50 protein-coding genes and 2 pseudogenes (1 of these 52 running past the window's edge) are annotated in these 54,702 nt (G+C 71.4%); 18 read left to right on the top strand and 34 right to left on the bottom strand.

Annotated features, from left to right (window positions below; translation table 11 throughout):
• Positions 1–90: 90 nt before the first annotated feature.
• The gene (locus ABTX60_RS05785; protein ID WP_352095792.1) at positions 91–840 is read right to left on the bottom strand and encodes a ferritin-like fold-containing protein; all 750 of its coding nucleotides are present in this window, start codon (positions 838–840) and stop codon (positions 91–93) included.
• A gap of 476 nt (positions 841–1,316) precedes the next feature.
• Between ABTX60_RS05785 and ABTX60_RS05780 the strand changes: the two genes are divergently transcribed.
• Together ABTX60_RS05780 and ABTX60_RS05775 are read left to right on the top strand one after the other, a co-directional pair.
• Positions 1,317–4,019 carry a DEAD/DEAH box helicase gene (locus ABTX60_RS05780; protein WP_352095791.1) on the top strand — a complete coding sequence of 901 codons (2,703 nt, stop codon included), beginning with the start codon at positions 1,317–1,319 and terminating at the stop codon, positions 4,017–4,019.
• Positions 4,020–4,281: 262 nt separating this feature from the next.
• Complete coding sequence (locus tag ABTX60_RS05775; RefSeq protein ID WP_352095790.1) at positions 4,282–5,181, top strand: alpha/beta fold hydrolase; 900 nt, start codon at positions 4,282–4,284, stop codon at positions 5,179–5,181.
• Here ABTX60_RS05775 and ABTX60_RS05770 read toward each other — a convergent pair.
• Positions 5,178–6,071, bottom strand: a complete 894-nt coding sequence (locus ABTX60_RS05770; RefSeq protein WP_352095819.1) for an NYN domain-containing protein — start codon at positions 6,069–6,071, stop codon at positions 5,178–5,180. The genes ABTX60_RS05775 and ABTX60_RS05770 overlap by 4 nt on opposite strands.
• A gap of 199 nt (positions 6,072–6,270) precedes the next feature.
• On the opposite strand from ABTX60_RS05770, the gene ABTX60_RS05765 reads away from it, so the two are divergent.
• Together ABTX60_RS05765 and ABTX60_RS05760 are read left to right on the top strand one after the other, a co-directional pair.
• Positions 6,271–6,423, top strand: a complete 153-nt coding sequence (locus ABTX60_RS05765) for a DUF8834 family protein (RefSeq protein WP_003992775.1) — start codon at positions 6,271–6,273, stop codon at positions 6,421–6,423.
• A 133-nt stretch (positions 6,424–6,556) separates the two neighbouring features.
• Positions 6,557–8,662: a trypsin-like serine peptidase gene (locus ABTX60_RS05760; protein ID WP_352095789.1), complete on the top strand. Its 2,106-nt coding sequence runs from the start codon at positions 6,557–6,559 to the stop codon at positions 8,660–8,662.
• A 15-nt stretch (positions 8,663–8,677) separates the two neighbouring features.
• On the opposite strand, the gene ABTX60_RS05755 is transcribed toward ABTX60_RS05760, so the two are convergent.
• From ABTX60_RS05755 to ABTX60_RS05745, 3 genes are all read right to left on the bottom strand, one after another.
• A complete protein-coding gene (locus ABTX60_RS05755; RefSeq protein ID WP_352095788.1) occupies positions 8,678–9,283 on the bottom strand; it encodes a MarC family protein in 606 nt (201 codons plus the stop codon).
• 146 nt (positions 9,284–9,429) lie between these two features.
• Positions 9,430–10,290, bottom strand: coding sequence for a PHP domain-containing protein (locus ABTX60_RS05750; protein ID WP_352095787.1), 861 nt, complete (start codon positions 10,288–10,290; stop codon positions 9,430–9,432).
• Between the two features lie 218 nt (positions 10,291–10,508).
• A complete protein-coding gene (locus tag ABTX60_RS05745) occupies positions 10,509–11,150 on the bottom strand; it encodes a DUF6758 family protein (protein ID WP_344458643.1) in 642 nt (213 codons plus the stop codon).
• A 160-nt stretch (positions 11,151–11,310) separates the two neighbouring features.
• Between ABTX60_RS05745 and ABTX60_RS05740 the strand changes: the two genes are divergently transcribed.
• A complete protein-coding gene (locus ABTX60_RS05740; RefSeq protein WP_352095786.1) occupies positions 11,311–12,534 on the top strand; it encodes an MFS transporter in 1,224 nt (407 codons plus the stop codon).
• A 30-nt stretch (positions 12,535–12,564) separates the two neighbouring features.
• On the opposite strand, the gene ABTX60_RS05735 is transcribed toward ABTX60_RS05740, so the two are convergent.
• Entirely contained in the window at positions 12,565–13,149 is a 585-nt protein-coding gene (locus ABTX60_RS05735) for a suppressor of fused domain protein (protein WP_352095785.1), read from the bottom strand.
• A gap of 455 nt (positions 13,150–13,604) precedes the next feature.
• Between ABTX60_RS05735 and ABTX60_RS05730 the strand changes: the two genes are divergently transcribed.
• Positions 13,605–14,720: a magnesium and cobalt transport protein CorA gene (locus ABTX60_RS05730; RefSeq protein WP_352095784.1), complete on the top strand. Its 1,116-nt coding sequence runs from the start codon at positions 13,605–13,607 to the stop codon at positions 14,718–14,720.
• 22 nt (positions 14,721–14,742) lie between these two features.
• Positions 14,743–15,255 (top strand): hypothetical protein, encoded by a 513-nt coding sequence (locus ABTX60_RS05725; RefSeq protein WP_352095783.1) that lies wholly within the window; start codon positions 14,743–14,745, stop codon positions 15,253–15,255.
• Positions 15,256–15,259: 4 nt separating this feature from the next.
• On the opposite strand, the gene ABTX60_RS05720 is transcribed toward ABTX60_RS05725, so the two are convergent.
• Positions 15,260–16,015, bottom strand: coding sequence for a hypothetical protein (locus ABTX60_RS05720; protein ID WP_352095782.1), 756 nt, complete (start codon positions 16,013–16,015; stop codon positions 15,260–15,262).
• A 225-nt stretch (positions 16,016–16,240) separates the two neighbouring features.
• Here ABTX60_RS05720 and ABTX60_RS05715 point away from each other — a divergent pair, with 225 nt between their 5' ends.
• The 3 genes from ABTX60_RS05715 to ABTX60_RS05705 are packed head-to-tail and all read left to right on the top strand — an operon-like array spanning position 16,241 to position 19,289.
• Complete coding sequence (locus ABTX60_RS05715; protein ID WP_352095781.1) at positions 16,241–17,524, top strand: magnesium transporter MgtE N-terminal domain-containing protein; 1,284 nt, start codon at positions 16,241–16,243, stop codon at positions 17,522–17,524.
• Positions 17,514–18,113, top strand: coding sequence for a DUF1003 domain-containing protein (locus tag ABTX60_RS05710; RefSeq protein WP_352095780.1), 600 nt, complete (start codon positions 17,514–17,516; stop codon positions 18,111–18,113). The genes ABTX60_RS05715 and ABTX60_RS05710 overlap by 11 nt, the downstream gene beginning before the upstream one ends.
• Positions 18,114–18,155: 42 nt before the next feature.
• Complete coding sequence (locus ABTX60_RS05705) at positions 18,156–19,289, top strand: Mrp/NBP35 family ATP-binding protein (RefSeq protein ID WP_352095779.1); 1,134 nt, start codon at positions 18,156–18,158, stop codon at positions 19,287–19,289.
• Positions 19,290–19,452: 163 nt separating this feature from the next.
• Here the strand turns inward: ABTX60_RS05705 and ABTX60_RS05700 are convergent, their stop codons facing one another.
• The 5 genes from ABTX60_RS05700 to sigE all read right to left on the bottom strand — a co-directional run bounded on the left by ABTX60_RS05700 (position 19,453) and on the right by sigE (position 24,843).
• Positions 19,453–20,124 (bottom strand): hypothetical protein, encoded by a 672-nt coding sequence (locus tag ABTX60_RS05700; RefSeq protein ID WP_352095778.1) that lies wholly within the window; start codon positions 20,122–20,124, stop codon positions 19,453–19,455.
• Between the two features lie 226 nt (positions 20,125–20,350).
• Positions 20,351–20,803: a sec-independent translocase gene (locus ABTX60_RS05695; protein WP_352095777.1), complete on the bottom strand. Its 453-nt coding sequence runs from the start codon at positions 20,801–20,803 to the stop codon at positions 20,351–20,353.
• Positions 20,804–21,021: 218 nt separating this feature from the next.
• Positions 21,022–22,896, bottom strand: coding sequence for a S1C family serine protease (locus tag ABTX60_RS05690; RefSeq protein ID WP_352095776.1), 1,875 nt, complete (start codon positions 22,894–22,896; stop codon positions 21,022–21,024).
• Positions 22,897–23,026: 130 nt separating this feature from the next.
• On the bottom strand, positions 23,027–24,073 hold the full coding sequence (locus tag ABTX60_RS05685) for an anti-sigma factor family protein (RefSeq protein ID WP_352095775.1): 1,047 nt from the start codon (positions 24,071–24,073) through the stop codon (positions 23,027–23,029).
• On the bottom strand, positions 24,070–24,843 hold the full coding sequence (gene sigE, locus ABTX60_RS05680; protein ID WP_344458630.1) for an RNA polymerase sigma factor SigE: 774 nt from the start codon (positions 24,841–24,843) through the stop codon (positions 24,070–24,072). Before sigE ends, ABTX60_RS05685 begins: the two co-directional genes overlap by 4 nt.
• Before the next feature lie 163 nt (positions 24,844–25,006).
• Here sigE and ABTX60_RS05675 point away from each other — a divergent pair, with 163 nt between their 5' ends.
• Positions 25,007–25,705, top strand: a complete 699-nt coding sequence (locus ABTX60_RS05675) for an O-methyltransferase (RefSeq protein WP_324614290.1) — start codon at positions 25,007–25,009, stop codon at positions 25,703–25,705.
• A 117-nt stretch (positions 25,706–25,822) separates the two neighbouring features.
• On the opposite strand, the gene ABTX60_RS05670 is transcribed toward ABTX60_RS05675, so the two are convergent.
• Complete coding sequence (locus tag ABTX60_RS05670) at positions 25,823–25,990, bottom strand: DUF3117 domain-containing protein (RefSeq protein ID WP_003966491.1); 168 nt, start codon at positions 25,988–25,990, stop codon at positions 25,823–25,825.
• A gap of 385 nt (positions 25,991–26,375) precedes the next feature.
• Between ABTX60_RS05670 and chcB the strand changes: the two genes are divergently transcribed.
• Entirely contained in the window at positions 26,376–27,179 is an 804-nt protein-coding gene (chcB, locus tag ABTX60_RS05665; protein ID WP_352095774.1) for a 2-cyclohexenylcarbonyl CoA isomerase, read from the top strand.
• A 92-nt stretch (positions 27,180–27,271) separates the two neighbouring features.
• Here the strand turns inward: chcB and ABTX60_RS05660 are convergent, their stop codons facing one another.
• Both ABTX60_RS05660 and ABTX60_RS05655 read right to left on the bottom strand, forming a co-directional pair.
• Entirely contained in the window at positions 27,272–27,859 is a 588-nt protein-coding gene (locus ABTX60_RS05660) for a DNA-3-methyladenine glycosylase I (RefSeq protein WP_352095773.1), read from the bottom strand.
• On the bottom strand, positions 27,856–28,236 hold the full coding sequence (locus tag ABTX60_RS05655; protein ID WP_352095772.1) for a DivIVA domain-containing protein: 381 nt from the start codon (positions 28,234–28,236) through the stop codon (positions 27,856–27,858). Before ABTX60_RS05655 ends, ABTX60_RS05660 begins: the two co-directional genes overlap by 4 nt.
• Before the next feature lie 145 nt (positions 28,237–28,381).
• Between ABTX60_RS05655 and folP the strand changes: the two genes are divergently transcribed.
• Complete coding sequence (gene folP, locus ABTX60_RS05650) at positions 28,382–29,242, top strand: dihydropteroate synthase (protein ID WP_352095771.1); 861 nt, start codon at positions 28,382–28,384, stop codon at positions 29,240–29,242.
• A gap of 154 nt (positions 29,243–29,396) precedes the next feature.
• Here the strand turns inward: folP and ABTX60_RS05645 are convergent, their stop codons facing one another.
• Positions 29,397–30,155: an LOG family protein gene (locus tag ABTX60_RS05645; protein WP_352095770.1), complete on the bottom strand. Its 759-nt coding sequence runs from the start codon at positions 30,153–30,155 to the stop codon at positions 29,397–29,399.
• A gap of 119 nt (positions 30,156–30,274) precedes the next feature.
• On the bottom strand, positions 30,275–31,354 hold the full coding sequence (gene dapE / locus ABTX60_RS05640; protein ID WP_352095769.1) for a succinyl-diaminopimelate desuccinylase: 1,080 nt from the start codon (positions 31,352–31,354) through the stop codon (positions 30,275–30,277).
• A gap of 85 nt (positions 31,355–31,439) precedes the next feature.
• On the opposite strand from dapE, the gene ABTX60_RS05635 reads away from it, so the two are divergent.
• Positions 31,440–32,420 carry a VldE C-terminal domain-containing protein gene (locus ABTX60_RS05635; RefSeq protein WP_502992276.1) on the top strand — a complete coding sequence of 327 codons (981 nt, stop codon included), beginning with the start codon at positions 31,440–31,442 and terminating at the stop codon, positions 32,418–32,420.
• Positions 32,421–32,765: 345 nt separating this feature from the next.
• Positions 32,766–33,203 (top strand): ATP-binding protein, encoded by a 438-nt coding sequence (locus ABTX60_RS05630; RefSeq protein ID WP_352095767.1) that lies wholly within the window; start codon positions 32,766–32,768, stop codon positions 33,201–33,203.
• Positions 33,204–33,284: 81 nt separating this feature from the next.
• On the opposite strand, the gene ABTX60_RS05625 is transcribed toward ABTX60_RS05630, so the two are convergent.
• Positions 33,285–34,376 (bottom strand): bifunctional succinyldiaminopimelate transaminase/glutamate-prephenate aminotransferase, encoded by a 1,092-nt coding sequence (locus ABTX60_RS05625; protein WP_352095766.1) that lies wholly within the window; start codon positions 34,374–34,376, stop codon positions 33,285–33,287.
• A gap of 120 nt (positions 34,377–34,496) precedes the next feature.
• Entirely contained in the window at positions 34,497–34,817 is a 321-nt protein-coding gene (gene fdxA, locus ABTX60_RS05620) for a ferredoxin (RefSeq protein WP_003973842.1), read from the bottom strand.
• A gap of 140 nt (positions 34,818–34,957) precedes the next feature.
• On the opposite strand from fdxA, the gene ABTX60_RS05615 reads away from it, so the two are divergent.
• Both ABTX60_RS05615 and ABTX60_RS05610 read left to right on the top strand, forming a co-directional pair.
• Entirely contained in the window at positions 34,958–35,974 is a 1,017-nt protein-coding gene (locus ABTX60_RS05615) for a GNAT family N-acetyltransferase (RefSeq protein ID WP_352095765.1), read from the top strand.
• Between the two features lie 30 nt (positions 35,975–36,004).
• A complete protein-coding gene (locus ABTX60_RS05610; protein ID WP_352095764.1) occupies positions 36,005–36,856 on the top strand; it encodes a transglutaminase family protein in 852 nt (283 codons plus the stop codon).
• A gap of 89 nt (positions 36,857–36,945) precedes the next feature.
• On the opposite strand, the gene ABTX60_RS05605 is transcribed toward ABTX60_RS05610, so the two are convergent.
• The 8 genes and pseudogenes from ABTX60_RS05605 to ABTX60_RS05570 form a co-directional block, all read right to left on the bottom strand.
• Complete coding sequence (locus tag ABTX60_RS05605; protein ID WP_352095763.1) at positions 36,946–37,560, bottom strand: response regulator; 615 nt, start codon at positions 37,558–37,560, stop codon at positions 36,946–36,948.
• A complete protein-coding gene (locus ABTX60_RS05600) occupies positions 37,557–38,723 on the bottom strand; it encodes a sensor histidine kinase (protein WP_352095762.1) in 1,167 nt (388 codons plus the stop codon). The genes ABTX60_RS05605 and ABTX60_RS05600 overlap by 4 nt, the downstream gene beginning before the upstream one ends.
• A complete protein-coding gene (locus ABTX60_RS05595; protein WP_352095761.1) occupies positions 38,720–39,460 on the bottom strand; it encodes an ABC transporter permease in 741 nt (246 codons plus the stop codon). Before ABTX60_RS05595 ends, ABTX60_RS05600 begins: the two co-directional genes overlap by 4 nt.
• Positions 39,457–40,305 (bottom strand): annotated as a pseudogene (locus tag ABTX60_RS05590) (ABC transporter ATP-binding protein); the annotation flags it as partial. The gene ABTX60_RS05595 and the pseudogene ABTX60_RS05590, both read right to left, overlap by 4 nt.
• 206 nt (positions 40,306–40,511) lie before the next feature.
• Positions 40,512–43,043 (bottom strand): hypothetical protein, encoded by a 2,532-nt coding sequence (locus ABTX60_RS05585; RefSeq protein WP_352095759.1) that lies wholly within the window; start codon positions 43,041–43,043, stop codon positions 40,512–40,514.
• A gap of 154 nt (positions 43,044–43,197) precedes the next feature.
• Positions 43,198–43,608: a DUF6113 family protein gene (locus ABTX60_RS05580; RefSeq protein ID WP_352095758.1), complete on the bottom strand. Its 411-nt coding sequence runs from the start codon at positions 43,606–43,608 to the stop codon at positions 43,198–43,200.
• On the bottom strand, positions 43,605–44,507 hold the full coding sequence (gene mshB, locus ABTX60_RS05575) for an N-acetyl-1-D-myo-inositol-2-amino-2-deoxy-alpha-D-glucopyranoside deacetylase (protein WP_352095757.1): 903 nt from the start codon (positions 44,505–44,507) through the stop codon (positions 43,605–43,607). Before mshB ends, ABTX60_RS05580 begins: the two co-directional genes overlap by 4 nt.
• 28 nt (positions 44,508–44,535) lie before the next feature.
• The gene (locus ABTX60_RS05570) at positions 44,536–44,730 is read right to left on the bottom strand and encodes a hypothetical protein (protein ID WP_003992731.1); all 195 of its coding nucleotides are present in this window, start codon (positions 44,728–44,730) and stop codon (positions 44,536–44,538) included.
• A 177-nt stretch (positions 44,731–44,907) separates the two neighbouring features.
• Between ABTX60_RS05570 and ABTX60_RS05565 the strand changes: the two genes are divergently transcribed.
• Complete coding sequence (locus tag ABTX60_RS05565; RefSeq protein WP_352095756.1) at positions 44,908–47,034, top strand: S9 family peptidase; 2,127 nt, start codon at positions 44,908–44,910, stop codon at positions 47,032–47,034.
• 122 nt (positions 47,035–47,156) lie between these two features.
• Here ABTX60_RS05565 and ABTX60_RS05560 read toward each other — a convergent pair.
• The 7 genes and pseudogenes from ABTX60_RS05560 to typA all read right to left on the bottom strand — a co-directional run.
• Positions 47,157–47,569, bottom strand: a pseudogene (locus tag ABTX60_RS05560) (VOC family protein).
• Between the two features lie 76 nt (positions 47,570–47,645).
• Positions 47,646–48,794, bottom strand: coding sequence for an ABC transporter ATP-binding protein (locus tag ABTX60_RS05555; protein WP_352095755.1), 1,149 nt, complete (start codon positions 48,792–48,794; stop codon positions 47,646–47,648).
• Positions 48,787–49,845 carry an ABC transporter ATP-binding protein gene (locus ABTX60_RS05550; protein WP_352095754.1) on the bottom strand — a complete coding sequence of 353 codons (1,059 nt, stop codon included), beginning with the start codon at positions 49,843–49,845 and terminating at the stop codon, positions 48,787–48,789. The genes ABTX60_RS05555 and ABTX60_RS05550 overlap by 8 nt, the downstream gene beginning before the upstream one ends.
• Positions 49,846–49,856: 11 nt before the next feature.
• Complete coding sequence (locus ABTX60_RS05545; protein ID WP_352095753.1) at positions 49,857–50,825, bottom strand: ABC transporter permease; 969 nt, start codon at positions 50,823–50,825, stop codon at positions 49,857–49,859.
• Positions 50,818–51,744 (bottom strand): ABC transporter permease, encoded by a 927-nt coding sequence (locus ABTX60_RS05540; RefSeq protein ID WP_031103287.1) that lies wholly within the window; start codon positions 51,742–51,744, stop codon positions 50,818–50,820. Before ABTX60_RS05540 ends, ABTX60_RS05545 begins: the two co-directional genes overlap by 8 nt.
• A 146-nt stretch (positions 51,745–51,890) precedes the next feature.
• Entirely contained in the window at positions 51,891–53,531 is a 1,641-nt protein-coding gene (locus ABTX60_RS05535; RefSeq protein WP_352095752.1) for a peptide ABC transporter substrate-binding protein, read from the bottom strand.
• Positions 53,532–54,170: 639 nt separating this feature from the next.
• Positions 54,171–54,702, bottom strand: the final stretch of a protein-coding gene (gene typA / locus ABTX60_RS05530; RefSeq protein WP_352095751.1) for a translational GTPase TypA. Its footprint extends 1,376 nt past the window's final position; the window shows 532 of its 1,908 coding nt (coding positions 1,377–1,908); its start codon lies off the right edge, out of view; the stop codon is at positions 54,171–54,173.

Below are 54,702 nucleotides of genomic sequence, written 5' to 3'. Positions count from 1 at the left end.
TGCGGTGAAGTCCTAGACACCTCCACCACACCGGAGGTCTTCGCCATGATCAAGCCCGGCCGGCGTTAACAACGCTCGTGATCAATACACCTAGGCGGCCAGCCCCAGTGCGGCCATCCGCTTGGTGTGGGCCTCGGTGATCCGGGAGAACATCTTGCCCACCTCGGCGAGGTCGAAGCCGTCCGCGACCCCGCCCACCAGCATGGTCGACAGCGCGTCACGGTCGGCGACCACCCGCTGGGACTGCGACAGGGCCTCGCCCATCAGCCGCCGCGCCCACAGCGCGAGCCGCCCGCCCACGCGCGGGTCGGCGTCGATCGCGGCCCTCACCTTCTCCACGGCGAACCCGCCGTGCCCCGTGTCGTCGAGCACGGCCAGCACGAGGTCACGGGAGTCGGAGTCCAGCCGGGCGGCGACCTCCCGGTAGAAGTCGCTGGCGATGGAGTCGCCGACATAGGCCTTGACGAGGCCCTCCAGCCAGTCCGAGGGGGCCGTCTGCTTGTGGAAGCCGTCGTACGCGGCGACGAACGGCTCCATCGCCCGCGTCGGCTCCTCCCCGATCTCGGCGAGCCGGTCGCGCAGCCTCTCGAAATGGTGGAACTCCGCCGACGCCATCTTCGCCAGCTCCGCCTTGTCCGCCAGCGTCGGCGCCAGTTTGGCGTCCTCCGCGAGCCGCTCGAACGCCGCCAGCTCCCCGTAGGCGAGCGCACCGAGCAGATCCACGACCGCGGCGCGGTACTGCGGGTCGGCGGAGGCCGTCGCCCAGTCCCGGGCGGCGACGGAGGTGGGTTCGGCGGCGGCGGTGTCCGAGGCGTTGTCAGGCTTGTCAGAGCTCGTCATGAAGCGCACAATAACCCGCTTGACGGGGGCCGTAAGGCCCTGGTCAATCACTGTGACGACGACTACGTGACCGAATCGGCCATCGCAAGTGCGCGATTCCGGGGTATGGTGGTAATGCGCCTGCTGGTACGTCGACGTACCTCGACAGGCCGCACGTATGAGGATGCCCGGTCGGTGGCCCGATCGGCTCCGACCCGACAGCCCTCCCCGGCCGTCCGCCCCAGTGCGTACGAGACCCGGAGGGGGACACCCTCAGCGGCACGAGCGCTAGAGCGTCGGCGCGGTCCCGTGCTCTACGGTCCGCCCGTAGGCAGCCCGACGTCCCCGGCACGGTCTGACACGACCCCGCGCTCGCCTCGCGCCGCCCACACAGAAGAGGCAGCACCCTGACTACGTTCCGAGAGCTCGGAATCCTCCCCGAGACCGCCGAAGCCCTTGAGGCCGTCGGCATCATCACCCCCTTCCCCATCCAGGAGATGACGCTCCCCGTCGCCCTGTCGGGCACGGACGTCATCGGCCAGGCCAAGACCGGCACCGGCAAGACGCTGGGCTTCGGCCTCCCGCTCCTCGAGCGCGTCACCGTCCCCGCCGACGTCGAGGCCGGACGCGCCGCGCCGGAAGCCCTCACCGAGGCCCCGCAGGCGCTCGTCGTCGTCCCCACGCGCGAGCTGTGCACGCAGGTCACCAACGACCTGCTCACTGCGGGCAAGGTGCGCAACGTACGCGTCCTCGCCATCTACGGCGGCCGGGCCTACGAGCCCCAGGTCGAGGCCCTGAAGAAGGGCGTCGACGTGGTCGTCGGCACCCCGGGCCGGCTGCTCGACCTCGCCGGTCAGAAGAAGCTGAACCTCAAGCACGTCAAGTCCCTGGTCCTCGACGAGGCCGACGAGATGCTCGACCTGGGCTTCCTGCCCGACGTCGAGAAGATCATCAACATGCTGCCGGTGCGGCGCCAGACGATGCTGTTCTCGGCCACCATGCCGGGCGCGGTGATCGGCCTGGCCCGTCGCTACATGTCGCAGCCCACGCACATCAGCGCCACGTCGCCGGACGACGCGGGCAAGACGGTCGCGAACACCAAGCAGCACGTCTACCGCGCGCACAACATGGACAAGCCCGAGATGGTCGCCCGCATACTGCAGGCCGACGGCCGAGGGCTGGTCATGGTCTTCTGCCGTACGAAGCGGACGGCTGCCGACCTGTCCGACCAGCTCCAGCAGCGCGGCTTCGCCGCCGGCGCGGTCCACGGCGACCTCGGCCAGGGCGCCCGTGAGCAGGCGCTGCGCGCCTTCCGCAACGGCAAGGTGGACGTCCTCGTCTGCACCGACGTCGCCGCCCGCGGCATCGACGTCGAGGGTGTCACCCACGTCATCAACTACCAGTCGCCGGAAGACGAGAAGACGTACCTGCACCGCATCGGCCGTACGGGCCGCGCAGGTGCCAAGGGCATCGCGATCACGCTCGTCGACTGGGACGACATCCCGCGCTGGCAGCTGATCAACAAGGCGTTGGACCTCGGGTTCAGCGACCCGCCGGAGACGTACTCCACGTCCCCGCACCTCTTCGAGGAGCTCAGCATTCCCGCGGGCACGAAGGGTGTCCTGCCGCGCGCCGAGCGCACCCGTGCCGGGCTCGGCGCGGAGGAGCTGGAGGATCTGGGCGAGACCGGTGGCCGCGGGCCGCGCGGTCGCGGCGGCCGAGGTGGCCGGGACGACCGGGACGAGTCCCGTTCGGCCGACCGCGAGCGGTCCTCGCGTACGCCGCGTCGCCGCCGTCGTACCCGCGGCGGGGCCTCGATGGACGGGGCCCCCGAGTCCGTCGGCACCACCGCGCCGGGTACCACCGCTCCGGGGAACACGGCCACCGACGGCGCCGCCGAGACGGACGCGGTGACGGCTCCGCGCACCCCGCGCCGCCGTCGCCGCACCCGCGGCGGGGCCCAGTCCCAGCCGGCTCCGGTCGCGGCCGTCGAGTCCGCCCCGTCCGAGCAGGCGGAGAGCGCCGTCGCGACGGCGGAGGGAACGGCCACGGAGGCCCCTGAGACGGCCGCGCAGCCGCGCCGGCGCCGTACGCGCCGTTCGGAGACGCCGGTGGTGGAGACCGAGGCCGCGGTGACGCCGTCGGCCGCGGAGCCGGCGGTCGTCGCCGAGGCTCCGGCCGCCGCGGATGCCGCACAGCCAGAGGCCGCCGCCAAGCCGCGCCGCCGCACCCGCAAGGCCACGGCGGCGTCCGCGGCCGAGTCGGCGCTCGACACGGTCGCCGGAACCACCGAGTCCGCTTCGGAGCCGACCGAGGCGAAGCCGCGCCGCACCCGCAAGACGGCGGCGAAGGCCGAGGCGAGCGTCGACACGGCCGAGGGGACCACCGAGTCCGCTCCGGAGCCGACCGAGACCAAGCCGCGCCGCACCCGCAAGACGGCCGCGGCGGCGCCGGGCGCGGAGGACGCCGTCGAGGCGGCCGAGGCCAAGCCCAGGCGTACGCGCAAGGCGACGGCCGCGGCCGAAGCCGCCGTCGACACGGCGGAAGCCGGCGAGGCCAAGCCGCGTCGCCGCACCCGGAAGACCGCCGAGACCGCGGCCACGGCCGAGGCTTCCGAGGTCGCGGAGACCAAGCCGCGCCGCACCCGCAAGGCCACCGCTCCGGCGGAGACTGCCGTCGACACGGCCGAGGGCGCGGAGACCAAGCCGCGCCGCCGGACCCGTAAGACCGCCGAGCCGGCCCCGGCAGTCGCCGAGATCCCGGCTCAGACGGTTCAGGAGCCGGAGGCCGCCGACGTCAAGCCGCGCCGCACGCGGAAGACCACCGCTGCCGTTCCGGAGGCGGAGGTCGCCGAGGTCAAGCCGCGCCGTACGCGCAAGACGGCTGCCGCGGTCCCGGCCACGGAGGCCGTCGAGGCCAAGCCGCGCCGTACGCGCAAGACGGCGACGGCCGAGGCCGCGGTCGACACGGCCGAGGGCACGGAGGCCAAGCCGCGCCGCCGGACCCGTAAGGCCGCCGAGCCCACCGGCATCCCCGCCCAGGCGGACCAGGAGCCGGAGGCCGTCGAGGCCAAGCCGCGCCGCACGCGCAAGACGGCGGCGGCCGCCACGGCTGCCGCCGCCGAGGACGCGACGGAGCCGAAGCCGAGGGCGCGCCGCACCCGCAAGGCCACGGCCGCAGCGGAGCCCACGGAGGGCTGACACGCTCCTCCAACGACGGCCCGGCTCTCCGACCAGGGGAGCCGGGCCGTCGGCGTTCAACCGGGTTGGCACGCCCCTCAACAGGGAGCCGGGCCTTCCGCTTTCAGCCGGGCGGCAAGTCCCCCTCCCAACAGCGAGCCCTGCCCTCGGCGTCCAGCCGGGCGACCAGGCCGAACCGCCCCGAAGCCACCGCCGCCACGGAGCTCGCAAAGATGTGTTTCCCCCGGGCCGCGCGGTCGGCCGCACCCGCTACCCTCGCCCCGTGACCAGCCACCCCGCCTTCCCCCCGCCCCCGGGCGCGCGCGCCTACCCCCTGCGCACCTCACGCGGCGAGTTCGCCGTCGTCGACTCGTCGCCGAAGCCGGGTGCGGAGGTCAGGGGGGTCGTTCTGATGCTGCCCGGGTTCACCGGCAGCAAGGAGGACTTCAGGCTGCTCCACGAGCCGCTCGCGGAGCGGGGGTACCGGGTCGTCGCCGTGGACGGACGGGGGCAGCACGAGTCGGACGGGCCCCTGGACGACGAGTCGGCCTACGCCCAGCGGGAACTGGCGCGGGACGTGCTGGCGCAGGCCGAGGCGCTGGGCGGACGCGTGCACCTCGTGGGGCACTCGCTCGGCGGGCAGATCGCCCGTGCGGCCGTGCTGCTCGACCACTCCCCCTTCGTCTCGTTCACCCTGGTCTCGTCCGGCCCGGCGGAGATCTCCGTCTCCCAGCAGCAGCGCGTGAAGCTGTTGCGGGACGCGCTCGCCGTCATGTCGATGGCGGAGGTGTGGGAGGCCATCCAGGCCATGGGGCCGCCGGAGGAGGTCGGCGGGCCTGCCCGGGGCCTCGGGGACCAGGACCAGTTGCGCCGCCGCTGGCTGGGCCACAGCCCTGCGCAACTGCTCGCGACGGGTCGTCAGTTGTGCACCGAGCCGGACCGCGTGGCCGAACTCGCCGCGGTCCCGCTGCCGTTCCACGTGCTGTCGGGCGCGCACGACGACACCTGGCCGGTGGCGATCCTCGACGACATGGCTGTGCGGCTGGACGCGCGCCGCACGGTCGTCACGGGAGCCGAGCACTCCCCCAACGCCGACCAGCCACTGCCGACGGCCCACGCCCTCGCGGACTTCTGGGACGGCCTCGGACGGGGCCGGTTCCCGGCAGCTCCCGGGACGGCCTAGTACTGCGCCCGCAGGTGCTCCCAGAAGCCGTCCCGCAGCGCCCGTCGCAGGTCCGCCTGGCCGCGCAGCGAGTACTGCAGGAGGCCCTCCGCCTCCACGAGCAGGTCCTGGTCGACCGAGCCCGGCAGGTAGGGGTGCCCGGGCAGCAGCTCGAGCAGCGTGTCCCGGCCCCGTGCCGCCAGCCACTTCGCCGCGATCTGCGCGCCCACGAACCGTACGTTCTCGCGGGTGGGCCGCTCCCCCGCCGTCTCCTGGGCGGGGGCCGTGCGGCGGGAGACGTAGGGCTTGAAGAAGTCGAGGTCGAGGGTGCGCTGACTGTCGACCTCCCACAGCAGCGGCTCCGCCTGGTTGCGGCCCTCCGGTGCCTCGATGCCCCAGAGGTGGACCCGGGCGCCGTACCCCTGGGCCGCCTCGACCGCCGAGACCAGGTCCTCGTCGCCGCCGAGCAGAGCCGCGTCGCTGATGGCGCGGTGCCGGGCGAGGGACTCCAGGTCGGAGCGGATGAGTGAGTCGACGCCCTTCTGCTGGTTGTTGGCGTTGAGGTTGCCGAGCCGCACCTTGACGTCCGGCAGTTCCGCGATGGTCTGCTGTTCGGCCGTGTGGATGCGGCGCCGGGCGCCGTCGTACCAGTAGACCCGCAGCAGCCGGCTGTCCGCGAAGATCGTGCGGGCCCTGTCGATGAGCGCGTCGATCAGGCCCTCGGCGTCCACGTCGAAGGCGCGGCGGTCCTCCGTGCCGGCGACGAGGCGGCCGGCGGCAGCGTACAGATACCCGGCATCGACGAAGATCGCGTGGGTCGAGGGCGTCTTCGCCACCTCGGCGAGCATGCGCTGGAGCAGCTCGTTGGTGCGGTCGATGCGGGCGCTGAGGGCCGCGAGGTCGTCGTTCATCGCCTCCATTGTCCCGGTGGTCACGCTGCGAACACAACTGGTCCCGGTCGGTCCCGTAACGACACTCTTACAACTCAGTAATTAGCCGTTCGAAAAATTTCCTTAGCGTAGGGAATGTTTCACCCACCCGTCCCCGTTGACTCATACGGAACACCGAGTAGTTCTCCTCAGGAGGATGACCAGACGAAGGGAGAAGCCCTTGCGCTTCGAAATCATGCGACTCGACGACGTCGACGGCACGCCTGTGGACTCGACCGTTGTGGACGCCGCCTCCGTCAACCGCATCGTTCAGCAGGCCGCCGCCATCGGACAGCGCCTGTGGATCCGCCCGGCCGAGACCACGGCCTCATAACGCGCGCGGCTCTCCCGCACTGCGGAGCCCCCGCCCGGCATCGGCCGTGCGGGGGCTCCGCTGTTGCGGGCCTCCCTGGTCGGGGGCGTACTGGCTGAGGGGGCCCGTGCGAACCAGAACAGGACGGTGGGACATGTCGGTGACGGACCGGCCGCACAAGGACCTGCACCAGCAGGCCTCCGCCGAGGCGGCGCGGCGCTACGAGGACTCCACGGCGGAGCGGGAACGGGTCGAGGGCCGGCTGGCGGCCGGTGTGCGCTTCCCGGACTCCCCCGACGCGCTGGCCGTCCGCGCCGACCGGATCCTCGACCGGGGCGGCCTGTCGCCCTCGGCGGTGGTGGCCGACATCCACCGCGAGGCCATGGACCTCCCCGACGCCAACGAACGGATCATCGACCTGTCCAACGAGCTCCAGGCCTGGAGCTTCCTGCCGCGCGGGGTCAGGGCCGGGGCCACGGTCGCCCGGATCACCCGGCGGCGCGACGGCCGCGAGCTGCCGCACGGCACCGGCTTCCTGGTCTCGCCGCGGCTGCTGATGACCAACCACCACGTCCTGCCCGACGAGAGCTTCGCCCGGACCTGCTTCGCGGAGTTCAACGCCCAGGTCACGGCGGACAACCTGCCCGACACCGTCGTCCGGATGGAGCTCGACCCGCAGGCCTTCTTCGCCGCGGACCGGCGTCTCGACTTCGCCCTCGTGGCGCTCGCGCCCACCGCTGACGGCCCCACGCCGGGCGAGATCTTCGGCTGGAACCGGCTGAGCGTGCAGACCGGCAAGCTGGTGCTCGGCGAGAAGGTGAACATCATCGGCCACCCCTCGGGACGGCTGAAGGAGATCGCGCTGCGCGACAACGCGGTGCTGGTCCGCCTCGACGACTTCGTGCACTACACGACCGACACCGAACCGGGGAACTCCGGCTCCCCCGTCTTCAACGACCAGTGGGAGGTCGTGGCGCTGCACCACAGCGGCGTGCCGAAGAAGGACGACCAGGGCCGGGTCCTGCGCAAGGACGGCCGGCCCTGGCAGCAGGGCGACGGCGACGACGCCATCGAGTGGGTCGCCAACGAGGGCGTACGGATCAGCTCGATCCTCAAGCACCTGGCCGGGCTGGACCTCGACCCGGGGCGGCGCGCCCTGCTGGCCGAGATGGGCCCGGACACCGGCCTGGACCAGGCGATGACCACAGTGTCGGCCCTCCCTGCAGCCGCCCCCGGGGCACCGCCCGAGAGGACTTTCGCGGTACCGGGCGTCACGACCCCGCCGGTCCCCGGCCTTCCGGTGACGGTTCCCATGACCGAGAGCGAGACCGGGACCGAGCGACCCAGGGTCGGTCTCCGGGCCCGCGGTACCGCCTTCGGCGGCACTCGGCACCTGGTCTTCCTGCACGGCCGGGACCAGCAGGAGAAGTACCCCGACGAACTCCGCCTGTCCTGGACGGCCGGCCTGAACCGCGGTCTCACCCTCGCGTCCATGCCCACGCTCGACCCGCAGGACGTGTGGTTCCCGTTCTACGGCACGAGACTGCACGACCTCGTGAGCGGCCGGGAGAGCACGGTCGAGCCCATCGGTCTCGACCGGGTGAGCGCCGCCGCTGCCGCCGAGGTGTTCGCCGCGGAATCACCCACGGGCTCCTACGAGCGGCTGCTCTACGAGGCGGCCGCCCGGGCCGGCATGCCGCAGAACGGTCCGGCGACCACCGAGGGCTTCGGTGCGGGCCTGGTCGGGGCACTGCACCGGCCGCTGAGCTGGCTGGCCGCCCGGTCGGACCTGGACGAGTGGACCATCGCCACGTTCCTGCGGGATGTCGACCTGTATCTCGGCGACAGCGCCGTGCGGCAGGCGGTGCTGGACAGCGTGATGGAGACGATGCCGACCAGCGGCGAGCTGGTGCTGGTCACGCACAGCCTGGGCACGGTCGTCGGCATGGACCTGCTGACCCTGATCCCCGAGGGCCTCGACCCCGTGCTGCTGGTCACCGCGGGAAGCCCGCTCGGCCTGGACGGCGTCAACGAACGGCTCCTCACCCGCGGCCCGCACCAGCCGCACAGGGTGCGCAACTGGGTGAACGTCTGGTGTCCCACCGACGCGGTGGCCATCGGCTGCCCCCTGGAGGACGAACGGTGGGGAAAGCTCGACCAACTGGCCGTCCCCAACGGCCGCGAGCGTGCGCACAAGATCGAGGAGTACCTCGGCCACCCCGGCCCGGCCCGGGAGATCCGCAGCGTACTGCCCCAGTAGCCCGGAAGCGGGCCCTCAGCTCCCCTGGATCACCTGCGTGACGCCGTTGATGATCTGCTGCACGGCGATCGCGGAGAGCATCATGCCGGCCAGGCGGGTCACCAGGACCACGCCGCCGTCCTTGATGATCCGGATGATCACCAGCGAGTAGCGCATCACCAGCCACAGCACGACGTGGATGGCGAGGATGGCCGCCCACACGGACACCTGCGTGGCGATGCTGTGGGCCTTCTGCACGGCGAGGATGACCGACACGATCGCACCTGGTCCGGCCAGCAGCGGCATGCCCAGTGGCACCAAGGCGACGTTGACGTCCTTGGTCTGCTTGGGCTCGTCGGTCTTGCCGGTGAGCAGGTCCAGCGCGATCAGGAGGAGCAGCAGGCCGCCCGCGATCATCAGCGCGGGCACCGACACGTGCAGGTAGTCGAGGATCTGGTGACCGAGCAGCCCGAACACGGCGATCACGCCGGCGGCGACGCAGACGGCCTGGAAGGCCATCCGCTTCTGCACCTTGCCGGGCCGGCCCGCGGTGAGGGCGAGGAAGATCGGAGTGATCCCCGGGGGATCCATGATGACGAAGAGGGTCAGGAACAGGGAGCCGAAGACGGCGAGGTCGAACATGAGTGAGCCTTGCGCAGAGGGCTGCTGCTGCGGTCAGACGTCACGCAGGGCGGAACGCGGGGCACAGCGGGCAGCGCCGGGTGAGAAAAGGGAGACGGACCCGCGGGAGAGACGGGCCTGCGGAACGGGACTGACGCGGGGGAACCTCAGACGACCCCGCCGGCCCCCGGCACGGGAAACGCCCCGAAGGCCCGCCGCGTGATCTCCCCGTACACCTCGGGATCCGTCGTGTACTCCCCGAGCACGCAGGTCTTACGGCTGCCGTGGTAGTCCGAGGACCCGGTCACGAGCAGCCCGAGCTCCTTGGCCAGACCCCGCAGCCGCGCTCGCGTCTCCGCGTCGTGGTCCATGTGGTCGACCTCGATGCCGTCCAGTCCGGCCGCGGCCATCTCGGCGATGGCGGCCTCCGGCACCGTGAGCCCCCGCTTGCTCGCCCCGGGGTGCGCGAACACCGCGACCCCGCCCGCGCCCTTGATCAGGCGGATGGCCTCGAAGGGGTCGGTCTCGTGCTTCTCCACGAAGACCCGTCCGCCGTCGGCCAGCCAGTCCTGGGTGAAGGCGTCGTTCACGGTCGGCACGACACCCAGCTCGACGAGGGCGCTCGCCACGTGCGGGCGCCCGACGGACCCGTCGCCGGCGATCCGTGCCACCTGTTCCCAGGTCACCGGCACGCCCAGCTCCTGAAGCCTGGCGATCATGCCCTGGGCGCGCGGTACCCGGTCGTCCCGGACCAGCTCCCGCTCGGCGAGCAGCGCCGGCTCCTCGGCATCGAAGAGGTAGGCCAGCATGTGCATGCTGATGCCGTCGATCCGGCAGGAGAGCTCGGCCCCGGTCACCAGGGTGAGGCCCTCGGGCAGCGCGGCGATCGCCTCGGCATGCCCGCGCGTGGTGTCGTGATCGGTGAGCGCGACGACGTCCAGCCCGGCCACAGCAGCTTTCCGCACCAGCTCGGCGGGCGAGTCCGTGCCGTCGGAAGCGGTGGAGTGGGTGTGCAGATCGATACGCACGACACGGACTCCAGACACAGACGACACGAACAGGGCTGCTCAAGGATAACCGCATTTTCAACGCCCGATGTCACACCTGAACCCGGCAAGCACCCCCTACATCGACGACGCCTCGAAGGGGCGCGGGGCCGTGTCACCATGCGGCTCCGCCGCGCGGGCGCGACCGGCCACTCGCATCCGCAGCCGCCGATGCAGCCGAACTGCCACCCCCGCAGGCGCTACGGCTGAAGCAAGCGCGGCGACAACGCCCCACAGGGCACCAGCTCCACCTCGGCCCCCGCCTCACGGAGATCCGCCAGCACCAGCTCGTCGTACATCAGCAGCCCGGACTGCTCGGGCCACACCACGGCCCACAGCCACATCCCGAGCGCCTCTCCCGCGAACACCGCCCGGTCGCCCGGCGCCCCGGCCACGTGCCAGAGCGGCGTGGGGCGCCCGGCGGCCAGCACCTTGGCCTGCGGCGGCTTCTCGACGTCCATGTGCGGTCCCGGGTCGGGGCCGTCCATGCCCGCGTAGCGCGCCCCGAGCCCGACGCCGAGCTCCTCGGCCACCAGGATCAGCTCGCCCATTCCGCCGAGCGGCCCGGGTCCGGTGCAGGCCACGGCGGTCGCGCGGCCGCCCGTGCGGTCGTCCCCCGCGCAGGCCACCCCCGTGAACAACCACCCCACCGGCAGCGGCCAGGGCATCCACAGCGGCACCCGGGTGCGGTGCACCACGACGTTGAGGGCGTCGACGCTGGGCGGTATCACGGGCTGCACCGGATGGACGGTGCCGTGCACATCGCACTGCCACGAGTCGGAGAAGAGGCCGGGAGCCCTGACCCGGCCACCACACTTCGGGCAACTGGGTTCGCCCCTCATAGGGCCCCACGGTCCTACCCGCGCCCCGCCGCGTCAAGGACGATCACCCATCCGGACGGAAGCCTTCACCACCCGCGTTAGATGTAGCTTGCATTAATTAGCGTGGCTAACTTAGTATGTGCATATACCAACTATCTCGTCTCGGGAAAGGGAGCAAGCAATGGACCCCTTCGACGCCGGAGCGGGCGGCCTCCTGAAGCAGCCCAAGTCCGTATGGGCGACCGCCGGGGCCTCGGTCGTCGCCTTCATGGGCATCGGGCTCGTCGACCCGATCCTGCCGTCCATCGCCCAGGGCCTCGACGCCACGGCCGGCCAGGTCTCCCTGCTCTTCACGTCGTACTTCCTCATCACCGCCGTCGCCATGCTGGTGACCGGATTCGTCTCCAGCCGGATCGGCGGGAAGAAGACCCTGCTGCTCGGCCTCGCGTTCGTCGTGGTCTTCGCCGGGCTCGCCGGGACCTCCGGATCCGTCGGCGAACTGGTCGGGTACCGGGCCGGATGGGGCCTCGGCAACGCGCTGTTCGTCTCGACGGCCCTCGCGGTCATCGTCGGCGCGGCGGCCGGCGGCAGCGCCGCGGCCATCCTGCTCTACGAGTCGGCCCTCGGCCTCGGCATGGCCTGCGGCCCGCTGCTGGGCGCCCTGCTCGGCGACGCCAGCTGGCGCTACCCGTTCTTCGGCACCGCGTTCCTGATGGCCGTCGGCTTCCTGTGCATCACGGTATTCCTGAGGGAACAGCCCAAGCCGGCCCGCAAGACCTCACTGCTGGACCCGCTCAAGGCCCTCGGACACGGCGGCCTCGCCTCCGCGGCGGTCTCGGCGTTCTTCTACAACTACACGTTCTTCACCGTGCTGGCCTTCACGCCGTTCGTGCTGAACATGAGCCCGTACCGGTCGGGTGCGGTGTTCTTCGCCTGGGGCGTGCTGCTCGCCGTCTTCTCGGTGATCGTCGCACCCCGGCTCCAGAAGCGGTTCGGCTCGCTGAAGGTGCTCGGCGGTTCGCTGGTCCTGCTCGCGGCCGATGTCCTCGTCCTGGGCTACGGCTCGCACACGGCCGCCGTCGTCTGCACGATCCTGTCCGGCGCCTTCATCGGCGTGAACAACACCGTCTACACCGAACTGGCGCTCGGCGTCTCGGACGCGCCCCGGCCGGTGGCGAGCGCGGGCTACAACTTCGTGCGCTGGTTCGCCGCGGCGGCGGCCCCCTACTTCGCGCCGAAGATCGAGGAGTGGACCGACATCCACATCCCGTTCGTGGTGGCGGCGGTCACCGCGGTCGTGGGCGCGGCCGTGGTCGTCGTACGGCGCAAGGCCCTCATTCACCGAGCTGCGGACCTGGAGCCTCGGCACGCGACCGAGGACAGCGTCGCCGTCTTCGCCAACTGACCTGACGCAGGCGGGGTTTGGTGAGCTTCCTCACTCCAGCGGGACGGACTTCCGGGACGGATCCCGGAGGTCCGTCCCCTGGTTCAGCCACCGCTCCTGGAGCGCCTGCGCGCCGTGCACGCGCTTCCAGGCGGCCTCGTTCGGGGTCATCGGCAGCAGCGGCAGGAACCGCACGGGGTCCAGGGGCTCGTCGAGCTCCAGGTCCTCGACCAGACCGCCCGGCTCGGCGACCAGGACCGACGTGAAGGGAGCGCCCGGCCACAGCGGCTCACCGACGTCGAGGGACGCTCCGGGAGCCACGACCAGGCCCTCCACCTGCGGAGACGCGGCGAGCACGGCGAGCGGCCGGAGCACCTTGTCGATGTCGGCGATCCCGGCACGGACCGAGAGGACCAGCTCGGCGCGCGGCCCCTTGACCGGGTCGGCGACCACCGCCGTGGGGTCCGTCATGGGGTGCGCGGCCATGCCGAGCGAGGCGTAGCGGACGATGCCGCCCTCCTGGAAGCGGAGCACCTCGATGCGGTCCGTGCCCAGGAAGGTGACCGCCGCGCGCGCGTCCGGTTCACCCAGCGCGCTGCGCAACCGGGCTTCGACCAGCGGGAGAACATCTGCCATGCGGCGAGCATAGAACTCGTCAGTAGCGGGCAAAGCAGCACCTTGACAGTTGTGTCGGCTGCTACTCTGGCCCGGTGGTTCGGGGTAGCACGCAGAAGCGTCGCGATCAAGCCCCGACGCCGAAGGAACTCCCTTACGAGGGACCGGCCGGAGGAGGTGGGGCTGCAATGGATCGAAGTCGACCGTGCAGTAGCACCACGCTCTTCGCGCCGCCGATGTAGCTGCTTCTGTCTCCGGCTGCCACCTCTCGCACTCGCTTCACCGCGGAAGAGCGCTTCGTTTCGCTTTGCCTGATCTGCCTCAGTAGCTGAATCAGTGACGAAACCGGCCACCGCGACGATGCGGTGCTCCCCGCTTTGTGGACGTGCCAAACATCCGTAGTCACAACGTCCTCATTCCGGGTAGTTCCACCCGTCGCCGGCGCCGTTCGTCGCCCGCCCGCGAAGGAGCCCGCCATGTCGATGATCCGCGACCTGCGCGCCGTTGTCCGTCCGTCCCGTGTGTCGCTGCGCAAGGAGAGCGGGACCTACGACGCCACCCGCAGCCCCGCCGCGGCCACGGCCGTCGTCGACTGCGCCGTCTACCGGGACGGCCGTCGCGTCGAGACCGAGACCGCCCTGACCCCGCACGAGGCGGTGCGCCTGGCGCGCCGCGACGGGGGTTTCGTGTGGATCGGCCTGCACGAGCCGACCGAGGCCGAATTCTCCGGCATCGCCGGTGAGTTCGGGCTGCACCCGCTGGCCGTGGAGGACGCCGTCCAGGCCCACCAGCGGCCCAAGCTGGAGCGCTACGACGACTCCCTGTTCACGGTGTTCAAGACCATCCACTACGTCGAGCACGACCAGCTCGACGCCAACAGCGAGGTCGTCGAGTCCGGCGAGGTCATGTGCTTCACCGGGCGGGACTTCTTCATCACCGTCCGGCACGGCGGGCAGGGCTCCCTGCGGGCCCTGCGGCACCGCCTCCAGGACGACCCCGAACTGCTCGCCAAGGGTCCCTCGGCCGTGCTGCACGCCATCGCGGACCACGTCGTCGACGGGTACATCGCCGTGGCCGACGCGGTGCAGGACGACATCGACGAGGTGGAGACCGAGGTGTTCTCCCCGGGCCGCAAGGGCTCACCGCGCGGCTCGGACGCCGGCCGGATCTACCAACTCAAGCGCGAGGTACTGGAGTTCAAGCGGGCCGTGTCGCCCCTGCTGCGGCCCATGCAGCTGCTGAGCGAGCGGCCCATGCGGCTGATCGACCCCGACATCCAGAAGTACTTCCGGGACGTGGCCGACCACCTGGCCCGCGTCCAGGAGCAGGTCCTCGGCTTCGACGAGCTGCTCAACTCCATCCTCCAGGCCAACCTGGCGCAGGCGTCCGTCGCCCAGAACGAGGACATGCGGAAGATCACCTCGTGGGCCGCGATCATCGCCGTGCCGACCATGGTCTGCGGTGTGTACGGCATGAACTTCGACCACATGCCGGAGCTGCACTGGCGCTACGGCTACCCGGTGATCCTGGGCTTCACCGTGGTCGTCTGCCTCGGCATCCACCGGACGCTGAAGCGGAACGGATGGCTGTGAGCGGCCTGGTTAGGCTGGGCCCATGACAAGCGAGCTGCTCGACAAGGCCCTCGTCGAGGAGGCCACGAAGAAGTCCGGCCTCGTCTGGGTCCAGGGCCCGGACGGCCCGGCGCGTGCGTTGTGGCACGTATGGCACGAGGGTGCCGCGTGCCTGGTCGGCGACGGACCGGGCGAGCAGCCGCTGCCGGGGCTGGCCGACGGCGCCGAGGCGAAGGTGACGGTCCGCAGCAAGGACAAGGGCGGCCGGCTGGCGACCTGGACGGCGCGGGTCACGGAGCTCGCCCCGGGCTCACAGGCGTGGGACGCGGCGGTCGCGGAGCTCAAGGGCAAGCGGCTGAACGCGCCCGACGGCGAGGCCATGACCGACCGCTGGGCCCGCGAGTGCCGGGTGCTGCGCCTGGAACCGACGGGGGCGACGGCGCCCCTGCCCGACGGCTCGCTGTCCGAGCCTCCCCTGCCGTCCCCGGCGATCACCCGCCGGCCGGTCCCTGCAGGGCTGCCCCGCCTGCTGCTGAAGAAGCGCAAACGGACCTGACGGCCTACGACGACGGCAGCTGCTTGCCGTAGTCCACCGTCTCGTTCCGCTCCGGCTCCCTGAGGGAGAAGTCCTCGCCCCAGCCGGAGAACGTGAGGGTGCCCGCTCCGCCGGCCCGCTCCAGGCGCAGCGGGTAGGGCTTGCCCTCGAGGGAGACCTCCAGGGTGCCGCCGGAGCCCTTGTCACCGGTGACGCGGATGGTGCGGACGCCCGCCTCCTCGTCGTGGCCGTCCGTCGCGAGCGTCCCGTGCAGGGTCAGGAGACCGTCGAGGAGGAGAGCCTTGTCCGTGAAACCGCTGAACTTCTTGTACGCGGGATCGCCCTGCGGCACCTTCACGAACTTGCCGCCGAGCTTGGAGGCCGCCGCCGCGTCCGCCTTGCCGCCCCCGCCCTGGCCGCTGCCGTGAGTCCAGAACTCCGCGTCCGCCTTGACCCAGAGCTGCTCGCCGATGCGCAGCAGCTTGAAGGTCGCGCCCTTCGAGGTGACCGAACCGTCGCCGCCGTCGTCCTTGAGCCGCATGTCGATCGCGTAGGTCCGCCCGCCGCTGACGACGTTGCCGTGCACCCGGACCGCCCCGGCGGTCTCGGCGGCCGACCGGGTCTTGCCCTGGATCTTGGCGGCGGGGAGTCTGCCGACCCCGTTGGTGCCCTCGTTCGGATCCTCCGCACAGCCGGTGAGCACTGTTCCCGTCACGAGCAGGGCGCACGTCGCGCTCGCGAGTGCGGCACGACGGCCGCGGCTCTGGCGAATCGGAGTCACAGGTGGGGCTGCCTCTCTGACGGGAGACCTGAACGGCGTACCGCAGGGTACCGGGGTCGTGCGGGCGGATCGGAGCCAGTCCGTCCGGACCGGCCGCCGACGCGTCACCGATCAGGACGGGCTAGCCTGAAGCCCACCCGAGCGGGCAATTCGGAAGACACAGGCACAGAAACCGGCACACAGACAGCCACCACGAACCACCCCGCACGAAAAGGAGCCGCGGCCATGGCAGCGGGCGCCCCCCGGATCTTCGTATCGCACCTCCAAGGTGTCGCCGTCTTCGACCCGGCCGGCGACCAGGTGGGGCGGGTGCGCGATCTGGTCGTCATGCTGCGGGTGGGGCAGCGACCGCCGAGGCTGCTCGGCCTCGTCGTCGAACTCGCCACCCGCCGCCGTATCTTCCTGCCGATGACCCGGGTCACCGCCATCCAGTCCGGCCAGATCATCACCACCGGCGTGCTCAACGTCCGGCGTTTCGAGCAGCGGCCCACCGAGCGGCTGGTCTTCGGGGAGCTGCTGGACCGGCGCGTGACGCTCACCGAGACCGGCGAGGACGTCACCGTCCTGGACCTGTCGGTGCATCAGCTGCCGGCCCGCCGGGAGTGGGAGATCGACCGGGTCTTCGTCCGCAAGGGCAGGAAGGGCGGTGCCTTCCGGCGGGCCAAGGGCGAAGCGCTGACCGTCGAGTGGACCGCCGTCACCGGCTTCTCCCTGGAGGAGCAGGGGCAGGGCGCCGAGAACCTGCTCGCCACCTTCGAGCAGCTGCGCCCGGCCGACCTGGCCAATGTCCTGCACCACCTCTCCGCCAAGCGCCGGGCCGAGGTCGCCGCCGCCCTCGACGACGACCGGCTCGCCGATGTCCTGGAGGAGCTTCCGGAGGACGACCAGATCGAGATCCTCGGCAAGCTGAAGGAGGAGCGCGCCGCCGACGTCCTGGAGGCCATGGACCCGGACGACGCGGCCGACCTGCTGGGCGAGCTGCCGACGGACGAGCAGGAGCGGCTGCTGAGCCTGATGCAGCCCGGCGACGCGGCCGACATGCGGCGCCTGATGTCGTACGAGGACCGCACGGCGGGCGGTCTGATGACCACCGAGCCGATCGTGCTGCGCCCGGACGCCACCGTCGCCGACGCCCTGGCCCGCGTCCGCAACGCCGACCTCTCCCCCGCCCTGGCCGCCCAGGTCTACGTCTGCCGGCCCCCCGACGAGACCCCGACCGGCAAATATCTGGGGACGGTCCACTTCCAGCGCCTGCTGCGCGAACCACCACCGTCCCTGGTCAGCTCGATCCTGGACACCGACCTCCAGCCGCTCGACCCGGAGGCGGAGCTGCCCGCGATCGCCGGTTTCTTCGCCACGTACGACATGGTCGCGGCGCCCGTCGTCGACGAGGCAGGCTCGCTGCTGGGCGCGGTGACCGTGGACGACGTGCTCGACCACATGCTCCCGGAGGACTGGCGGGAGACGGAGTTCCACCTGGACGAGGAGGTGGCGACCGATGGTTCCTGAGCGCGAGAGCCCGCGCGAACGCACACCGGCGGGCGCCACGGCCGCCTCCCGGCCCCGCACGACCCGCCTCGACCAGCCGCTGCCGCCCCGGCGCCGGTTCTTGCCCGAGTACGACCCGGAGGCCTTCGGGCGGCTGTCGGAGCGCATCGCGCGCTTCCTGGGCACCGGGCGGTTCATCGTCTGGATGACGGTCGTCATCATCCTGTGGGTGGTCTGGAACAGCCTCGCCCCGGGCCACCTGCGGTTCGACGAGTACCCGTTCATCTTCCTGACGCTGATGCTGTCCCTCCAGGCCTCCTACGCCGCCCCGCTGATCCTGCTCGCGCAGAATCGGCAGGACGACCGGGACCGGGTCAACCTGGAGCAGGACCGCAAGCAGAACGAGCGGTCGATCGCCGACACCGAGTACCTGACGCGCGAGATCGCCGCCCTGCGCATCGGCCTGGGCGAGGTCGCCACCCGCGACTGGATCCGCTCGGAGCTGCAGGACATGGTCAAGGAGATGGAGGAACGGCAGAACGGCCACCGTCACGACCCCGTCGTATTCCCGGCGGAACGGTCACGCGGACGTGACGCAGACGACCGCTGAGACGCTTTCCTACGCACCGGTACGGCGCCGTACCATCGTCCTATGGCTACGGAAGACGCGGTGCGCGAGGCACTGGCGACGGTGAACGACCCCGAGATCCACAAGCCCATCACCGAACTCGGGATGGTCAAGTCGGTGGAGATCGGCGCGGACGGGGCGGTCGCGGTCACCGTGTACCTCACGGTCTCGGGCTGCCCGATGCGCGAGACGATCACGCAGCGCGTGACCGACGCGGTCTCCGCGGTCGAGGGCGTGACCCGCGTCGACGTCACGCTCGACGTGATGAGCGACGAGCAGCGCAAGGAGCTGGCGTCCGCCCTGCGCGGCGGCCAGACCGAGCGCGAGGTCCCCTTCGCCAAGCCGGGCAGCCTGACCCGCGTCTACGCGGTCGCCTCCGGCAAGGGCGGCGTCGGCAAGTCCTCGGTGACGGTCAACCTGGCCGCGGCGATGGCGGCCGACGGCCTCAAGGTCGGTGTCGTCGACGCCGACATCTACGGCCACTCCGTGCCGCGCATGCTGGGCGCCGACGGCCGTCCCACCCAGGTCGAGAACATGATCATGCCGCCGTCGGCGAACGGCGTGAAGGTCATCTCCATCGGCATGTTCACCCCGGGCAACGCCCCGGTCGTCTGGCGCGGCCCGATGCTCCACCGCGCCCTCCAGCAGTTCCTGGCGGACGTGTACTGGGGCGACCTGGACGTCCTGCTCCTGGACCTGCCGCCCGGCACCGGCGACATCGCGATCTCCGTCGCGCAGCTGGTCCCGAACGCCGAGATCCTGGTCGTGACGACCCCGCAGCAGGCGGCGGCCGAGGTCGCCGAGCGCGCGGGTTCCATCGCCGTGCAGACCCACCAGAAGATCGTCGGCGTGGTCGAGAACATGTCCGGCCTGCCCTGCCCGCACTGCGACGAGATGGTCGACGTCTTCGGCACGGGCGGCGGCCAGACGGTCGCCGACGGCCTGACCCGCACGACCGGCGCGAACGTCCCGGTTCTCGGCAGCATCCCCATCGACGTGCGCCTGCGCGAGGGCGGCGATGACGGCAAGCCGGTCGTCCTGACCGACCCCGACTCCCCGGCGGGCTCGGCCCTCCGGGCGATCGCGGGCAAGCTGGGCGGCAGGCAGCGCGGCCTGTCGGGCCTGTCCCTGGGCATCACTCCGCGGAACAAGTTCTGATCTGACGCCGGTGGTGGCAAACGCCCCTCTTGGGGGCGCGGGGCTGTGTCGATGTGCGGCTTCGCCGCGCGGGCGCGAGCAACCACGGAAGACCCGCAGCCGCCCGCACACAAGAACCCCCACGACGAAGGGGCGCCGAAACTCACGGCGCCCCGGGGGCGACTCACGCGTACGCGGCGATGTCCTTCACCACGGCGAAGCCGAGCCCGTACGCACTCATGCCCCTGCCGTACGCCCCGACATGCACCCCGGCCGACGTGGAACCGGCGAGCACCCAGCCGAACTCCGACTCCCGGTAGTGGAACGCCGTCGGCACCCCGTCCACGGGCAGCGACAGCGTCGACCAGTCGGCCCCGTCCAGATCGTCCGCCAGCACCCACGCCGTCTCGGTCTGCTGCTCCAGCCAGTCGTCCCGCAGGGCGTGGTCCATCTGCCCGGGCCAGGTGAAGGACAGCAGCCCCACCCCCGCGAGCCATGCCGCGGAGGAGACCGACGTGGCCTCCAGCAGCCCCGTTCCGTCAGCCGTGCGCCGTGAGGGGTTCGCCGCCACGGTCACGACGACCGCGAACTTCTCCTTGGCGTCCTGATCGCTCCCGGCCGCGTGCTCGTTGCGGATGGTGGGCTCGTCCCCGTGGCCGATCGACCCGTGTTCCACGGCCCCGTCGGCCGTCGTACCCACCTGCATCAGCCGGCGCGGCCCCGTGAAGGCCTCGTCGAGGCCGTACCAGGGGAAGGGCGCACGCAGGTAGTCGTCGACCGTACGCCGGGCGAAGGGGGCCTGTTGTCCGCCCTCCGCGGCCGGCGTCTGCGCGACAGCCCGACTCGTCGTCTCCATGTGCCCGGACGCCTCCTCGCTCTAGTCGGACCGGTACGGCCCGCCCCCCTTCGGGCGTACTCGTCACGGTCCGCACAACAACTCGGCAGCATAGCCACACCGGTGCGAGCAGCAGGGAAACCGCCCGGCGCGTGGGCCGCACGGGCGCCTCGTTCGGGCCGTACACAGCCCGACCGGAGTATGAAACGCGTCACGTACCCGGGGCCTGCGCCCCTGGTCGTGTCCCTCAGGTGGCGTCCGCGTCGAAGGGCGGACGGTCGTCCGGGCCGGGCGTCTCGGGCTTCTTCGTCATGTCGATACGACCACCGGACGAACCGGCGGCACCCGCGGACGAAGAAGCGGAGGAGGTGTCGGAGTCACGGCTGTGGACGGCGTCGGTGACCTCGGCCATCTCCTTCTTCAGGTCGAAGCCGTTGCGGATCTCCTTGAGCCCCAGGTCCTCGTTGTCCAGCTGCTTGCGGATGAACGTCTTGGGGTTGAGGTCCTCGAACTCGAAGTCCTTGAACTCCGGGCCGAGTTCCTCCCGGATGTCGTTCTTGGCGCTCTCCGAGAACTCACGGATCTTCCGGATCGTGCGCGTCACGTCCTGGATGACCTTGGGGAGCTTGTCCGGACCGAAGACGAGCACGGCAAGGACGATGAGCGTCACCAGCTCGAGTGGTCCTATGTCATTGAACACCTGAAGCTCCTAGCGAGTGTCCTCGGTCCTCGGCCCTCGTGGTCGGTGCGGGTCTTGCCGTGGTCCGGGCCGGATCCACGGTACCCGGCGATCCTGTCCGACCGGTACTGTCCCGGGACCTCCGAGTGCGGGAGGTGTGAGCGCTTTCCCGATTGTTTGCCTTGTCGGTCCGTTGTGAGGCCTGATGAGACGCCCTCGCACGGCCCGGGCCTCATGTCTCAGCCATCGGATGATCCGAGGACGAGCGAGACCTCTCGGTCCTTGCCGCCGCGCTGGACGGTCAGCTCCAGCCGGTCGCCGGGGCGGTGCGCCCGGGTCTTGACGATCAGTTCCTCACCGGAGTGCACCCGCAGGCCGTCGACCTCCGTGATGACGTCGCCCGACTTGATCCCCGCCTTGGCGCCCGGGCCGCCCACGGTGACCGGCGGTCCGCCCTCGCTGCCCTCCGCGGCGACGCGGGCGCCGTCGCCCGTGTAGTCCATGTCGAGGGTGATGCCGATGACCGGGTGAGTGGCCTTCCCGGTGTTGATCAGCTCTTCGGCGACGCGTTTGCCCTGGTTGATCGGTATGGCGAAGCCGAGGCCTATCGAACCCGACCGGGCGCTGTCCTGAGTGGAGCCGCTGTCCGCCGAGCGGATGGCGGAGTTGATGCCGATGACCCGAGCACGGGCGTCGAGCAGGGGCCCGCCGGAGTTGCCGGGGTTGATGGGCGCGTCGGTCTGCAGCGCGTCGACGTACGACACGTCGCTGCCGTCGCCCTTCTCACCACCGGCCGTGATGGGCCGCTGCCTGGCGCTGATGATGCCGGAGGTGACCGTGCCGGCCAGGTCGAAGGGGGCGCCGATGGCCACGACCGGGTCGCCGACCTGCACGTTGTCCGAGTTGCCCAGCGGCAGGGGGGTGAGTCCGCCGACGCCCTTCACCTTCACGACGGCGAGGTCGTAGCCGCTGTCCCTGCCGACGACCTCGGCCTTCGCGGTCTGGCCTCCGTTGAACGTCACGGTGATCACGCCGCCGGATCCGGCGGGCTGCACGACGTGGTTGTTGGTGAGGATGTGCCCGCGGGTGTCGAGCACGAAGCCGGTGCCCGTGCCCTGCTCGCCGGCACCGCTGACATGCAGGGTGACCACACTGGGCAGGGCCCGTCCGGCGATCCCGGCCACGCTGTCCGCGTCCCGCGTGGAAGCCTCCTTCCCGGCCTGCGGCAGCTCGACGGTCCCGACGCCCCCGTTGCGCTCCAGATACGTCCCCACGGCCCCGCCGATGCCCCCGGACACGAGCGCGAGCAGTACGGCACCGAGCACGAGGGACTTCCTGCCCCGCCTGCGCCGCTGCTCCGTGCTGAGCACGGCGGCGCCGTTCTGCTGGAAGGGTCCCTGTCCCCCGGCGGCACCGGGGGCCGCCCAGGGGTCGTAGCGCTGCCAGGGGCCGGCGACGGAGGCGGGTGCGGGAGCGCCGGTGTGGACCGGCACGGTCGGCACGGGCGCGGGGTCTCCGAGGGCGCCGGGGACGCCGGGGTGCGGCATCGCCGACGGGTGAGCGGAAGGCGCGGCATCGCCGGTGGCGGGGGCGGACGCTGTGCCGTGCGGCTGGGGCAGCGGCGGCACGGCCGCGGTGCCCGGCGCGGTCGGCTGTCCCGCTGGCGCGACACCTTGCGCGGGGATCGTCGCCGGGTGCTGGACGGGCGGCGCGGGCGCCCAGGGGCCGGGTTCGCCGTAGGGCGGGGTGCTGTACGGATCGGGGTCGTGCAGCGGCCGGGGAGCATCCTGCGCCGGCCCGGCCATGCCGGCCTCCGCCACCTCGGCTTCCGCCACCCCGGGCTCCGACGCCGTGGGCTTTCCGACAGTCTCTGCCGGGATTTCCTCGGGGCGCCGCAACTCGTAGTCGCCGTCTCCATCGTCCCGAGGCGCGGGGCGGGGCAGCTCGAAGTCCCCGTCCGGGCCGGTCGGGGCCGGGGCCGTCACCGGTCCGTGCACACCGTTCCCGCCCGGGTCCTCCGCCACGACCTGGTCCGTACCCTCCGGCTCCGCCGCAGGGTCCTGCGGCCGTGGACGGCTCCACCACTTCGCTTTCGTGGGCTTCCCCTCGTTCATGCTCTCCCCACAGCCGCGGCACGGCTCGTCGCGCTGGCCGCGGTTCCTCGAACCGGCGCCCGGCCACACCTCGTCCCGGGCGACAACCCCCGGATTCAATCAGGTCCGCGGACCGGTGCGCAGAGGCCGGTCAGTGAGCCGTGCGCGAGGAAGCCGGGGAAGAGGGGGACGAGTGGGACGGGGTCGGGTCCGCGAGGGGCACGGCGAGCAGCGGGACCCTGATCTCGGGGACCGAGGACCACGAGGTCAGGGCGGCCGGAGTGGCCGCCTCGAGCGGACGTATCAACGGGGACATGACGGCGGCTCCGGCCACCACCGGGGCGGTCAGCGCGTGCAACGCGTGGTGCCGGGCGGCGGACGGCACTCCGGGCAGCAGCGGGGCCGAGACCTCGGTCGGGGCGACCGGGGCGCGGCCGAGCATGCTCTCGCCGTGCACCTGACCGAGCTGCGGCGCCGTCCGGCGGCGTTGGGACTCGGGCGTCGTCGCGGCGCCGGTGCCCTGGGTGCGCATCGGTGTGACGTTGCTCCCCGTGCCCTGGCCGCCGCGGGCCTCCGCGTCGGCCGGGGTGCCGGTGGTGACCCCGCCCAGCGCGATCGCCGCCAGGGACACGGCACCGGCGGCCACGAACGCGATCCGCAGCCGCGAGGAGGACCGGTCGCCGTCGTGCCGGCCCACGTCGTGGATACGGAAGCCCCTGGGCAGGCCTCCGTGGCCGGGCAGCGGGCCTGCCGTGTCGGAGGGAAGGCCGGGGTTTCCGCCCGGGGACGCGGGCATCACGGGCAGGTGCGGCCGGGACGGGGCGTACCCGAACTCGAACCGCTCGCCGCGCTTCACACCGAAGGCCCCTGACGATCCGAACCGTCCGGACAGTCCGCCGGGCAGCCCTGTCCCGCCCGGCGGTGTGATCTCACCGTCCGGGCCGCCACCCGCGGGTAGTCCCTGCAGGCGGGCCAGGAAACTCTCGGAGGGAGGCGGGGGGGCCGCCTCCGCGAAGACGTTCTTCAGCCGGCGCTGGGCGTCCACCTCCGCCTTGCACTTCGGGCAGGTGGCCACGTGCGCCAGTACGCGCTCACGCGCGTCATGACCGAGCTCTCCGTCCACCAGGGCGGAGAGTCGGTCTCCCAGATGCTGCTCTGCGAGGTGACCCTCGGAGGCTTTCGGCCGAGATCCGCTCACGCGCTCGCGCCCCCTCCTCCCAGGGCGGGAACACGGGGCACGAAGGAGCGGCGCTCGGCGCGCGCCTCCGGGGATCGGTGCGCGAGAGCCTTGCGCAGCTGGGAGCGTCCGCGGTGGATCCGGGAGCGGACCGTGCCGAGCTTGACGCCGAGGGTCGCCGCGATCTCCTCGTAGGACAGTCCTTCGATGTCGCACAGGACGACCGCGGCGCGGAACTCGGGGGCGAGGGTGTCGAGGGCCTGCTGGACGTCCGCGTCGAAGTGCGCGTCGTTGAAGATCTGCTGCGGCGTGGGCTCCTTGCTGGGCAGGCGCTCGGCCGCGTCCTCGCCGAGCGCGTCGAAGCGGATGCGCTGCTTGCGGCGGACCATGTCCAGGAAGAGGTTCGTGGTGATGCGGTGCAGCCAGCCCTCGAAGGTGCCCGGCGTGTAGGTCGACAGGGAGCGGAAGACGCGGACGAAGACCTCCTGCGTGAGGTCCTCCGCGTCGTGCTGGTTGCCGGTCAGACGGTAGGCGAGCCGGTAGACCCGGCCGCTGTGCGTGCTGACGATCTCCTCCCACGTGGGCGGAGTCCACGCCTGCCCGTCCGCGTCGGTGGTGAAGGTCGCGGTCTGGGCGAAGTCAGCGGCGTGACTGTGGTCAGCAGCGGTGTCGTTCACAGATGTCGGCCTGCCTGCCGGTCCGAGGAAGCGCCGCAGCACTCCTCCGCGATCCACAGGCGCAGCCGCACCTCCCCTGTCAGCTCTGGTGGTGTCCAGTGGAGCCCCTACCATAGCCACCTCGCCCGTTAGGACCGGATAAGTGGTTTTACGAGAATTTGATCTGGGCTGATACGCCTCGTACTGCTGCGTCGGCCCCTGCTCGGCGTCCTGATCCACTGCCCGTCCCCCCGTCCTGGCCCACGCCGCTCGCTCATCCCTTTAAACGACCGGTCCCATCTGCGGGTTCCCGTGCCCAACGGATACAGTCACGCCCAGGCATTCACGGGGACAGGAGAGGGTCATTACCGGCAACCGGCAGACGAGCTGGGCGTTCGCCGACGCCTATGTCGCCGAGGACGAAACGCTGCACTGGGCCCGGGACCGGGCCCGCGAGGCAGGGTTGCGCTCGGTGACGCCCGGCACGGGCGCCGCGCTGCGGTTGCTGGCCGCGTCGGTCGACGCGAAGGCCGTCGCGGAGATCGGGACCGGCTGCGGCGTCTCCGGGATCCACCTCCTGCACGGTATGCGGCCGGACGGTGTCCTGACGACCGTGGACCCCGAGCCGGAGCACCAGCAGTTCGCTCGTCAGGCCTTCCGCGCCTCCGGCTTCGCCAGCAACCGGGCCCGCTTCATCCCGGGCCGCGCCCTGGACGTGCTGCCCCGCCTCGCGGACGCCGGTTACGACCTGGTCTTCTGCGACGGTGATCGCCTGGAGGTGATGGACTACCTCGCCGAATCGTTGCGCCTGCTGCGCACCGGCGGGCTGGTCGTCTTCGAGGGCGCCTTCGCGAACGGCCGGACGGTGGACTCCGGTCCGCAGCCCACGGAGGTGCTGCGGCTGCGGGAGCTGCTGCGCGCGGTGCGCGAGAGCCAGGAGCTGGTGCCGTCACTGCTGCCGGTGGGCGACGGGCTGCTGTGCGCGGTGAAACGCTAGCCGGGTCGCACGTTAGCGGAGCGGGAGCCGGGGCAGGCGAGTGTCGTCGGCGGGAAAACAGCCGCCCCGGCACCGAGGTGATGCCGGGGCAACTGAAAGGGTATGGTCGCTTGCGCGTCAGCCGACGACCTTCTTGAGGGCGTCGCCGAGCGCGTCGGCCTCGTCAGGGGTCAGCTCGACGACGAGCCGACCGCCGCCTTCGAGCGGAACGCGCATGACGATGCCCCGCCCCTCCTTGGTCACCTCGAGCGGGCCATCACCCGTTCGCGGCTTCATGGCCGCCATGCTCGTTCCCCTTCCTGAAACCCAGCTCATCGTCAAAGCCGACGGCCCCTGAGAAGGGCACACGTGCGGCCCTTTTGGCAGGACACGCGACACCGGCATCGAACACATTGCTTCCAAGCCATTATCCCGCATCTCAGGACCCGATGACCAACATCAGTCGGCATCGCTTGGGCAACGCACGCGAGCAAAACCACTCAATTCGGCGATGAGACTGCGATACTCCGCCACCGCACACACTTCCGCCGAAGCAATCCGGACGAAGATTGTTTGACGCAGGTCACACGTCCGGTCCGGTCAACGGCCCGCGATCTCCGTCATGCTGTCCTGCAGACCCGGGGCGTACCGGCCGGTACGTCCCCGTTTCGTGACCTGGAGGGGATACGCCATGGCCGGCACCGTGCTCTACGAGGTGAGCGACGGACTCGCGACGATCACGCTGAACCGCCCGGAGGCGATGAACGCGCTGAACGTGGAGACCAAGGTCGCCCTGCGGGAGGCGGTCGAGTCGGCGGCGGGCGACGCCACGGTGCGGGCGGTGCTGCTGACCGCCGCCGGGGACCGGGCGTTCTGCGTCGGGCAGGACCTCAAGGAGCACATCGGGCTGCTGGTCCAGGACCGGGAGACCGGCTCGGGTCAGACCATGAGCACGGTCCGGGACCACTACAACCCGATCGTGCGGGCGCTGGCGGGGGCGGCGAAGCCGGTCGTCGCCGCCGTGAACGGGGTGGCGGCCGGGGCGGGCTTCGGCTTCGCACTCGCCGCGGACTACCGGATCGTGGCGGACTCGGCGGCGTTCAACACCTCGTTCGCCGGGGTGGCGCTGACCGCCGACTCGGGGATCTCCTGGACGCTGCCGCGGGTGATCGGCCCGGGCCGAGCCGCCGACCTGCTGCTCTTCCCGCGCAGCATCAGCGCGCGGGAGGCGTACGAGCTGGGCATCGCCAACCGGCTGGTGCCGTCCGCCGAGCTGCGTGCGGAGGCCGAGAAGGTGGCGCGGGCGCTGGCCGAGGGGCCGACGGTGGCGTACGCGGCGCTGAAGGAGTCGGTGGCGTACGGGCTGACGCACTCCCTGGAGGAGGCCCTGGAGAAGGAGGACGAGCTCCAGACCCGGGCCGGCTCCTCCGAGGATCACGCGATCGCGGTGCAGGCTTTCGTGAGCAAGGAGAAGCCGAAGTATCTGGGCCGGTGAGCTCGGGGCGGTAGTGCCGTCGAGGGCTGCGGGCGCGTGGGGGCTGGTCGCGCCCCCGCGGCGGAGCCGCGCGTCGACCCGGCCCCGCGCCCCTACGGGGCGCTTCTGGCGACGCATACCTCCAGGTGATCGTCCACCAAGCCGCACGCCTGCATCAACGCGTACGCCGTCGTCGGGCCGACGAAGCGGAGGCCCCGCTTCTTCAGGGCCTTGGACAGGGCCGTCGACTCCGGGGTGACCGGCGGGACGTCCGACAGGGTCTTCGGGGCGGGGCGGCCGATCGGGTCGGGTGCGTGGGACCAGATCAGTTCGTCCAGCTCGCCCGGGGTCCATTCGGTCAGCGCACGCGCGTTGGCGAGGGTCGCGTCGATCTTGGCGCGGTTGCGGATGATGCCCGCGTCGGCCAGGAGGCGCTCGCGGTCCTCCTCGGTGAAGGCGGCCACCGACGCGATCTTGAAGTCGGCGAAGGCGGCGCGGAAGCCGGGACGACGGCGGAGGATGGTGATCCAGGACAGGCCGGACTGGAAGGCCTCCAGGCTGAGCCGCTCGAAGAGCGCGTCGTCGCCGTGGACGGGGCGGCCCCACTCCTCGTCGTGGTAGGCGACGTACTCCGGGGCGGACAGGGCCCAGGGGCAGCGCAGTGCGCCGTCCGGGCCGGCCAGGGCGGCGCCGTCGCTCACGGCCGGTCCTCCCGCTCCGGCTTGTCCATGGAGACGTGGTTCTCCCCGGCCGACACCGGCCCGTGGGCGGAGGACGACCGGGCACCGGCCAGGGCGGACTCCAGATCGGCGATGCGGGCGTCGCGCTCGGCGAGCTCGGCGCCCAGGCGGCTGAGGGCGTCGTCCACGTCCGCCATGCGGTAGCCGCGGGCTGCGAGCGGGAAGCGCAGGCTCTCGATGTCCGCGCGGTCGACCGGCCGGTCCGGGGGCAGCGGGTCCCGCAGCCGCTCGGGGGCGGCCTCGGGCAGCGGGCTGTTCTCGCCGCCGCCCACCACGGCGAGCGTCACCGCGCCGACCACGACGGCGAGCGCGACGACCAGGAACAGGAACATAACCATCGCGGGGCCCCCACGGTCGGATGGATCGGACGCTGCGGACGTCCTCCGAGTCGGATGTTGTCAGGCTCCGATCGTGCCATGCGAGTCCGACGGTTAGGGTCGCAGGCGGCGGAAGACGGGACGTACCCAGGAAAGGTCACAGGGGATGCTCAGGCTGGGCAAGCGGGAATTCGGACCACACGAGCCGGTGATCATGGCGATCGTGAACCGCACCCCGGACTCCTTCTACGACCAGGGCGCCACCTTCCGCGACGAGCCGGCCCTCGCGCGTGTGGCGCAGGCGGTGGCCGACGGGGCCGCGATCATCGACATCGGCGGGGTCAAGGCCGGGCCGGGCGAGGAGGTCACGGCCGAGGAGGAGGCCCGGCGGACGGTCGGGTTCGTCGCGGAGGTGCGGCGGCGGTTCCCGGACGTGATCATCAGCGTGGACACCTGGCGGGCCGAGGTCGGCGAGGCCGTGTGCGAGGCCGGGGCCGATCTGCTGAACGACGCGTGGGGCGGGGTCGATCCGGGCCTGGCGGAGGTCGCCGCACGGTACCGGGTGGGGCTGGTGTGCACCCACGCAGGCGGAGCGGAGCCGCGGACGCGGCCGCACCGGATCGAGTACGACGACGTCATGGCGGACATCCTGGACGTGACGGTCGGCCTGGCCGAGCGGGCACTGGCCCTGGGGGTGCCGCGAGAGTCGATCATGATCGATCCGGGACACGACTTCGGAAAGAACACCCGGCACAGCCTGGAGGCGACGCGGCGGCTGGACGAGATGGTCGCCACGGGGTGGCCGGTGCTGGTGTCGCTGTCCAACAAGGACTTCGTCGGGGAGTCGCTGGACCGCCCTGTGAAGGAGCGGGTCGTGGGGACGCTGGCGACGACGGCGGTGTCCGCGTGGCTGGGGGCGCAGGTGTACCGGGTGCACGAGGTCGCGGAGACACGGCAGGTGCTGGAGATGGTGGCGGCGATCGCGGGGCATCGGGGTCCTGCCGTTGCCCGGCGGGGGTTGGCCTAGCCCGGGGTGGGGGGGGGGGGGGGGCCGAGCCGCGGCCCACTCGGCCGCGCAGCTGGTGGAGCTGGGAGACGCCGAAGCGGTCGCCTGGACCCCGGAGCCTATGCCCGCCCGCCGCCCGAAGCGGTCGGACAGGAGGCTGGGCTCGAAGAGCCCCTCAGCGCCCCGCCTCCTTCGACACCAACGCCACCGCCTCGTCCACGTCGTCCGTCACGTGGAACAGCAGCAGGTCCTTCTCCGCCGCCTTGCCCTGGGCGATCACCGTGTCGCGGAGCCAGTCGACCAAGCCGCCCCAGTAGTCGGTGCCGAAGAGCACGATCGGGAAGCGGGTGACCTTCTGGGTCTGGACGAGGGTGAGGGCCTCGAAGAGCTCGTCGAGGGTGCCGAGTCCGCCGGGCAGGACCACGAAGCCCTGGGCGTACTTGACGAACATCATCTTCCGGACGAAGAAGTAGCGGAAGTTCAGGCCGATGTCGACGTACGGGTTCAGGCCCTGCTCGAACGGCAGCTCGATACCTAGGCCGACGGAGATGCCCTTCGCCTCGAGGGCGCCCTTGTTGGCCGCCTCCATCGCGCCCGGGCCGCCGCCCGTGATGACCGCGAAGCCCGCGTCGACCAGGCCCTGGCCCAGCCGCACGCCCGCTTCGTACTCGGGCGAGTCCGCCGGGGTCCGGGCCGATCCGAACACGCTGATCGCGGGCGGGAGTTCGGCGAGGGTGCCGAAGCCCTCGATGAACTCCGACTGGATGCGCAGCACACGCCAGGGGTCGGTGTGGACCCAGTCGGAGGGGGCTCGCTCGTCCAGCAACCGCTGGTCGGTGGTGCTGGCCTGCACCTGGTCCCGCCGCTGGAGGACCGGGCCCAGGCTCTTCTCCTCCGGCGGCTGCTTCTTCCCCTCGGGGTTACCGGTCGCCATGTGCGCTCCCTCCGTCGTGCCTGTCTTTCCACCTCAGCGTAGATCTACGCGGGTTACGAACGAGGGACGTGAGCATGTCCGCGATGCAGCGCCGTAAACCCGCCGGCGTGCCGGCCTGGTCAGGCGGTCAGCCAGTTCCGCAGGCGCTCCTCGCCCGCGAGGATCTTGGCGGTCTCCACGCGCTCGTCCCGCTTGTGCGCCAAGTGGGGGTTGCCGGGGCCGTAGTTGACCGCGGGGACACCGAGCGCGGAGAAGCGGGAGACGTCCGTCCAGCCGTACTTCGGCATCGGGGTGCCGCCGACCGCCTCGATGAACGCCTTCGCCGCCGGATGGGACAGTCCGGGCATCGCCGCGCCGCTGTGGTCGACGACCTCGAACTCGGCGACCCCGCAGTCCGCGAAGACCTCCCGGACGTGCGCGACGGCCTCCTCGGGGGTGCGGTCGGGCGCGTAGCGGAAGTTGACGGTGACGACGCACTCGTCGGGGATCACGTTGCCGGCCACTCCCCCGCCGATACCCACCGCGTTCAGGCCCTCGCGGTACTCCAGGCCGTCGATGACCGGCCGGCGGGGCTCGTAGGAGGCCAGCCGTGCCAGGATCGGGGACGCCGCGTGGATCGCGTTGGAGCCCATCCAGCCGCGCGCCGAGTGGGCCCGCTCGCCCGTGGTCTTCAGCAGGACCCGCAGCGTGCCCTGGCAGCCGCCCTCGACCTGGCCGTCCGACGGTTCCAGGAGCACCGCGAAGTCGCCCTCGAGCCACTCGGGGTGCGTCTCGGAGACGTGCTTGAGGCCGTTCAGCTCCGCGGCGACTTCCTCGTTGTCGTAGAAGACGAAGGTCAGGTCGCGGTTGGGGGCCGGGACCGTGGCCGCGATGCGCAGCTGCACGGCGACGCCCGACTTCATGTCGCAGGTGCCGCAGCCCCACAGGACGCCGTCCTCGTCGAGCCGGGAGGGGACGTTGTCCGCGATCGGGACGGTGTCGATGTGCCCGGCCAGGATCACCCGCTCCGAGCGGCCCAGGTTCGTGCGGGCCACGACGTTGTTGCCGTACCGGTCGACCGTCAGATGGGGCAGGGCGCGCAGCGCGGTCTCGATCGCGTCGGCGAGGGGCTTCTCGGTGCCGCTCTCGGAGCGGAAGTCGACGAGCCGGGCGGTGAGCTTTGCGGCGTCCAGCGTGAGGTCAAGCGAGGTGTCGGCCATGCCGTCGACCCTAACGCGCCAGTCCGCGGCCTCACTGTCCACACCCGGCTCATGCCACTCCGTACTCTCCAGTACCTTGTACGGCGTGCCAGAGCCGTCCTCTCCCAAGCGTCGTGGCCGCCTCTTCCGATGCGGAGCCGCCTTCATGGCCCTGCTCGCGGTCGCCGGTTACCTCGTCGTGCAGTACGTGACCGGGGGCTCGGGCGGACCGGGCTGCAAGGTCGTCTCCGGCAAGGGCGACGGGGCGTCGTACGAGTTCACGCCCGAGCAGGGGGTGAACGCGGCGACGATCACCGCGGTGGGGACCGCGCGCGGTCTGCCGGAGCGGGCCGTGACCATCGCGCTGGCGACCGCGCTGCAGGAGTCGGCCCTGCGCAACATCAGGCACGGCGACCGGGACTCCCTGGGCCTGTTCCAGCAGCGGCCCTCTCAGGGCTGGGGAACGCCCAAGGAGATCATGGACCCGACGTACTCGGCCGGCGAGTTCTACGACCATCTGGTCAAGGTGCCCGGCTACACCCGGCTGCCGCTCACCGTCGCCGCGCAGCGCGTGCAGCGCAGCGGCTTCCCGCAGGCCTACGCCAAGCACGAGCCGGACGCCGCGTTGCTGGCCGCGGCGCTCACCGGGCAGTCCGCGGCCACGCTGACCTGCGACGGCCGCCCGGCCGCGACCCGGGCATCGGGCCCGGACGGGGTGCGTGCCGCACTCGTGCGTGACTTCGGGCGCGACGTGCTGGACCCGGCCGGTGCCGAGGTGGACGGTACGTCGGGGAACACGCCCACGCCGTCCCCGAGCGCCACGGACGGGACCGGCGGGCGGACCGTGACCCTGCCGGTGACCGCCGGCACCGCTTCGGCGACCGGACGGGGCCCGGGCCTGCGCGGCTGGCAGCTGGCGCACTGGGCCGTGGCCAACGCCTCCGAGCTGCACATCGCGCGCGTCACCTACGCGGGGCGGGAGTGGGTGGCGGGGAACACCGCCAGTCAGTGGCGCACCGCCGCGGAGAAGGGCACCGCGGGTGCGGAACGCTCCGCGGAGGCCGTCCGTATTGTCACGATGCGCTAGATCGCGCAGGGGTACGGGAACTCACCCTTGGGCGTTATCCGTGCGGCCGCGCACCGAGGGTGTTCGCAGGTTTTCGCACCCTCACCCGGGAAGTCCTGAAAACCCTTGGGCGCACAGGGCCGGAAGGGATGCGGCGGGCTTTCCGGCAGGGGTCTTTTCGCCCGTTTGTCCGTAGCCGATTATGCGACGCATTACCAACTCTTTACGTTCCGGCGCCGCAACCTTCGCGGGTTTCGAGCGGTAGTCACAGCGTCCGAGCCCGGGGGCGATCACAGCCAGTCGATCAACGCCCGGTGTCGGTCGGACACTTCGCGAAACTCTGTTCTCTCCCGTTGAAGGAGCACCATGTCCCTCCCCCTGACCCGCCGTATCGCCCGTGCCGCGCTGATCGTCGCTGCGGGAGCGGCTGCCGGGGTCGGTGCGGCCGGCTCCGCCAGTGCGGCCCCCGAGCTGCCGGCCAACCCGAACCTCGGCGGGCTGACCGCCCTGGACACGGCGAATGCCGGCAAGACCGTCGACGGTGCGGCGACGGAAGTCTCCAAGACCGCGGGTGACACCGGCAGCAAGACCGTCAAGAAGGCGGTGCCGGCCGCGGGCAAGCTCGGCGGCAAGACGGTCAAGAAGGCCACGCCCGTCGCGCAGAAGGCGGCCGGTGAGGCGGCGGGCTCCGCCGGGAAGCTCGTCGGTGGGGCGGCCGGTTCGTCCAAGGGCGCTCTGCCGACGGACTCCCTGGCGAAGGGCGGCGTGCCCTCCCTGCCGACGAAGGGTCTGCCGGTCGGCTGACGCCGAGCCTCACGTCCGAGGCCCGAGGGGCCCAGGGATGCTTCCCTGGGCCCCTCGGGCCTGTGGTCACTGCGGCAGCGGTCACAGACGCCGTACCGCCGCCGCCACCCTCTCGTCCGTCGCCGTCAGTGCCACCCGGACGAACTCGGCGCCGGCCGGGCCGTAGAAGTCGCCGGGGGCCACGAGGATGCCCCGCTTGGCGAGGTGGTCGACCGTGTCCCAGCAGGATTCGCCCCTGGTGGCCCACAGGTAGAGGCTGGCCTCGCTGTGCTCGATGCGGAAGCCGTGGGTGAGCAGGGCCTCGCGCAGAAGCTCGCGGCGGGACGCGTAGCGCTCGCGCTGGACACGGACGTGGTCGTCGTCGCCGAGGGCCGCGATCACGGCCGCCTGCGTCGGAGCCGACGTCATCATGCCGCCGTGCTTGCGGATCTCCAGCAGCGGACCGAGGACCGCCGGGTCACCGGCCAGGAAGGCGGCGCGGTAGCCGGCGAGGTTCGAGCGCTTGGAGAGCGAGTGGACGGCGACGATGCCGTCGTAGGAGCCGCCGTTGACGTCCGGGTGCAGGACCGAGACCGGGTCGGCCTCCCAGCCCAGCTCCAGGTAGCACTCGTCGGAGAAGAGCAGGATGCCGTGCGAGCGGGCCCAGGCGACGATCCGGGTCAGCTCCTCCTTGGACAGGACCTTGCCCGTGGGGTTCGACGGGGAGTTCAGCCAGAGCAGCTTCAGGCCCTCGGGATCGAGCTCCGTCGGGTCGTCGTAGGCCTCGTACGCGGCGCGCGCCAGCCGGGCGCCGACCTCGTACGTGGGGTAGGCGAGGCGCGGGAAGGCCACCCGGTCGCCGGGGCCGATGCCCAGCTGGGTCGGGAGCCAGGCGACGAGTTCCTTGGAGCCGACGATCGGCAGCACATGGCGGTGGGTGACGTCCCGGGCGCCGAGACGGCGCTCCACCCAGCCGGTGATCGCGTCGCGCAGCTCGGGCGTGCCCCAGACGGTCGGGTAGCCCGGCGAGTCGGCGGCGGCCACCAGCGCTTTCTGGATCAGCTCGGGCACCGGGTCGACGGGGGTGCCGACGGACAGGTCGACGATGCCGTCCGGGTGGGCGGCGGCCGTGGCCTTGTACGGGGTCAGCTTGTCCCAGGGGAAGGTGGGCAGACGGTCGGAGACTGCGGACACGGGTTCTGGCTCACTTTCTGGTACGTACGAGCCGGTGACGGCAAACGCCTCGGCCCCGTACGGCGATCAGCGGGTGATCGGGCCGTACGGGACCGAGGCGGCACGGAGTGCGGGCCGCTCTTACTGGTTCTGCGGCGGCAGCGCGGCGACGAAGGGGTGGTCGCGCTCGATCAGCCCCAGCTTGCTGGCGCCGCCCGGCGAACCGAGCTCGTCGAAGAACTCGACGTTCGCCTTGTAGTAGTCCTTCCACTCCTCGGGAGTGTCGTCCTCGTAGAAGATCGCCTCGACCGGGCAGACCGGCTCACAGGCACCACAGTCGACGCATTCGTCCGGGTGGATGTACAAGGACCGCTGGCCCTCGTAGATGCAGTCGACCGGGCACTCCTCGATGCACGCCTTGTCCTTGACGTCGACACAAGGCTGCGCGATGACGTAGGTCACGCTGTCGTTCCTCCTCGATAGGGCGCTGGCGGGCCTCCTCAGGCTCCGCCGCCTGGCGCGCGGGAGCGCGGCGTCGTCGATGCCCGCCCCTAGTATCTCCGTTCTTGGGCATGATCCGAACAGGAGGGGTGAACTGACCTGTGGAAATCTCTGCCGCCGGGCGACTCGAGGTCCGCATAACCGCTGCTGACGTGGGCAAACGGGTCTCCGTGCGGAGCTTGATCGAACATGACGCTCCGGGTGAGAAGTTCACCGACACGGTCGGTGTTCTCACATCATGGGACAACGGTGTGCTGCTCATCACACGGAAGAGTGGCGAGAGCGTCCGGATCGCGGAATCCGCGCTGGTCGCGGGCAAGACCGTGCCTTCCGCACCGGCGCGTCGCCGTGGTCCGGCCGCCTCGTACGAGGAGCTGGCCCGGGTCGCCGCGCGGGCCTGGCGGCCCGTGGAGAGCGAACGGCTCGGCGAGTGGGAGCTGCGGGCCGCGTCGGGATTCACCCGGCGGGCCAACTCGGTGCTGCCGCTGGGTGCGCCGGGCGTGCCGCTCGACGAGGCGCTCGACGCCGTGCGGCGGTGGTACGGCGAGCGCGGACTGCCCGCCTACGTCCAGACCGCGACCGGCGCCGAGGGCACGCAGGAGTCGCTCTGCGCCGAGCTTGAGCGGCGGGGCTGGGTGCGGGAGGTGACCGCCGAGCTGTGGGCCGGGCCGCTGGCGCCGATCGCCGACCGGGGTGATCCCGCGGGGGTCGTGCTGTCCCGGGAGGCCGATGAGGCCTGGCTGGCCCGGTATCAGCGCAAGGGCGTGAGCGAGGTGGCGTTGCGGGTGTTGCAGGGCGGGCCCTCCGTGTGGTTCGCGAGCGTGCCCGGGGCGGGCGGGGACGGGCCTCCGGCCGCCATCGGGCGGTGTGTCGTCGACGGACGGTGGGCCGGGTTCGCCGCCGTCGAGGTCGATCCCGCGCTGCGGCGGCAGGGTCTCGCCACGGCCGTGATGGCCGCGCTGGCCCGCCGGGCGCTCGACGAGGGCGCGTCGGCCGCGTGGCTCCAGGTCGAGGCCGAGAACGCGGGAGCGCGGGCGCTGTACGCCCCCATGGGCTTCGCCACTCACCACGCCTACCACCACTACCGGGCGCCGGACGCCGGCGGCCCCGGCCGGTGACCGATCGTCGCGAGAGGGCACGAGCCAGCCATGCGTCCCCCGTATCCCCCGTCCGCCGGGCGTTCCGCCGAGCTGCGGCGGCGGTTCGCCGAAGAGGCCCGGTCCGAACGGCCCGATCTGTCGACGCTGTGCCTGCTGGTGGGCGCGGAGGCGGACGGGGAGCTGGACGAGGCGGGCCTGGACGCCGCACAGATCGAACTGGACCGGCTGGCCGGGCTGCTGCCGTACCGGCCCGCCGGACCGCGGGCCTGGGCGGTCGCCCTGCGGGAGCTGCTCGGCGACCGGATGGGGTTCCACGGCACCCCGGGTGACTACCAGCGCCTGGAGTCCTCGCTGCTGCACGAGGTGCTGGTGCGGCGCAGAGGGCTGCCGATCCTGCTGTCCGTGGTGTGGATGGAGGTCGCCAGGCGGGCGGGGGCGCCGGTGTACGGGGTGGCCCTGCCGGGGCATTTCGTCGTCGGGTTCGGGCCCGACGAGGGGCAGGTGCTCGCGGATCCGTTCGACGGCGGGCGGGTGCTGACGGGGGCGGACGCCGAGTTGCTGGTGGCCGGGGCGACGGGGGCGGGGATCGAGCCGTCGATGCTCCGGCCGGCGGATCCGCTGGATGTGGTGCTGCGGATCCTGAACAACGTGCGGGCGTGGGCCGCGGCCCGTCCGGAGCGGTCGGACGTGGCGCTGTGGGCGGTCGAGCTGTCGCTGCTGTTGCCGTCTCATCCTGCGCGGTTGCGGTACGAGCGGGCGCAGTTGCTCGTGCAGCGGGGGGAGTTTCTCGGTGGGGCCTCGGAGTTGGAGGCCTACGCGGAGGTGGTCTCGGCGGTGGACGAGGGGGCCGCGGAGCGGGTGCGAGGGGAGGCTCTGGCGGCTCGGGCGATGTTGAACTGACCTCTTCGCCGTAGGGCTTCCGGTGATCTTGCGTGTGCGGGTGCGTGGAGGCCGTTCGCGCAGTTCCCCGCGCCCCTGACGGGGCGCTCTTACAACCAGCCCTTTTCGCGGGCCACCCGGACGGCCTCAGCCCGGTTGCGTACCGCCAGCTTCTGAATGGCTGTGCTGAGGTAGTTGCGGACCGTGCCCTGGGAGAGGTGCAGGGTTGTGGCCAGTTCGGCGTTGGTGGAGCCGTCGGCGGCCGCGCGGAGGACCTCTCGCTCCCGGTCCGTCAGTGGGTTGGCGCCCTCCGCCAGGGCCGCTGCCGCGAGGGTCGGGTCGATGACCCGTTCGCCGGTGAGGACCTTGCGGACGGCCTCGGCGAGCTGGGCGGCCGGGGCGTCCTTGACCAGGAAGGCGTCGGCGCCGGACTCCATCGCGCTGCGCAGGTAGCCGGGGCGGCCGAAGGTGGTGAGGATGACCAGTTTCACGGCCGGGAGTTCGGCGTGCAGGCGGGCCGCGGCCTCGATGCCCGTCGCACCGGGCATCTCGATGTCCAGCAGCGCCACGTCCACGGCGTGGGCCCGGGCCGCAGGGAGGACCTCGTCGCCACGGGCCACCTGGGCCACGACCTCGATGTCCTCCTCCAGGCCGAGCAGTGCGGCCAGGGCCTCGCGGACCATCGACTGGTCCTCGGCGAGCAGGACCTTGATCGTGCGGCTCATGCCCGGGATCCTACGTCCGCCGGTCCGGCCGTCGGCACGCGGGCGACCAGGCGGAAGCCGTGCCTGGACGGGCCGGCCTCCAGGGTGCCGCCCGCCTTGGTGAGGCGTTCGGTGAGACCCGCGAGGCCGTTCCCGGTGCCGGTGCCCTTGCCGCCAGAGCCGTCGTCCTCGACGGTGAGTTCCAGGACCGGCCCGTCGAGGGTCTGACGGCCCACCAGCTCGACCGTGCAGTGTCGGGCGCCGCTGTGCCGTACGACGTTGGTGACCGCCTCGCGCAGCGCCCAGGCGAGGGCGGACTCGCTCTCCTCTGGCACACCGGCGAGGCCGGGTTCGGCGGGCAGCTCGGCGGTGACGCCGGCCGCGGTCAGGGCGACCCGGGCACCGGCGAGTTCGCCGTTCAGGCGGGGGCGGCGATAGCCGGTGACGGCCTCACGTACGTCGACGAGGGCCTGGCGGCTGACCCGCTCGATGTCGGCGACCTGCTGGGCCGCCTTGTCGGGCTGCCCGGGCAGCATCCGCCCGGCCAGTTCGCTCTTGAGCGTGATCAGGGAGAGCGAGTGGCCGAGCAGATCGTGCAGGTCCCGGGCCAGGCGCAGGCGCTCCTCGTTGGCGGCGAGCTGGGCGACGGTCGCGCGGGCCTCGCGCAGGGCGATGGTCGTCCGGACGAGTTCGCGTACGCCGGTCATCGCGAAGCCGCCGAGCAGGGCCGGGATGAGCAGCCCGGCTAGGTAGGAGTGCCCGCCCGGCACGGCGAACGCCACGGCGGTCAGCAGCGCGCAGGCGCCCGGGATCGTCCAGCGGGCCATGCGCAGCGGCAGGGCGGCGCCGGACGCGATCGACACGTAGACGAACAGCACCAGCCACTCGCGGCCCAGGGTGAGGGCGAGGAGCGTGGACTGGGCGGCGAGGACCCCGAGCGAGCCGAGCACCAGGCCGTTGCGCTCACCGCGGCCGGTGCGGAAGACCAGCAGCATGTACCAGGCCACGAAGGCGGCCAGGCCGAGCCAGCCGAGGATCCGCACGCCCGTGCTGTGGCCGCCGTGCAGCAGGTCGGTGACGGGTGCGCCCAGGTAGACCAGCCAGATGCCGGTCCACAGCGACTTCACCACCCGCTGCCTGCGGTTGACCGGGCGCTGCCCGATGCCGACGCCGACGTCGTTCACGCCTTCAGGGTGTCCTTCCGGTACAGCCAGGCCGCGCCGCCCGCGAAGAGGACGAACGACACCACGAGGACGGCGAGATCCTGGACGTGCGGGGCCCGGCTCTGCTCGATGGCCTGGCCCAGGGCAGCGTACGCGTGCGTGGGCAGCCACTTCGCGATGTCCTGGAGCCAGCCCGGGAAGGTCGTCGTGGGCATCCACAGACCGCCCAGCATGGACAGGCCGAAGTAGATGATCATCGTGATCGGCCGGACCGCGTCCCCGCCGGCCAGATAGCCGAGGGCGACACCGAGCGCGGCGAAGACGAGGCTGCCGGCCCAGATCGCACCCGTGAGGGCGAGCCACTGCCAGGCATCCAGGCGGACGTCCTTCACGGCCGCCGCCACGGCGAAGACGATGACGATGGACGGCAGGCTCACGACGGCGGCGCTCGCGGTCTTGGCGAGGACGTAGCCGCGGCCCGGCAGCGTGGTCAGGCGCAGTTGCCGCACCCAGCCGCCCTCGCGTTCCTTGGCGATGCGCTCGCTGTTGCCCATGAGGACGGCCGTGAGGGCGCCGAAGGACGCCATGGAGACCATCATGTAGGTCGGGAGGGTCAGGTCGCTGCCGGGGACCTTGGTGGTGCTGTCGGCGTTGCCCGCGATGATCAGGAACAGCACCGACGGGTAGATCACGGAGAAGAACAGGAACTTGCGGTTGCGCAGGGCGCGGGTGAGTTCCAGCTTGATCAGGCTGTTCACTTCGACTTCGCCTCCTCGGCGGTGGTGATGGCGACGAACGCCTGCTCCAGGCCGAGTCCGGCGACTTCGAGGTTGCGGGCGTAGACACCGAGGCCGTACAGGGCGTGGACGGTGGCGTCGGCGTCGGTGGACTGGATGCGCACGGTCCGGCCGGAGATGTCGATGCCGGCCAGGAAGGGCAGGGCGCGCAGGGCCGCCTCGTCGATGGTGCCCTCCAGGTCGAAGGAGATCCGGCGGGCGCCCGCCTTGGCCTTGATCTCGGCAGCCGTGCCGTCGGCGAGGAGACGGCCGCGGTGCAGGACGAGGACCCGGTCGGCGACGGCGTCGGCCTCTTCGAGGTAGTGGGTGGCGAAGAGGACGGTCCGGCCCTGGTCGGCCTGCTCGCGCATGGTGGCCCAGAACGCCTGGCGGGTGGTGACGTCCATACCGGTGGTGGGCTCGTCCAGGACGATGAGGTCGCTGTCGCCGGCGGTGGCGAGGGCGAAGCGGACGCGCTGGGCCTGTCCGCCGGAGAGCTTGTCGACCTTGCGGTCGGCGATCTGCGCGACGCCCGCCCGGGACAGGACCTCGGAGGGCCGGTACGGCTTGGGGTGCAGGTCGCAGGCGAGCCGCACGAGTTCGGCGACCGTGACCTCGTCCATGAGCCCGCCGCTCTGCAGCATGGCGCCCACGCGCCCGGCGACGATGGCCTCCCGGGGGCTGGTGCCGAAGAGCCGGACCGTGCCGCTGTCGGGGTTCTTGAGGCCGAGCAGCAGGTCGAGGGTGGTGGACTTGCCGGCACCGTTGGGGCCGAGCAGTGCCACGGTCTCCCCGGGCCTGAGGCCGAGGGTCAGCCCGTCCACGGCCCGGACGGCGTCGTAGGCCTTGCTCACCTGGTCGAAGGCGACCACCGAAGCTGTCGTTGTCATACGGACATCGTGGCTTCGGGGGTGTCGGCGGGGGCAGTGCCGGGTGTCCGGAGTGCCGCATGACAGGTGTCATGCCGACGAGGTGACGGCGAGAGCCCCCGCCCTTGTCGGGCAGGGGCTCTCGAACGGCGCGTGGCCGGAGGTCAGTTCGGCTTGGTGTCGATGACTCCGACGCGCTCCGCGGGCGTCTTGCCGCGCAGGGCCTTGCGCAGGGCCGTGACGACGTCCTGCGGCGTGACGTCGCGCTTGCCGCTCGCGCCCTCGATCTGCACGCCGTCGAAGGTCGTGCCGTACGCCTCCTGGAGCGCCTTGAGGTTGTACGTGTCCACCAGCTTGCCGTCGACGGCCTTGAAGCTCAGGATCTTCGGCAGCGACAACGCCCCGAACGGGATGCTGTGGGCCGGGTCGGTCTGCACGATGGCCTTGGCCGACATCGCGGGCTGCGCGAAGTCCTTCAGGACCCGGTCGACCTCGGCGTTCGAGACGGTCGGCTGCCGGGTGGTGGTCGGGAGGTTCACCGTGCCCGGTGTGCCGGTCTCCACCTGGGTGCGGTACGCCTCCTCCACCACCGTCGTCGACTTGGCGAGGTCGATGCCCTTACCGGTCTTGCCGTACACCGGGACGGCCTTGCCGTTCTTGAACTCGATCGTGCCGTCGGTCGACGCGCCGGAGCCGCCCGCCGCCGCCTCCAGGGAGGCGTGCAGTTTCTCCTCGTCGACGGGCATGACGGGCGTGACGACACGGTGGTCGCCGAAGAGCGAGCCGATCACGGAGACCGGGTTGTAGTCGCTCTTCGCCGCCGCGTCGGCCGTGGCGTCCATGTCGAATTGCAGGCCCGCCTTGTCCGGGTCGAGCGGGACGGTCTTGCCGCCCAGCGACACCTTCAGCGGCGTGCCGACGCGGTCGTCGAAAGCCTCGTCGAGCTTCCTGACCGCGCCGTCGCGGGTCGTGCCGCCGATGTCGACGCCGAGCACCGTGGTGCCCTTGGGCACGTCGGTGCGGTTCATCAGCAGACCGGCGCCGTAGACGCCACCGGCGAGGACGACCACGCCGACGGCCAGCAGTACGAGCTTGCTGCGCCCCTTCTTCTTCGGCGCCTTCGAGGAACCCGCCGGGGGCGGCGAGACCGGCTCGGGCAGCTTCGGAGCGGCGTGGGGCACCGGGCCGTCACCGGGGGCACCCGGGGCGAACGGCGAGGCCCCGCCGGACGGTACGACGGGGATGCCGCTGGTGACGGTGTGCCCGGAGACGTTGTCGTGCCGGGGGCCGTAGCCCGGGCCGTCCGACGGCTCGGGGGCCGGCTTCTGCGGTGTGAGGATGGCGGTGTCGTCGCTCATGCCACCGCCGGGGCCGGGGCCTGCGGCGCCGGGAGCGGAGGTGCCGCCGGGGGTGCCGGCGCGCGGGCCGGTGCCCGCGGGGCCGCCAGGCGCTCCGGGGGCGCCGGGACCGCCGGGAGCACCCGGTCCTCCCGGCCGGCCGGGCTCGTTGAAGGCACCGGGGGCTCCGGGGCCACCCGGCCCGCCGGGCCTGCCCGGGTCGCCGAAGGCACCAGCAGCGCCGGGGCGGCCGGGCTCGTTGAAGGCCTCGGGGCCGCCGGGCCTGCCCGGGTCGCCGAAGCCGCCGGGGGCGCCGGGGCGGCCGGGCTCGTTGAAGGCCTCGGGAGCGCCGGGCCTGCCCGGGTCGCCGAAGCCGCCGGAGGCCCCGGGTCCGCCGGAGGTGTCGAAGGCGTCGGGACCGCCCGGTGCGTTGAACCCGCCGGGGCCGCCCGGGCCACCGGCCGGCGGCACCATCGGGCCGTCGCCCGTGACGGGTCCGCCGGTCGGGCCGGCCGGGCCCCGCGACCCGGGGCCGCCGGACGGACCGCCGTAGCCACCCTGCCCGTTCTGTCCGCTCTGTCCGTCGCGGTCGTTCTCGGAGAAGTACGGCAGGTCGTCGCGGCGGGGTTCGCCGCCGCCCGGGGTGGGACGCGAGCCGCTGCCCAGCGGACCCGCCGCCAGGGCCTCGGTGACGTCGAAGGAGCCGGTGCCGCCGCCGTGCCCGGGCGCGACGGGGCCGCCGGTCGCGCCGCCCGGAAGACCGGCGCCGTTGGTACCGCCGGACCGGGAGCCGCCCGGCGCGCCCATGGAGCCGACCACGCCTCCGGGCCGCCCGGTGCCAGGCCGCGCCCCAGCGGACGCACCGGAACCCGGCGCCGCGGCACCGGGACCACCCGACGCCGGGCGCGAACCGCCCGGCATGCCAGCCCCGTTGGTGGAGCCGCTGCCCGGACCGCCCTTGCCGCCACCCGACTTGCGGGGCGCGAACCAGTCGCTGGCCGGCTTGTCGTCGCCCGGCTGGCCGGGCTCGGCGGGAGGCTCGACCGGTGACGGGGACGGGGCGGCGCCCGGCGCTGCCGGCGCCTCACCCCGCGTCTCGGTGTCGGCCGTCTCCTCCGTCTCCGCGACGGGCTTGCGCACCACCACGGGCGGAATGGGCCGCGACCCGGGGATGTTGATCCGGATCCGGGTCGTCAGCGTGGTCTCGGTCTTGCGTTCCTCCGGCCGCGCGGCGGAACGGCCCGCGTCCGTAGCGGCGTCGGAGACCGCCGGAATCCCGTACGGCGGCGTACCCGACGGGTAGGCGGCTCCGCCGCGCCCGTTGGGCCCGGAGGACGGAGTGTCAGTTTCACGACTCAAGGCAGGTTCTCCCGGTTGGCTCCGCCGCCCGACACAACCTCACGCGGGCAGCTCGGCGGCGCGCACCACCATACTGGCCACTTCTCGCCCGTATCCCGTGACCGCCGTGGAAACCACACCGGACCCCCACGGCCACGCCTGGCGAAGTGGTACGTCACTTGGCAAGTCGGACGGGACCGCTGTCCGGTTGCCGCCCCGGGGCGAGGGTGGCGCAGATCACAGCCACGGCGATACCCCCGAGCAGGTAGAGATAGGAGCCGCTCCCCGCCGCGAAGAGGAAGTCGCCCTCGGGACGGCTGGCGGTGAGCAGGACGACGGCGAGCATCCAGCCGGCGGCGGCCGCGACGCCCCCCGCCCGGCCGCGGACGGCCCATGAGGCGCCCAGAACGGCTCCGGCCTCTGCGGCGAGGGCGAGCAGCAGTCCGCCCGGGAACCAGCCGGGCTGCACCAGGGCCCCGGCGACGCCGACCACGGCGCCGAGCACGAGAAACCCCAGGCAGGCGCCGACCCGCCCGGCGGTGGGCGGGCGCATCGGCTGGGCCAGCATCGACGTCCGGTCGCTCATGAGGCCTCCTCGAGACCGGCGAACAGATCCGTCTCCCGCTCTCCGGGGCCCGCCTCGCCGCGCACCAGCTCGTAGTACTCGGTGGTGAGGATGGGCTGGGCGAGTTCGTTGGACAGCACGAAGTACGGCCCGTCCACGGTGATCTGGGTGGCGTGGGCGCGCATCGCGGCGGCCTTGGCGGCGGCGTGGGCGGTGCCGTCGATCACGGTGGTGATCCGTTCCTCGGGCACGACGCCCGGGACGTCGTCGACGTCGGCGGCCTTGGCGAAGGCCGTGCCGGGCAGGTCCTCCCTCAGCCGCGCGAAGGACTCCTCCACAACCGGCCGGGGGACCCGGTTCCAGTAGACCTTGGGGATCGGCAGGCCGGCCTCGGCGGACAGGTCCGCGGCGCGCATGGCGACGCGGTGGGCCTGGATGTGGTCCGGGTGGCCGTAGCCGCCGTTGTCGTCGTAGGTGACGAGAACCTGGGGGCGTACCTCGCGGATGACCTCGACGAGGTGCGCGGCGGCCTCGTCGACGTCGGCCTGCCAGAAGCAGCCGGGTTCGTCGTTGTCGGGCAGGCCCATCATCCCGGAGTCGCCGTAGCGCCCGGCGCCGCCGAGCAGGCGGACGTCCTGGACGCCGAGCTCGGCCATGGCGGCGGTGAGCTCACGACGGCGGTGCTGCCCCAGGGCGGCGCCGGTCAGGTGGGCGAGCCCGGGCGGGATGACCTCGCCGCGCTCGCCCAGGGTGCAGGTGACCAGGGTGACGTGGGCACCCTCGGCCGCGTACCGGGCCATGGTCGCGCCGTTGTTGATCGACTCGTCGTCCGGGTGCGCGTGCACCAGCAGCAGACGCCTCGCGGAGCGAGGTGGGGTTCCCCCCTGCTCGGAGAGCCTGGGGGAGGGCAGTTCCGTCATGGGACCAGCCTACGAGGTCCCCCGACGCTCAGAACTTGATGCTGCCGATCATGCCCGCGATGTTCGTCGTCAGCTCGCTGATCGTGGGAGCGACGGTCGAGGAGGCGAGGTAGAAGCCGAGCAGCATGCAGACGATCGCATGCCCCGCCTTCAGTCCCGACTTCTTGATCAGCAGGAAGACGATGATCGCCAGCAGCACCACCGCCGAAATCGAGAGTGCCACGGCGGCTCACCTCCAAAGATCCACGAGGGCGCGGGGGGTCGGACTATGGGGGCATCAAATCCGTACAGCAGCCAGCAGGTGCATACCCACTATGCGTCATTGATCATAACTATCCCTCTGCGCGCATCGATCGGCGCACGGCCGCACAAGGGGGCGCATGGCCAATATGGTCAGGGCATGACGACCGAGCCTCACTCCTTCCCCCGACGGCACGCCCGTACCCAGCGCTTCACGCTCGGCGCGCCGCGTTCGTTCACCGTGGCGCCCGACGGTTCGCGTGTCGTGTTCCTGCGCTCCGGTTCCGGTACGGACCGGGCGAATTCGCTCTGGGTCCTCGACCCGGAGGAGGGTGCGGAGCGCGTCGCCGCCGACCCGCGCGCCCTGCTGGGCGGCGCCTCCGAGGACCTCTCACCCGAGGAACGGGCGCGGCGCGAACGCAGCCGTGAGGGCGGGGCCGGCATCGTCGGGTACGCCACCGACTCGGCCGTCGAGGTGGCCTCTTTCGCCTTGTCCGGGCGGCTTTTCGCGGCCGAGCTGCGGGCCGGGACGGCGCGAGAGATGTCCGTCCCCGGGCCCGTGATCGACCCGCGCCCCTCGCCCGACGGGCGGCACGTCGCGTATGTCGCGCAGGGCGCCCTGCGGGTGGTGGGCGCCGAGGGAGAGGACGACCGGGCGCTCGCCGGGCCGGAGTCGGAGAATGTCTCGTTCGGACTGGCCGAGTTCATCGCGGCCGAGGAGATGGGGCGCTCGCGGGGCTTCTGGTGGGCCCCGGAGTCGGACCGGCTGCTCGTGGCACGGGTGGACGACTCGCCGGTGCGGCGCTGGTGGATCGCCGACCCCGCCCATCCGGAGCGGGAGCCGCAGCGGGTTCCGTACCCGGCGGCCGGCACCGGCAACGCGGAGGTGCGGCTGTTCGTGATCGGCCTGGACGGGCTGCGGACGGAGGTCGTCTGGGACCGGGCGCGCTACCCGTACCTGGCACATGTCCACTGGTCAGCGGCGGGCGCGCCACTGCTGCTCGTACAGGCGCGCGACCAGCGCAGTCAGCTGGTCCTGGCCGTGGATCCGGACTCGGGCGCGACCCGGATGGTGCACGCCGACGAAGATCGAACATGGCTTGATCTTTTCCCCGGGGTCCCGTGCTGGAGCCCGTCCGGTCAGCTGGTGCGGATCGCAGACGAGGGCGGGGCGCGTGTGCTGGCGGTCGGGGACCGGCCGCTCACCGGCGCGCAGCTGCACGTCCGGGCCCTGCTGGACGTCTCCGAGCACGACGTGCTGATCTCGGCGTCGGCGGGCGCGGAGGCCACCGGGGAGGCGGAGACGGGCGAGGTGCACGTGTACCGGGTGAACGAGCTGGGCGTGGAGCGCGTCTCGCGGGAGCCGGGCGTGCACGCGGCGGTGCGGGCCGGGCAGGTGACGGTCCTGGTCTCGGCGGCACTGAACCGGCCAGGTTCACTGGTGCAGGTCCTGCGCGACGGAAAACCGACCAGGACTGTCCCTTCGTACGCCGAAGATCCCGGTATGTCCCCCCGCGTGACGCTCACCGAGGGGGGCGCACGCCGCATCCCGTGCGCCGTGCTTATGCCTCGGGACTACGACGGTGACACCCCACTGCCGGTGCTCATGGACCCGTACGGAGGCCCGCACGGCCAGCGGGTGGTGGCCGCGCACAACGCCCACCTCACCTCGCAGTGGTTCGCGGACCAGGGCTTCGCGGTCGTGGTCGCGGACGGCCGCGGCACTCCGGGCCGCTCCCCCGCCTGGGAGAAGGCGATCCACCACGACTTCACGCTGTCGCTGGACGACCAGGTGGAGGCCCTGGAGGACCTCGCGAAGCGCCACCCCCTGGACCTGTCCCGGGTGGCGATCCGCGGCTGGTCCTACGGCGGCTGGCTGGCGGGCCTCGCGGTGCTGCGCCGCCCGGACGTCTTCCACGCGGGCATCGCGGGCGCGCCGGTGACGGACTGGAGCCTGTACGACACCCACTACACCGAGCGCTACCTGGGCACTCCGGCGGAGCAGCCGGAGGCGTACGCGAAGAGCTCCCTCGTCACCGCCGAGGGACTGTCCTCCCCCGCCGAGCCGCACCGTCCCTTGATGGTCGTGCACGGCCTCGCCGACGACAACGTCGTGGTCGCCCACGCCCTGCGCCTGTCCTCGGCCCTGCTGGCGGCCGGCCGCCCCCACGAGGTGCTGCCGCTGTCCGGCGTCACCCACATCACCCCTCAGGAGCAGGTCGCCGAGAACCTGCTCCTCCTCCAGGTCGACTTCCTGAAGCGCTCGCTGGGCCTCACGGCCCCCTGAACACGGCGACGGGCCGGAACGCCTCCCGGCGTTCCGGCCCGCCTACGGCACCCGCACGGCCGTACGCTGACCAGCCTGACGTGTCCGTATATCGGAACCGGGTCAGCGAAGTTGCCTGCGTGTTAACGCAGTTGGCGGGCGGGTGCGGGGGTGCCGAACTCGGACGCCACGCATTCCACCTCGAAGCCGTCGCTGTTCGAGAGATAGGCCGCGTAGTGCTCGGGGCCGCCGGCGTACGGGTAGCGGTCGGCGAAAAGCGGCCTCCAACCGTGGCCGGGGGCCTCGGCGGCCAGCGCGTCCACGCGCGCGGGGGGCCCGGCGTGGAACGCGAGGTGATTGAGCCCGGGCCGCATGCGGTCGTGCCCGGTTTCGCTCATCGCGGGCGACTGCCCGACGACGAGGTAGGCCGGGCCGAGGCGCCGGCTGCGGCCGTGTTCCCATTCCTGGTACGGCAGCCGAGGCGGCCGAGGAGCCAGCCCCATTCGGCGACCGCCCGCGGCAGGTCGGGAACCCACAGTTCGATGTGATGCAGCATCCAGGATCCTCGCATGCCGGTTCCCGGCACCCCGTTGCAGGGACGCCGGGAACCGGTGCGGACGTCGAACGGCGAGTCAGGCCGCGTGGACCACGTCCTTTTCCTCCGCGAAGTGGCAGGCGGATTCGTGGGCCGCCGGGGTGTCCGAGCCCTGGAAACGCTCGGGGATGGCCAGGAGCGGGACCTCCTGCGCGCACTTGTCCTCGGCCTTCCAGCAGCGGGTGCGGAAGCGGCAGCCCGAGGGCGGGTTGGCCGGGGACGGGACGTCGCCGGTGAGGATGATCCGCTCGCGGCCCTCACGGGACTCCGGGTCGGGGACCGGGACGGCCGACAGCAGCGCCTGCGTGTAGGGGTGCGTCGGGTGGTCGTAGATCTCCGTGTCCGACCCGATCTCGGCCATCTTGCCGAGGTACATCACACCCACACGGTCCGAGATGTGCCGGACGATCGACAGGTCGTGCGCGATGAAGAGATACGAGAGGTTGAACTCGTTCTGCAGCTTCTCCATCAGGTTGATGACCTGCGCCTGGACGGACACGTCCAGCGCGGAGACCGGCTCGTCGCAGATGATGATCTCGGGGTTCAGGGCCAGGCCGCGGGCGATGCCGATGCGCTGGCGCTGACCGCCCGAGAACTGGTGCGGGTAGCGGTTGATGTACTCGGGGTTGAGACCGACGACGTCCAGGAGTTCCTGGACCTTGCGGCGGCGGTCGCCCTTCGGGGCCACCTCGGGGTGGATGTCGAAGGGTTCCCCGATGATGTCGCCCACCGTCATACGGGGGTTGAGCGAGGTGTACGGGTCCTGGAACACCATCTGGATGTTCCGGCGGACCGCCTTCAGCGCACGCCCGGACAGCCTGGTGATGTCCTGGCCCTTGTAGAAGATCTCGCCCGCGGTCGCCTTCTCCAGCATCATCAGCAGCTTGGCGACGGTGGACTTGCCACAGCCGGACTCGCCCACGATGCCGAGCGTCTCGCCCTGGTAGAGGTCGAAGGAGACCCCGTCCACGGCCTTGACCGCACCGATCTGACGCTTGAACAGGATGCCCTGGGTCAGCGGGAAGTGCTTGACCAGGTTGCGCACCTGCAGGATCGGCTCACCGCGTTCGACCGGCGCCTCGATGGCGGCGACGGCCTCCTCGTCGGTGGCCGCGTCGACCGTCTCGACCTCGGTGACATTGGGGGTGGCGTCCATGGATTCGTCCGTCTTGTCCAGCTCAGCCATGGATCGTCTCCTTCCAGAAGTGGCACGCGCTGCCGCGGCCGGCCAGCTCGCCGCCGTCCCGCTCGGTGACCGGGTGCAGCGGCGGCAGGTCCGTACGGCAGATGTCCTGGGCCTGCGGGCACCGCGGGTTGAAGGCACAACCGGACGGGATACGCGTCAGGTTGGGCGGCAGGCCCTTGATCGCGTACAGGTCCTGGCCCTTCTGGTCCAGGCGCGGGATCGATTCGAGCAGACCCTTGGTGTAGGGGTGCGCGGGCCGCTTGTACAGCTCGTGCACGGGCGCGGTCTCCACGATCCGGCCCGCGTACATCACGGCGATCTTGTCCGCGACGTCGGCGACGACGCCGAGGTCGTGGGTGATCAGGATCAGGCCCATGTTGTACTCGCGCTGCAGCTCCGCGAGCAGGTCCATCACCTGGGCCTGGACCGTCACGTCGAGGGCCGTGGTCGGCTCGTCGGCGATGATCAGGTCCGGCTCCAGGGCGAGCGCCATGGCGATCATGATGCGCTGGCGCATACCGCCGGAGAACTGGTGCGGGTAGTCGCCGACGCGCTCCTTCGCGGCCGGGATCTTCACGCGGTCCATCAGCTCGATGGCCTTGGCCTTGGCTTCCTTCTTGCTGAGGCCCTGGTGGACGCGGAACATCTCGCCGAGCTGGTAGCCGACGGACAGCACCGGGTTCAGCGCGGACAGCGCGTCCTGGAAGATCATGGCGATCTTCCGGCCCCGGATCCTGCGCCGGGCGTCGCCGGACATGGTGAGCATGTCCTCGCCCCGGTACAGGATCTGCCCCTGCGGGATCCGCCCGGGCGGCATGTCGAGAATGCCCATGATCGCCTGGGCGGTCACGGACTTGCCGGAGCCGGACTCACCGAGCACGGCGAGGGTCTCGCCGGAGCTCACGGTGTAGTTGACGCCGTTGACGGCCTTGGCCACACCGTCGCGGGTGTGGAACTCGACGTGCAGGTCGCGCACTTCGAGCAGGGGAACGTCACCCTCGGCCGCGCCGCGCGGCTCGGGGACGTTCCGGGTCTTGTCGATGGTGGTCACGTACGCCCTCCTCAGCGCAGCTTCGGGTCAAGGGCGTCGCGCACCGCGTCGCCGAGCATGATGAACGCGAAGACGGTGAGGCTGAGCATGCCCGCCGGGAACAGCAGCGTGTGCGGGTTGTCCCGGATCACCTTGCTGCCCTCGGAGATGTCGATGCCCCACGAGATCGTCGGGTCGCTGAGGCCGAGGCCGAGGAACGACAGCGTGGCCTCCGCGGAGATGTAACCGCCGAGCGCGATCGTGGCCACGACGATGGTCGGCGCGACGGCGTTCGGCATCACGTGGCGGAACAGGATCCGCGTGGTGCCGGCGCCGAGCGCCCGGGCCGCCGTCACGTAGTCCGCCTGCTTGGCGGTGATCACCGAGCTGCGCATGACGCGGGCGATCGAGGTCCAGCCAAGGAAGGCCAGAGCCAGGATGACCACGTACACCTTGCGCTCGGTGAAGGCGTTCAGGACGACCATGGTGCCGAGCAGGAACGGCAGGCCGAAGAAGATGTCGACGATCCGGGAGATCACCGAGTCGACCCAGCCGCCGAAGTAGCCGGCCAGCATGCCGAGCAGTCCGCCGAGCAGCGTGACGGCCGCGGTGACGCAGACGCCGACGAGGATCGAGGCACGGGTGCCGTGGATGACGCGCGAGTAGATCGAGCGGCCCTGCTGGTCGTAGCCGAACCAGTCCGGCTGGAAGAAGTGCCCCAGCTCCGGCTTGCCCAGGTAGTGGTGGACCAGGTCGCCGTCACGCGGGTCGACGCTGGTGAACATGCCGGGGAACGCGGCGATCACCAGCAGCAGGACCAGCAGCACCGAGGAGATCCAGAACATGGGCCGGTGCCGCAGGTCGTACCAGGCGTCACCCCACAGGGAGCGGGGCTTCTCGCTCTTCTGCGTGCTCTGCTTGCCGGGTGCGTCGACGGCCGGCGGGGCGATGGCGTCCACGGCCGCGGCGTCGGCGGTCTGGGCCTTGGTCACGTCAGGCATACCGGATCCTCGGGTCCAGGACCGCGTACAGCAGGTCGATGAGCAGGTTGATCAGGAGGATGACGAGGACGAGGACCGTCACCACACCCGTGACCGTCGAGCCCTCGCTCGTCTGGATCGCCCTGTAGAGGAGGTTGCCGACACCCTGGATGTTGAAGATGCCCTCGGTGATGACCGCACCGCCGATGAAGCCGCCGACGTCGGTGCCGACGAAGGTGACGACCGGGATCAGCGAGTTGCGCAGCAGGTGGACACCGATGATGCGGCGCCGGGGCAGGCCCTTGGCGAGCGCGGTGCGCATGTAGTCGGCGCGCAGGTTCTCGGCGAAGGTCGTCCGGGTCAGCCGGGCAACATAGGCCATGGACAGCATGGCCAGGACGAACGCGGGCAGGAACAACTGCGAGTAGGACGTGGAGTCCTGGACGTTGGGCGGCAGCCAGCCGAGTTCGTCGGCGAAGATGAACCGGGCGATGAAGCCGAGGACGAACACCGGGATGGAGATCACCGTCAGGGTGAAGACCAGCACACCGGTGTCGGCGGCCTTACCGGCCCGCAGACCGGCCCACGCCCCCAGGCCCACGCCGATGATGATCTCGATGGTGATGGCCAGCAGCGTCAGCCGCAGGGTCACCGGGAAGGCCTCGCTCATGAGGTCGATGACCGGGCGTCCGGCGAGGTTGTTGCCGAAGTCTCCCTTGAGGAGATTCAGCATGTAGTGGAAGTACTGCTCGAGGACGGGCTTGTCGAAGCCGTACTCGCGCTTGATCTGCGCGATCTGTGCGGGATCGGGAGCCTTGTCCCCGTAGATGGCCCGGACCGGGTCGCCCGGAAGGATGTGGACCATCAAGAAGATCAACAGAGTTGTCCCGATGAAGATCGGGATCATCTGGAGCAGTCGCCTGGCGGCGTAGCGCCCCATCTTGCGCCTCCATGCCGTGAGGGGTCGGCGAGGCCTGCGCACTCATCTACCGCAGGTTAGGGGGGTGAGGTGGAGGCCTGTGCCTACGGACCGGCGCCGCCGCTCCCCTTGTGCGGGAGAGGCGGCACCGGTCTGCGGTCGTCTGGTTACTTCTGCTTGACCTGGATGGTGTCGAAGATCGGGTCACCGTCCTGGCCGTACTCGATCTTGCCCAGGATGTTCTTGGACTGACCGCTGTTGACCTTGTAGAACCAGAGCGGAATGGCCGGCATGTCCTTGGCGAGGAGCTGCTCCGCCTGCTGGTACATCTTCACGGTCTCGTCGATCGAGCTGGCCTTGTCCGCCTCGGAGCTCAGCTTGTCGAACTCCTTGTTGGAGTAACCGCTGGTGTTGCCGGCCGCCGTGGAGCCGTACAGGTCGCGCATGAAGTTCGAGTTGACCGGGTAGTCGAGCACCCAGCCACCGCGGTACATGGACTTGACCTGGTCCTTGTCACGGGCGTCGAGGTCGGCCTGGAAGGTCGGCTTCGGGTCGCCGGTGCACTCCACGCCGGTGGACTTGCGGATCGAGTTGCAGACCGCGTCGACCCAGGGCTTGTGGTCCTGGTCGGCGTTGTACTGGATCTGGATCTTGTTGCCCGGGACGCCGCCACCCTCCTGGATGAGCTTCTTGGCCTGGGCCGGGTCGAACTTGACGATGTCGCCGAGCGCGCCCTTCTTGTAGCCGAGGACACCCGGGGCGACGTAGGAGTCGGCCGGGGTACGCGTGCCCTGGAGGACGGTCTTGGTGATCGTCTGGCGGTCGATCGCCATGGACAGACCCTGGATGACCTTGGGGTCGATGTCCTTGAACTGCTTGGTGTAGAACGCCGGGACGATCGACTGGACGGCCGAGTACGGCTCGTCGATGGCACGGTCGCCGAGGTCCGACTTGTAGTTCGTCAGCGCGGTGGTCGGGACCTGCTCGATCCAGTCCACGTTGTCCGAGCGCAGGTCCGAGTACGCGGCGTCGGCGGTCGTGTAGTTCTTGAAGTCGATGCCGCCGTTCTTGGCGACGTTCGGGCCCTTGTAGCCCGCGAACTTGCGGACCTTGATGAGCTTGTTGTGCTCCCAGGACACGAACTTGTACGGGCCGTTGCCGACCGGCTTCTGGCCGAAGCCCTTCGGGTCCTTGAAGAAGGCCTCGGGCAGCGGCGCCCACACGTCGTAGCCCAGCTTGTACGCGAAGTACGAGACCGGCTGCGTCAGCTTGATCGTGAAGGTGTTGTCGTCGACGACCTTCAGACCCGACATCTTGTCGCTCTTCGGGTCACCCTTCTCCGGGTGCACGTCCGCGAAACCGACGATGTCCGAGAACCAGCTGGAGTTGGTCTGGTTGTTCTTGATGTTGGCGGACCAGTTCCAGGAGTCCACGTAGGACTTCGCGGTGACCGTGGTGCCGTCGTGGAACTTCCAGCCCGGCTTGAGCTTGACGGTCCACTCCGACGAGTCCTTGTTCGGCGTGACCGACTCGGCGTTGATGTACTCGAGCTTGCCGGTGCCGGGCTCGTAGTCGACCAGGCCGGCGAAGATCGTGCGCAGCACGCGGCTGCCCTGGCTCTCCTTGGCGTTGGCCGGCTGCAGCGGGTTCTGCGGTTCGCTCAGCTGCGCAGTGACGATGCCGTTCGGGTCGGCCTTCCCCTTGTTCATGTCGTCGCCGGCACTGTCGTCGCCGCCGCCGCAGGCGGTGGCGGCCAGGGCGACGACTATCGCCCCCGCGACCCACTTGGCGCTCTTGGCACCGCGCATGGGTTCCTCCTATGAAGTCATTGGTTCACCGCGAAGGGAGCACACGACACATCACGGCCCCCGCCCGTCGCCGGTGCCGGAATTCGTCGAGTGCCCCCGCGCTCGTGAGTCGCGCCGCTGCCGGCTACTGACCCGTACATCCGAGCTCTACGCGCCTAACTATCTGCCAAACGCCAGGACCGAACCACACTCTCGAGGTCTCGGTTCGATCACAGCTCTCGCCTACATCTTCCAAAATCCGGACAAAGGGTTTGGTGAAAGATCCCTGCGAAACGGACTTGTTACACATCTATCGGTGTCGGCTGTCCGCATTCCGGACGCGAGAGTGAGATAAACCGCTTGCGGCGTACCGTGGAATCCGTGCAGGGTTCCATCGGCGTCTGTCGCGCGCTCAAATAGCTTGTGCGGCAAGGCCGTTGCGCGATCCCCGAGGCCGGGGACGCGTGGCGCTTCCGGAGCAGGGTAGTGGGAGAAATCCGCCCCTGACGGCTGTCGCGGGCAAGTCGAGGGTTTTCCCTACCCTTGCCTCCGCGTTCCCTGCCTTTTGGACAACAGCACCGGACAACAGCACCGGCCAGACAACAGCACCGGGCACCCCGCCTCGCGGGGTGCCCGGTGTCGTCGTCGCAGCGGCGGGCGTCAGCCGTGCTTGGCGCGGCTCGCGGCGCGGGCGCGCTCGCGGGCGTCCAGGTTCACCTTGCGGATGCGCACGGCCTCCGGAGTGACCTCGACGCACTCGTCGTCCCGGCAGAACTCCAGGGACTGCTCCAGCGACAGCTTGCGCGGCGGGACGATCGCCTCGAACGAGTCGGCCGAGGCGGACCGCATGTTCGTGAGCTTCTTCTCCTTGGTGATGTTCACGTCCATGTCGTCGGAGCGCGAGTTCTCACCGACGATCATGCCCTCGTACACCTCGGTGCCGGGATCCACGAAGAGCACGCCGCGCTCCTGGAGGTTCGTCATGGCGAAGGCGGTGACGGCACCGGAGCGGTCGGCGACCAGCGAGCCGTTGTTACGGGTCTGCAGCGTGCCGAACCAGGGCTCGAAGCCCTCGTGGATGGAGTGCCCGATGCCGGTGCCGCGGGTCTGCGTCAGGAACTCGGTCCGGAAGCCGATGAGACCGCGCGACGGCACCACGAACTCCATGCGGACCCAGCCGGAGCCGTGGTTC

It is taken from the genome of Streptomyces sp. NPDC126510 (genome assembly GCF_040302345.1).
Taxonomy (GTDB): Bacteria; Actinomycetota; Actinomycetes; order Streptomycetales; family Streptomycetaceae; genus Streptomyces.
Note: the sequence above shows the minus strand (reverse complement) of the source record. Positions and strands in the feature narration are given on the sequence as shown.

Excerpts from the sequence above, each read along its gene's own strand:
- ABTX60_RS05785 (WP_352095792.1), bottom strand. The coding sequence starts at position 840 with ATGACGAGCTCTGACAAGCCTGACAACGCCTCGGACACCGCCGCCGCC.
- ABTX60_RS05780 (WP_352095791.1), top strand. The coding sequence starts at position 1,317 with ATGACGCTCCCCGTCGCCCTGTCGGGCACGGACGTCATCGGCCAGGCC.
- ABTX60_RS05770 (WP_352095819.1), bottom strand. The coding sequence starts at position 6,071 with ATGAACGACGACCTCGCGGCCCTCAGCGCCCGCATCGACCGCACCAAC.
- ABTX60_RS05760 (WP_352095789.1), top strand. The coding sequence starts at position 6,557 with ATGTCGGTGACGGACCGGCCGCACAAGGACCTGCACCAGCAGGCCTCC.
- ABTX60_RS05755 (WP_352095788.1), bottom strand. The coding sequence starts at position 9,283 with ATGTTCGACCTCGCCGTCTTCGGCTCCCTGTTCCTGACCCTCTTCGTC.
- ABTX60_RS05745 (WP_344458643.1), bottom strand. The coding sequence starts at position 11,150 with ATGAGGGGCGAACCCAGTTGCCCGAAGTGTGGTGGCCGGGTCAGGGCT.
- ABTX60_RS05740 (WP_352095786.1), top strand. The coding sequence starts at position 11,311 with ATGGACCCCTTCGACGCCGGAGCGGGCGGCCTCCTGAAGCAGCCCAAG.
- ABTX60_RS05735 (WP_352095785.1), bottom strand. The coding sequence starts at position 13,149 with ATGGCAGATGTTCTCCCGCTGGTCGAAGCCCGGTTGCGCAGCGCGCTG.
- ABTX60_RS05730 (WP_352095784.1), top strand. The coding sequence starts at position 13,605 with ATGTCGATGATCCGCGACCTGCGCGCCGTTGTCCGTCCGTCCCGTGTG.
- ABTX60_RS05725 (WP_352095783.1), top strand. The coding sequence starts at position 14,743 with ATGACAAGCGAGCTGCTCGACAAGGCCCTCGTCGAGGAGGCCACGAAG.
- ABTX60_RS05715 (WP_352095781.1), top strand. The coding sequence starts at position 16,241 with ATGGCAGCGGGCGCCCCCCGGATCTTCGTATCGCACCTCCAAGGTGTC.
- ABTX60_RS05710 (WP_352095780.1), top strand. The coding sequence starts at position 17,514 with ATGGTTCCTGAGCGCGAGAGCCCGCGCGAACGCACACCGGCGGGCGCC.
- ABTX60_RS05705 (WP_352095779.1), top strand. The coding sequence starts at position 18,156 with ATGGCTACGGAAGACGCGGTGCGCGAGGCACTGGCGACGGTGAACGAC.
- ABTX60_RS05700 (WP_352095778.1), bottom strand. The coding sequence starts at position 20,124 with ATGGAGACGACGAGTCGGGCTGTCGCGCAGACGCCGGCCGCGGAGGGC.
- ABTX60_RS05690 (WP_352095776.1), bottom strand. The coding sequence starts at position 22,896 with ATGAACGAGGGGAAGCCCACGAAAGCGAAGTGGTGGAGCCGTCCACGG.
- sigE (WP_344458630.1), bottom strand. The coding sequence starts at position 24,843 with ATGGTAGGGGCTCCACTGGACACCACCAGAGCTGACAGGGGAGGTGCG.
- ABTX60_RS05670 (WP_003966491.1), bottom strand. The coding sequence starts at position 25,990 with ATGGCGGCCATGAAGCCGCGAACGGGTGATGGCCCGCTCGAGGTGACC.
- chcB (WP_352095774.1), top strand. The coding sequence starts at position 26,376 with ATGGCCGGCACCGTGCTCTACGAGGTGAGCGACGGACTCGCGACGATC.
- ABTX60_RS05655 (WP_352095772.1), bottom strand. The coding sequence starts at position 28,236 with ATGGTTATGTTCCTGTTCCTGGTCGTCGCGCTCGCCGTCGTGGTCGGC.
- folP (WP_352095771.1), top strand. The coding sequence starts at position 28,382 with ATGCTCAGGCTGGGCAAGCGGGAATTCGGACCACACGAGCCGGTGATC.
- ABTX60_RS05645 (WP_352095770.1), bottom strand. The coding sequence starts at position 30,155 with ATGGCGACCGGTAACCCCGAGGGGAAGAAGCAGCCGCCGGAGGAGAAG.
- dapE (WP_352095769.1), bottom strand. The coding sequence starts at position 31,354 with ATGGCCGACACCTCGCTTGACCTCACGCTGGACGCCGCAAAGCTCACC.
- ABTX60_RS05630 (WP_352095767.1), top strand. The coding sequence starts at position 32,766 with ATGTCCCTCCCCCTGACCCGCCGTATCGCCCGTGCCGCGCTGATCGTC.
- ABTX60_RS05610 (WP_352095764.1), top strand. The coding sequence starts at position 36,005 with ATGCGTCCCCCGTATCCCCCGTCCGCCGGGCGTTCCGCCGAGCTGCGG.
- ABTX60_RS05605 (WP_352095763.1), bottom strand. The coding sequence starts at position 37,560 with ATGAGCCGCACGATCAAGGTCCTGCTCGCCGAGGACCAGTCGATGGTC.
- ABTX60_RS05580 (WP_352095758.1), bottom strand. The coding sequence starts at position 43,608 with ATGAGCGACCGGACGTCGATGCTGGCCCAGCCGATGCGCCCGCCCACC.
- mshB (WP_352095757.1), bottom strand. The coding sequence starts at position 44,507 with ATGACGGAACTGCCCTCCCCCAGGCTCTCCGAGCAGGGGGGAACCCCA.
- ABTX60_RS05565 (WP_352095756.1), top strand. The coding sequence starts at position 44,908 with ATGACGACCGAGCCTCACTCCTTCCCCCGACGGCACGCCCGTACCCAG.
- ABTX60_RS05555 (WP_352095755.1), bottom strand. The coding sequence starts at position 48,794 with ATGGCTGAGCTGGACAAGACGGACGAATCCATGGACGCCACCCCCAAT.
- ABTX60_RS05545 (WP_352095753.1), bottom strand. The coding sequence starts at position 50,825 with ATGCCTGACGTGACCAAGGCCCAGACCGCCGACGCCGCGGCCGTGGAC.
- ABTX60_RS05540 (WP_031103287.1), bottom strand. The coding sequence starts at position 51,744 with ATGGGGCGCTACGCCGCCAGGCGACTGCTCCAGATGATCCCGATCTTC.
- ABTX60_RS05535 (WP_352095752.1), bottom strand. The coding sequence starts at position 53,531 with ATGCGCGGTGCCAAGAGCGCCAAGTGGGTCGCGGGGGCGATAGTCGTC.